The sequence below is a fragment of the Sporosarcina quadrami genome, from assembly GCF_014836615.1.
GTDB classification, from domain to species: Bacteria; Bacillota; Bacilli; order Bacillales_A; family Planococcaceae; genus Sporosarcina; species Sporosarcina quadrami.
Genome location: NZ_JACSQN010000002.1, coordinates 115,343 through 173,013, shown reverse-complemented (window position 1 = coordinate 173,013; position 57,671 = coordinate 115,343). Strand labels below are relative to the sequence as shown.

59 protein-coding genes and 1 other annotated feature (2 of these 60 running past the window's edge) are annotated in these 57,671 nt (G+C 41.3%); of the genes, 2 read left to right on the top strand and 57 right to left on the bottom strand.

Going from position 1 to position 57,671, the window contains the following annotated elements; genetic code table 11:
- The 11 genes from rnc to H9649_RS02760 all read right to left on the bottom strand — a co-directional run.
- Positions 1-107, bottom strand: the beginning of a protein-coding gene (rnc, locus tag H9649_RS02810; protein ID WP_191693148.1) for a ribonuclease III. Its footprint begins 661 nt before the window's first position; 107 of the gene's 768 nt are visible here — the first part of the coding sequence; its start codon is at positions 105-107; the stop codon falls past the left edge of the window.
- A 163-nt stretch (positions 108-270) separates the two neighbouring features.
- Positions 271-507, bottom strand: coding sequence for an acyl carrier protein (locus tag H9649_RS02805; protein ID WP_191693358.1), 237 nt, complete (start codon positions 505-507; stop codon positions 271-273).
- Positions 508-1,032: 525 nt separating this feature from the next.
- On the bottom strand, positions 1,033-1,779 hold the full coding sequence (gene fabG / locus H9649_RS02800; RefSeq protein WP_191693146.1) for a 3-oxoacyl-[acyl-carrier-protein] reductase: 747 nt from the start codon (positions 1,777-1,779) through the stop codon (positions 1,033-1,035).
- A 2-nt stretch (positions 1,780-1,781) separates the two neighbouring features.
- Complete coding sequence (gene fabD / locus H9649_RS02795) at positions 1,782-2,720, bottom strand: ACP S-malonyltransferase (protein ID WP_191693144.1); 939 nt, start codon at positions 2,718-2,720, stop codon at positions 1,782-1,784.
- Positions 2,717-3,709, bottom strand: coding sequence for a phosphate acyltransferase PlsX (gene plsX, locus H9649_RS02790; RefSeq protein ID WP_191693143.1), 993 nt, complete (start codon positions 3,707-3,709; stop codon positions 2,717-2,719). Before plsX ends, fabD begins: the two co-directional genes overlap by 4 nt.
- Positions 3,709-4,290, bottom strand: coding sequence for a transcription factor FapR (gene fapR / locus H9649_RS02785; protein WP_191693141.1), 582 nt, complete (start codon positions 4,288-4,290; stop codon positions 3,709-3,711). Before fapR ends, plsX begins: the two co-directional genes overlap by 1 nt.
- A gap of 167 nt (positions 4,291-4,457) precedes the next feature.
- Entirely contained in the window at positions 4,458-6,506 is a 2,049-nt protein-coding gene (gene recG / locus H9649_RS02780; RefSeq protein WP_191693139.1) for an ATP-dependent DNA helicase RecG, read from the bottom strand.
- A complete protein-coding gene (gene sdaAA, locus H9649_RS02775) occupies positions 6,487-7,395 on the bottom strand; it encodes an L-serine ammonia-lyase, iron-sulfur-dependent, subunit alpha (RefSeq protein WP_191693137.1) in 909 nt (302 codons plus the stop codon). Before sdaAA ends, recG begins: the two co-directional genes overlap by 20 nt.
- A gap of 39 nt (positions 7,396-7,434) precedes the next feature.
- On the bottom strand, positions 7,435-8,097 hold the full coding sequence (gene sdaAB / locus H9649_RS02770) for an L-serine ammonia-lyase, iron-sulfur-dependent subunit beta (RefSeq protein WP_191693135.1): 663 nt from the start codon (positions 8,095-8,097) through the stop codon (positions 7,435-7,437).
- A gap of 133 nt (positions 8,098-8,230) precedes the next feature.
- Positions 8,231-9,886 carry a DAK2 domain-containing protein gene (locus H9649_RS02765; protein ID WP_191693133.1) on the bottom strand — a complete coding sequence of 552 codons (1,656 nt, stop codon included), beginning with the start codon at positions 9,884-9,886 and terminating at the stop codon, positions 8,231-8,233.
- Between the two features lie 21 nt (positions 9,887-9,907).
- Complete coding sequence (locus H9649_RS02760; RefSeq protein ID WP_191693132.1) at positions 9,908-10,267, bottom strand: Asp23/Gls24 family envelope stress response protein; 360 nt, start codon at positions 10,265-10,267, stop codon at positions 9,908-9,910.
- 223 nt (positions 10,268-10,490) lie between these two features.
- On the opposite strand from H9649_RS02760, the gene rpmB reads away from it, so the two are divergent.
- Positions 10,491-10,679 carry a 50S ribosomal protein L28 gene (rpmB, locus tag H9649_RS02755; RefSeq protein ID WP_191693130.1) on the top strand — a complete coding sequence of 63 codons (189 nt, stop codon included), beginning with the start codon at positions 10,491-10,493 and terminating at the stop codon, positions 10,677-10,679.
- A 40-nt stretch (positions 10,680-10,719) separates the two neighbouring features.
- Here rpmB and spoVM read toward each other — a convergent pair whose 3' ends face one another.
- The 13 genes from spoVM to gmk form a co-directional block, all read right to left on the bottom strand.
- Positions 10,720-10,875 carry a stage V sporulation protein SpoVM gene (gene spoVM / locus H9649_RS02750; protein WP_191693128.1) on the bottom strand — a complete coding sequence of 52 codons (156 nt, stop codon included), beginning with the start codon at positions 10,873-10,875 and terminating at the stop codon, positions 10,720-10,722.
- Positions 10,876-10,888: 13 nt separating this feature from the next.
- The gene (locus H9649_RS02745) at positions 10,889-11,542 is read right to left on the bottom strand and encodes a thiamine diphosphokinase (protein WP_191693126.1); all 654 of its coding nucleotides are present in this window, start codon (positions 11,540-11,542) and stop codon (positions 10,889-10,891) included.
- Positions 11,542-12,207, bottom strand: a complete 666-nt coding sequence (gene rpe, locus H9649_RS02740) for a ribulose-phosphate 3-epimerase (protein ID WP_191693125.1) — start codon at positions 12,205-12,207, stop codon at positions 11,542-11,544. Before rpe ends, H9649_RS02745 begins: the two co-directional genes overlap by 1 nt.
- Before the next feature lie 4 nt (positions 12,208-12,211).
- Entirely contained in the window at positions 12,212-13,093 is an 882-nt protein-coding gene (rsgA, locus tag H9649_RS02735) for a ribosome small subunit-dependent GTPase A (protein WP_191693124.1), read from the bottom strand.
- A 14-nt stretch (positions 13,094-13,107) separates the two neighbouring features.
- Positions 13,108-15,069, bottom strand: a complete 1,962-nt coding sequence (pknB, locus tag H9649_RS02730) for a Stk1 family PASTA domain-containing Ser/Thr kinase (RefSeq protein ID WP_191693123.1) — start codon at positions 15,067-15,069, stop codon at positions 13,108-13,110.
- A complete protein-coding gene (locus H9649_RS02725) occupies positions 15,066-15,824 on the bottom strand; it encodes a Stp1/IreP family PP2C-type Ser/Thr phosphatase (protein ID WP_191693122.1) in 759 nt (252 codons plus the stop codon). The genes pknB and H9649_RS02725 overlap by 4 nt, the downstream gene beginning before the upstream one ends.
- 30 nt (positions 15,825-15,854) lie before the next feature.
- Positions 15,855-17,207: a 16S rRNA (cytosine(967)-C(5))-methyltransferase RsmB gene (gene rsmB, locus H9649_RS02720; protein WP_191693121.1), complete on the bottom strand. Its 1,353-nt coding sequence runs from the start codon at positions 17,205-17,207 to the stop codon at positions 15,855-15,857.
- Entirely contained in the window at positions 17,204-18,148 is a 945-nt protein-coding gene (fmt, locus tag H9649_RS02715) for a methionyl-tRNA formyltransferase (RefSeq protein ID WP_191693120.1), read from the bottom strand. The genes rsmB and fmt overlap by 4 nt, the downstream gene beginning before the upstream one ends.
- The gene (gene def / locus H9649_RS02710) at positions 18,145-18,642 is read right to left on the bottom strand and encodes a peptide deformylase (RefSeq protein ID WP_191693119.1); all 498 of its coding nucleotides are present in this window, start codon (positions 18,640-18,642) and stop codon (positions 18,145-18,147) included. The genes fmt and def overlap by 4 nt, the downstream gene beginning before the upstream one ends.
- A 40-nt stretch (positions 18,643-18,682) precedes the next feature.
- Entirely contained in the window at positions 18,683-21,094 is a 2,412-nt protein-coding gene (priA, locus tag H9649_RS02705; RefSeq protein WP_191693118.1) for a primosomal protein N', read from the bottom strand.
- Positions 21,084-22,301, bottom strand: coding sequence for a bifunctional phosphopantothenoylcysteine decarboxylase/phosphopantothenate--cysteine ligase CoaBC (gene coaBC, locus H9649_RS02700; protein WP_191693357.1), 1,218 nt, complete (start codon positions 22,299-22,301; stop codon positions 21,084-21,086). Before coaBC ends, priA begins: the two co-directional genes overlap by 11 nt.
- Positions 22,302-22,415: 114 nt before the next feature.
- The gene (gene rpoZ, locus H9649_RS02695; RefSeq protein ID WP_191693117.1) at positions 22,416-22,640 is read right to left on the bottom strand and encodes a DNA-directed RNA polymerase subunit omega; all 225 of its coding nucleotides are present in this window, start codon (positions 22,638-22,640) and stop codon (positions 22,416-22,418) included.
- Positions 22,641-22,643: 3 nt separating this feature from the next.
- The gene (gene gmk, locus H9649_RS02690) at positions 22,644-23,261 is read right to left on the bottom strand and encodes a guanylate kinase (protein WP_191693116.1); all 618 of its coding nucleotides are present in this window, start codon (positions 23,259-23,261) and stop codon (positions 22,644-22,646) included.
- Positions 23,262-23,394: 133 nt separating this feature from the next.
- On the opposite strand from gmk, the gene H9649_RS02685 reads away from it, so the two are divergent.
- The gene (locus tag H9649_RS02685) at positions 23,395-25,086 is read left to right on the top strand and encodes an Rqc2 family fibronectin-binding protein (RefSeq protein WP_191693115.1); all 1,692 of its coding nucleotides are present in this window, start codon (positions 23,395-23,397) and stop codon (positions 25,084-25,086) included.
- A gap of 232 nt (positions 25,087-25,318) precedes the next feature.
- Here H9649_RS02685 and H9649_RS02680 read toward each other — a convergent pair whose 3' ends face one another.
- The 33 genes from H9649_RS02680 to murD all read right to left on the bottom strand — a co-directional run.
- Positions 25,319-25,786 carry a hypothetical protein gene (locus H9649_RS02680; protein WP_191693114.1) on the bottom strand — a complete coding sequence of 156 codons (468 nt, stop codon included), beginning with the start codon at positions 25,784-25,786 and terminating at the stop codon, positions 25,319-25,321.
- A 24-nt stretch (positions 25,787-25,810) separates the two neighbouring features.
- Positions 25,811-26,335, bottom strand: coding sequence for a helicase (locus H9649_RS02675; protein ID WP_225229644.1), 525 nt, complete (start codon positions 26,333-26,335; stop codon positions 25,811-25,813).
- A 311-nt stretch (positions 26,336-26,646) separates the two neighbouring features.
- Positions 26,647-27,186: a GNAT family N-acetyltransferase gene (locus H9649_RS02670; protein ID WP_191693112.1), complete on the bottom strand. Its 540-nt coding sequence runs from the start codon at positions 27,184-27,186 to the stop codon at positions 26,647-26,649.
- A gap of 599 nt (positions 27,187-27,785) precedes the next feature.
- Entirely contained in the window at positions 27,786-28,415 is a 630-nt protein-coding gene (gene pyrE, locus H9649_RS02665) for an orotate phosphoribosyltransferase (protein ID WP_191693111.1), read from the bottom strand.
- 2 nt (positions 28,416-28,417) lie between these two features.
- On the bottom strand, positions 28,418-29,128 hold the full coding sequence (pyrF, locus tag H9649_RS02660; protein ID WP_191693110.1) for an orotidine-5'-phosphate decarboxylase: 711 nt from the start codon (positions 29,126-29,128) through the stop codon (positions 28,418-28,420).
- Complete coding sequence (locus tag H9649_RS02655) at positions 29,128-30,039, bottom strand: dihydroorotate dehydrogenase (protein WP_191693109.1); 912 nt, start codon at positions 30,037-30,039, stop codon at positions 29,128-29,130. The genes pyrF and H9649_RS02655 overlap by 1 nt, the downstream gene beginning before the upstream one ends.
- Entirely contained in the window at positions 30,036-30,812 is a 777-nt protein-coding gene (locus H9649_RS02650; protein WP_191693108.1) for a dihydroorotate dehydrogenase electron transfer subunit, read from the bottom strand. Before H9649_RS02650 ends, H9649_RS02655 begins: the two co-directional genes overlap by 4 nt.
- Entirely contained in the window at positions 30,809-34,006 is a 3,198-nt protein-coding gene (gene carB / locus H9649_RS02645) for a carbamoyl-phosphate synthase large subunit (RefSeq protein ID WP_191693107.1), read from the bottom strand. Before carB ends, H9649_RS02650 begins: the two co-directional genes overlap by 4 nt.
- Positions 33,999-35,099, bottom strand: a complete 1,101-nt coding sequence (locus tag H9649_RS02640; protein WP_191693106.1) for a carbamoyl phosphate synthase small subunit — start codon at positions 35,097-35,099, stop codon at positions 33,999-34,001. Before H9649_RS02640 ends, carB begins: the two co-directional genes overlap by 8 nt.
- Positions 35,099-36,376, bottom strand: a complete 1,278-nt coding sequence (locus H9649_RS02635) for a dihydroorotase (protein WP_191693105.1) — start codon at positions 36,374-36,376, stop codon at positions 35,099-35,101. Before H9649_RS02635 ends, H9649_RS02640 begins: the two co-directional genes overlap by 1 nt.
- Position 36,377: 1 nt before the next feature.
- Positions 36,378-37,256: an aspartate carbamoyltransferase catalytic subunit gene (locus tag H9649_RS02630; RefSeq protein ID WP_191693104.1), complete on the bottom strand. Its 879-nt coding sequence runs from the start codon at positions 37,254-37,256 to the stop codon at positions 36,378-36,380.
- A 152-nt stretch (positions 37,257-37,408) separates the two neighbouring features.
- Positions 37,409-38,701: a uracil-xanthine permease family protein gene (locus H9649_RS02625; protein ID WP_191693103.1), complete on the bottom strand. Its 1,293-nt coding sequence runs from the start codon at positions 38,699-38,701 to the stop codon at positions 37,409-37,411.
- A 27-nt stretch (positions 38,702-38,728) separates the two neighbouring features.
- Positions 38,729-39,271, bottom strand: a complete 543-nt coding sequence (pyrR, locus tag H9649_RS02620; RefSeq protein WP_191693102.1) for a bifunctional pyr operon transcriptional regulator/uracil phosphoribosyltransferase PyrR — start codon at positions 39,269-39,271, stop codon at positions 38,729-38,731.
- A gap of 206 nt (positions 39,272-39,477) precedes the next feature.
- Complete coding sequence (locus tag H9649_RS02615) at positions 39,478-40,392, bottom strand: RluA family pseudouridine synthase (protein ID WP_191693101.1); 915 nt, start codon at positions 40,390-40,392, stop codon at positions 39,478-39,480.
- Positions 40,392-40,868: a signal peptidase II gene (gene lspA, locus H9649_RS02610; protein WP_191693100.1), complete on the bottom strand. Its 477-nt coding sequence runs from the start codon at positions 40,866-40,868 to the stop codon at positions 40,392-40,394. Before lspA ends, H9649_RS02615 begins: the two co-directional genes overlap by 1 nt.
- A 140-nt stretch (positions 40,869-41,008) precedes the next feature.
- On the bottom strand, positions 41,009-43,771 hold the full coding sequence (gene ileS / locus H9649_RS02605; RefSeq protein WP_191693099.1) for an isoleucine--tRNA ligase: 2,763 nt from the start codon (positions 43,769-43,771) through the stop codon (positions 41,009-41,011).
- Between the two features lie 82 nt (positions 43,772-43,853).
- Positions 43,854-44,066, bottom strand: a binding site (T-box leader).
- 57 nt (positions 44,067-44,123) lie between these two features.
- A complete protein-coding gene (locus H9649_RS02600; RefSeq protein WP_191693098.1) occupies positions 44,124-44,630 on the bottom strand; it encodes a DivIVA domain-containing protein in 507 nt (168 codons plus the stop codon).
- A 90-nt stretch (positions 44,631-44,720) separates the two neighbouring features.
- Positions 44,721-45,497 carry a YlmH family RNA-binding protein gene (locus H9649_RS02595; RefSeq protein ID WP_191693097.1) on the bottom strand — a complete coding sequence of 259 codons (777 nt, stop codon included), beginning with the start codon at positions 45,495-45,497 and terminating at the stop codon, positions 44,721-44,723.
- Positions 45,498-45,535: 38 nt separating this feature from the next.
- The gene (locus H9649_RS02590) at positions 45,536-45,823 is read right to left on the bottom strand and encodes a YggT family protein (RefSeq protein ID WP_191693096.1); all 288 of its coding nucleotides are present in this window, start codon (positions 45,821-45,823) and stop codon (positions 45,536-45,538) included.
- A gap of 25 nt (positions 45,824-45,848) precedes the next feature.
- Positions 45,849-46,313, bottom strand: a complete 465-nt coding sequence (locus H9649_RS02585) for a cell division protein SepF (RefSeq protein ID WP_191693095.1) — start codon at positions 46,311-46,313, stop codon at positions 45,849-45,851.
- The gene (locus tag H9649_RS02580) at positions 46,310-47,005 is read right to left on the bottom strand and encodes a YggS family pyridoxal phosphate-dependent enzyme (RefSeq protein WP_191693094.1); all 696 of its coding nucleotides are present in this window, start codon (positions 47,003-47,005) and stop codon (positions 46,310-46,312) included. Before H9649_RS02580 ends, H9649_RS02585 begins: the two co-directional genes overlap by 4 nt.
- A gap of 71 nt (positions 47,006-47,076) precedes the next feature.
- Complete coding sequence (locus H9649_RS02575; protein WP_191693093.1) at positions 47,077-47,319, bottom strand: PRC-barrel domain-containing protein; 243 nt, start codon at positions 47,317-47,319, stop codon at positions 47,077-47,079.
- A gap of 82 nt (positions 47,320-47,401) precedes the next feature.
- On the bottom strand, positions 47,402-48,181 hold the full coding sequence (gene sigG / locus H9649_RS02570) for an RNA polymerase sporulation sigma factor SigG (RefSeq protein ID WP_191693356.1): 780 nt from the start codon (positions 48,179-48,181) through the stop codon (positions 47,402-47,404).
- 96 nt (positions 48,182-48,277) lie between these two features.
- Complete coding sequence (sigE, locus tag H9649_RS02565) at positions 48,278-48,991, bottom strand: RNA polymerase sporulation sigma factor SigE (RefSeq protein ID WP_191693092.1); 714 nt, start codon at positions 48,989-48,991, stop codon at positions 48,278-48,280.
- Positions 48,981-49,835, bottom strand: coding sequence for a sigma-E processing peptidase SpoIIGA (locus H9649_RS02560; protein WP_191693091.1), 855 nt, complete (start codon positions 49,833-49,835; stop codon positions 48,981-48,983). Before H9649_RS02560 ends, sigE begins: the two co-directional genes overlap by 11 nt.
- A 283-nt stretch (positions 49,836-50,118) precedes the next feature.
- Positions 50,119-51,285 carry a cell division protein FtsZ gene (ftsZ, locus tag H9649_RS02555; protein ID WP_191693090.1) on the bottom strand — a complete coding sequence of 389 codons (1,167 nt, stop codon included), beginning with the start codon at positions 51,283-51,285 and terminating at the stop codon, positions 50,119-50,121.
- A gap of 34 nt (positions 51,286-51,319) precedes the next feature.
- Complete coding sequence (gene ftsA / locus H9649_RS02550; protein WP_191693089.1) at positions 51,320-52,603, bottom strand: cell division protein FtsA; 1,284 nt, start codon at positions 52,601-52,603, stop codon at positions 51,320-51,322.
- A gap of 98 nt (positions 52,604-52,701) precedes the next feature.
- Entirely contained in the window at positions 52,702-53,070 is a 369-nt protein-coding gene (locus H9649_RS02545; RefSeq protein WP_191693088.1) for a small basic family protein, read from the bottom strand.
- A gap of 2 nt (positions 53,071-53,072) precedes the next feature.
- Entirely contained in the window at positions 53,073-53,792 is a 720-nt protein-coding gene (locus H9649_RS02540; protein WP_191693087.1) for a DUF881 domain-containing protein, read from the bottom strand.
- 31 nt (positions 53,793-53,823) lie between these two features.
- Entirely contained in the window at positions 53,824-54,549 is a 726-nt protein-coding gene (locus H9649_RS02535; protein WP_191693086.1) for a DUF881 domain-containing protein, read from the bottom strand.
- Complete coding sequence (locus H9649_RS02530) at positions 54,524-55,318, bottom strand: cell division protein FtsQ/DivIB (RefSeq protein ID WP_191693085.1); 795 nt, start codon at positions 55,316-55,318, stop codon at positions 54,524-54,526. Before H9649_RS02530 ends, H9649_RS02535 begins: the two co-directional genes overlap by 26 nt.
- Before the next feature lie 15 nt (positions 55,319-55,333).
- On the bottom strand, positions 55,334-56,425 hold the full coding sequence (gene ftsW, locus H9649_RS02525; protein WP_191693084.1) for a putative lipid II flippase FtsW: 1,092 nt from the start codon (positions 56,423-56,425) through the stop codon (positions 55,334-55,336).
- 34 nt (positions 56,426-56,459) lie between these two features.
- Positions 56,460-57,671, bottom strand: partial view of a UDP-N-acetylmuramoyl-L-alanine--D-glutamate ligase gene (gene murD, locus H9649_RS02520; protein WP_191693083.1) — the 3' portion only. Its footprint extends 138 nt past the window's final position; only the last 1,212 of its 1,350 coding nucleotides appear in the window; its start codon lies off the right edge, out of view — the gene reads right to left on this strand; its stop codon occupies positions 56,460-56,462.

Here is a 57,671-nt window from a genome sequence, read left to right as displayed (position 1 = left end):
TTGAAGTGTATGTTTAAATGTTTTTGAAGCTCTTCAAACTTCTTTCTTACTTCAGTCGAAAGGATAGATGTGGAGTTTTTGTTTTTATTCGTTCGTTTATTAGTCATCAAGATTCTACCTTTCCATTTATAGTGACTTTAATTTTACATGGTTATGCTTTGACATGCAAAGATGCTTTCAATCCTTTTCTTCAAACAAGAAAGGATGAAAGCATCTTAATGGAATTTAAGTCAATTAAGCAATTGCATAAAAGACACAATTATCCCGGAATCAATTTACTTTTTCTTCGATAAATTTTACAGCATCACCGACAGTTCCGATTTTTTCGGCGTCGTCATCGGAAATTTCCATATCGAATTCATCTTCTAACTCCATTACGAGCTCAACGACATCCAAAGAATCGGCGCCAAGGTCATCACGGAAAGAAGCTTCAGGTTTCACTTCACTCACATCGACCCCAAGACGGTCGACAACCACTTTCGTTACACGATCAAGTACAGTCAAAATAGTCACCTCCTTTCAATAAGAAAAGCGTAGAGTGGCGGTTTGCTGCGACAGGCGCTGGAGGAAATAAGATAAAGGCGCTCTTTGCCTTTACTCTTATTTCCGAAGCGACCCGAGCAGCTGCCACACGAAGCCTAGACAGCAGAAAAGCGTAGTGTGGCGCTTAGACCCGACAAGCGCTGGAGGGCTTGAACGAAAGGCGCTCTTTGCCTTTTGCTTCAAGACCGAAGCGACTCGAGGGTCTGCCACACGAAGCCTAGACAGCAGAAAAGCGTAGTGTGGCGCTTAGACCCGACAAGCGCTGGAGGGCTTGAACGAAAGGCGCTCTTTGCCTTTTGCTTCAAGACTGAAGCGACTCGAGGGTCTGCCACACGAAGCCTAGACAGCAGAAAAGCGTAGAGTGGCGGTTTGCTGCGACAGGCGCTGGAGGAAATAAGATAAAGGCGCTCTTTGCCTTTACTCTTATTTCCGAAGCGACCCGAGCAGCTGCCATACGAAGCCTAGACAGCAGAAAAGCGTAGTAAAACCTTACATCACCATACCACCGTCAACATTAATCGTCTGTCCCGTAATATAGCTAGCATCTTCCGATAGCAAGAACGCTACAGCAGCAGCGACGTCTTCGGATTTTCCCAGTTTCCCCAATGGAATAGCTGTCAGCATCTGATTCTTCACTTCTTCAGGTAAAGCATCTGTCATATCTGTTGTGATAAACCCAGGCGCCACTGCATTGACAGTAATATTACGCGTTGCCAATTCCTTCGCAGTCGTTTTTGTCAAACCAATCACACCAGCTTTTGCTGCTACATAGTTTGCTTGACCCGGATTGCCGATGACACCGACAACAGATGCTAAATTAACGATTTTCCCAGCGCGCTGTTTCATCATTTGGCGAGTTACTGCTTTAGTACATAAGAATACGCCTTTTAGATTGATGTCGATAACATCATCCCATTCGTCTTCCTTCATGCGCATCAACAAATTGTCACGTGTGATTCCTGCATTGTTCACAAGAAAGTCAATCGAAGTAAATGTTTCCATCGTTGCGTCAATCATCGCTTTAACTTGCTCCGAATCAGAAACATTCGCTTGGAATGCGAAAGCTTCTCCTCCATCTTCAATGATCATAGCCACTACTTCATCAGCTTTGTCCTTGCTGCCACTATAATTCACTACGACTTTTGCGCCTTCTCTTCCTAACTTCAATGCAATTTCACGACCGATGCCTCGCGATGCTCCTGTAACAATCGCCGTCTTTCCTTCGAATCTCCCCATACTTACCACCCTTTCGCTGCTTCGATGACCGCATTCAACGTTTCTTCGTCGTAGACAGGCATCACCGTCACTGACCGATCAATCTTTTTCACTAATCCGCTCAACACTTTACCCGGGCCACACTCAATGAAATGAGTTACGCCTGATTCAATCAACGTGCGAACAGAATCTTCCCACAAGACCGGTGAATATAACTGCTCAACAAGCAATTGTTTGATAGTTTCCTTATCAGTTACAGCCTGTGCATTGACATTTGCAATGACAGGAATTAATGCATTATTCATTTGCAAATCATCCAAAGCGGATTTTAAATTAGTTGCTGCCGGCTTCATAAGTGAAGAATGGAAAGGACCACTTACATTTAGTGGTATTGCCCGTTTGGCGCCAACTTCTTTCAGTTCTTCACAAGCCCGATCTACGCCTTCTTTCGTCCCTGAAATGACGATTTGTCCCGGACAGTTCAAGTTGGCCGGCTGAACTGGATAACCAGCTGCTGTAATGGAGTTAGTGACTGTTTCCAATGCCACAGAATCCAACCCGAGAATTGCTGCCATTGCCCCTTCACCTGCAGGCACAGCTTCGTTCATGAACTGGCCGCGTTTGTGAACTGCAGATACGCCATCTTCGAATGATAACACACCTGAAGCGACGAGTGCAGTGTATTCTCCAAGACTATGTCCCGCTGTGTATGCTGGCGTTATGCCTGCTTCAGAAAGTCTGGAAGCAATCATAGCTCCAACAGTCAATAATGCAGGTTGAGCATTATATGTTACCGTAAGTTCTTCCTGAGGCCCATCTGACATTAAACTGCTTATACCAAATCCAAGAACTTCATCAGCTTTCACAAAGTACTGTTTTCCGTTCTGATGGTTTGACAATTCTACACCCATACCGACTGATTGAGAACCTTGTCCCGGGAATATAAAAGCGATTTTAGTCATTCCGCATCCACCTTTCCAACTGTTCGTGCGATTGTTCCGCACACGTCAAACTCCACCATTGTCCTAGCTTGTCTAACGGCATTGTAAACCGCATTTGCATTTGACGAGCCGTGCGCTTTAATAACAGGTGAGTTCAGCCCGAATAAACCTGCTCCACCGTATTCGGTATAGTCCATCTTCTTCTTCAAGCCTCTTAAATCCTCTTTGACCATTGCGGCCGATAACTTGGTCTTTAAGGAAGAACTATATACTTCCTTAAGCATCGAAAAGAAACCTGATGCAGTTCCTTCAATCGTTTTTAGCACCATGTTACCCGTAAATCCGTCTGTAACTATGACATCCGCCACGCCAGATAAAAGATCTCGAGACTCGACATTCCCGACAAAGTTAATCGGGGCTTGTGAAAGAAGAGAATATGCAGACTTCGTTAAGTCGTTACCCTTACCTTCTTCAGTGCCAATATTCAACAATCCTACTCGAGGCTTGTCAATACCTCTTACTTGTTGTGCATAAATACTTCCCATAATCGCATACTGTTGCAAATGGACAGGCTTGGCGTCTGCATTTGCGCCAACATCAAGAAACACGAAGCCTTGACCATTAATCGTCGGTAAAGTTGGTGACAATGCAGGACGGTAAATGCCATCAATACGTCCTACGATAAATAATCCAGCAGCCATAAGCGCCCCCGTATTGCCTGCAGATACACAAGCATCCGCCTCACCGTCTTTGACAGCTTGAGCCATCCTTACCATAGAAGCATCCTTTTTTCTCCGAATGGCTCGTACAGGTTCATCTTCAGACTCTATCTTTTCGGAGCAGTGAACTACCTTCAAGCGTTCATGCTGTTGCATAAATGGAGACATCTTCACTTCATCTCCATAAATATGTATATGTATATCTTCGAATTCAAGAAGACTTTTTATCGCTCCATTCATTATTTCACCGGGCGCATGATCTCCACCCATACCATCCAATGCGATGATCATTAATTTTTCCTCCCGCTCTGTTCAGTCGTCTGATACATCTGAAATTGACCTGTGAAAACGACGTCGCTTCCAACGGTGGACGTGACTTCGACAAAAGTGCGCCTCTCATTGGAGCGTTCTTTGTCCACGGTTGCACGTGCAATGACACGGTGCCCGGCTTTGACTGGCCTTAGAAAGTTAACTGTTGACGTGACGGTCAGTGCCAAATCATCATCAAGGACTGCGACGGCAAGTGAATTCGCCTGCGCGAAAAGATGATGTCCCCTTGCAATTCCATTCCGCTGGAACACATGGTCTTCAGTAACATCAAATATGGAAATCGCTCTTTTGTCCAACACTATATCAACAATCTCTCCGATCACTTCATCAGATTGCAGTGATTTAACTTCGGCTTCCATCGTTCGGGCAGCGACAGTCTTCAACCGCTCACGTAATTCAGGAATTCCACATTCCAAACGATCGAGACGGATAGTTTGGACACTTACTTTAAACTGCTTTGCCAACTCTTCGTCAGTCATAAAAGGATTTTGTTCGAGGCTAGTTACAAGGCGACTTTGCCTCACTCCTTTGGGAATTCTCAATCAATTCACCCTTCCGGATTAGCACTTGGTACTAATACCAGTATATTATCATAGTTCTTGATTGATTTCTACAAAACAATGAAGCGCCAACAGAGAAATTCATTTTATTATGTACAAAAAAGAGGTGCAAGAAAAATTATTAACCCTCTCGCTAGCCTCTTTTTATTTTAATCTATCCGTTCTTGAGAAAGGACGCCAGATTTTACAAGGTCATCTCGTAATTCCGCAAATTCAGAGCTATTCCAAAAAGCGTCAGATGCCAACAGTACTTCCGCATCTTTCCTTGCGGTATCGAGTGCTCTGAAGTCGTGGACGAGATCAGCCATTTTGAATTCCGGCATGCCACTTTGTTTCCTGCCGAAAAAATCGCCTGCTCCACGAAGTTCAAGATCCTTTTCTGCCAATATGAAACCATCATTCGTTTCAGTCATAGACTGCATACGTTCTTTACCTTCTTCGTTTTTCGGGTCAGCTAATAGCACACAATACGATTGTTCTGCCCCTCTACCAACCCTACCACGCAATTGATGCAGTTGAGCAAGCCCGAATCTTGTAGCATCATAGATTAACATAAATGTAGCATTAGGAACGTTCACACCAACTTCTACAACAGTCGTCGATACAAGACAGTCAATCTTTCCTTCACTAAAATCACGCATAATTGCATCTTTCTCTGAAGCAAGAAGTCTTCCATGCATTAGGCCGACAGTAAACCGTCCTGCGAAATGAGCACTTAGTTGCGCATGGACATCTACCGCATTTTGGACATCCAATTTGTCTGATTCCTCGATAAGCGGGCAAATGACGTAAGATTGCCTTCCAGCCTGCAATTCTTTTTCCATCTTTTTTAAAACTGGTAATAAGGAATCCTCCTTCAACCAATACGTCTCAATTTTCTTCCTGCCTGCAGGCATTTCATCTAAAATCGAGACATCCATTTCCCCAAAGACCGTTATTGCCAATGTCCTTGGAATAGGTGTCGCAGTCATGAATAAAACATCAGGATTTAACCCTTTTTCACGCAGTACACGACGTTGTTCAACTCCGAAACGATGTTGTTCATCCGTAATGACGAGCCCTAGTTTCGCGAACTCCACATCCGGCTGGATTAAAGCATGCGTGCCGATAAGTAAATCGATTTCTCCATTTGCCAACTGCTCCAAAATGATTTTTCTCGTTTTACTTTTTGTGGAACCAGATAGAAAAGCGATTTTCACCCCCAATGGTTCTAGCCATCCGGAAAAAGAATCTGCGTGCTGTTCGGCCAATATTTCTGTAGGCGCCATTAATGCCCCTTGAAACGATGCAGTAATGACAGCAAACAAAGCAATTGCGGCGACAACTGTTTTACCTGAACCTACATCACCTTGAAGCAACCGATTCATCCTTACAGGGCTCTTTATCCCCAAGCAGAGCTCATTGACAACTTTTTTTTGTGCATCTGTGAGTTCAAACGGCAACGAAGCGATGAACTCTTTTAAACGATCAAGGTCATAGTCAATCTGAGTACCATGCTCGTCTTCTTTTCTTTTATTCTTCAAATAAACCATTTTTAACTGGAATTTCAAAAGTTCTTCATACACGAAACGCCTTCTAGCTTGTTTAACATCTGTAGGCGATTTCGGGAAATGAACCATTTCAAGCGCTTCTCCAATAGCAGGAAGTTTATATTCTTCCCTCAAGGAGTTTGGCAAAGCATCTTCCATCTCATTTACACATGCATCTAGCGCTTGTCTCATATACTTGCGAAACGTCTTTTGATGCATGACATTTTTCAAACTATATACTGGCTCAAAATCAGCTTGATCCGTTTTTGGACCCAAACTGAAATTACTTACATTAATTACTTGCCTACCTCTGTCCCATTTGCCTGTTACTGTGACAACAGCACCCATCTCAATTCTATCCTTCAAATAGTGCTGATTGAAAAAAACGGCTTTGATTAAATGATTACCAGCGAGTAAACGAACTTGCATACGGGAGCGGTTTTTCCCTAAAAAAAGAACAGAAGGCTCGCTTTCGACCCTTCCTTCAATGGTGACACGTTCATTATGTGGTGTTTCGGCTAGATTTTTAAGTCTGAAATCTTCATGACGATATGGAAATGTGTCAATCAATTGTTCAATTGTACCTATTCCTAACTTTTGAAGTTGTTCAGCCGATGCTTTGCCGACACCTTTCAAATTCAGAACCGAATCATGAATTGACGGTGTCACGACCCGCTTTATCCTTCCCGAAAATCTCAGCTTCCAACGCTTTTCCTGTTGGAGTAGCTGCTAATCCGCCTTTAGCAGTTTCTCTAAGTGCAGAAGGCATAGACTGGCCAATTTTATGCATCGCTTCAATTACTTCATCAGTAGGAATTTTACTTACAACACCTGCTAGGGCCATATCCGCACCGACAAGTGCTTTCGCAGCTCCCATAGCATTCCTTTTCACACAAGGCACTTCAACAAGCCCTGCAACAGGATCACAGACAAGTCCAAGCATGTTCTTCATAACAATTGAAAAGGCTTCAGCACTTTGCTGTGGTGTTCCACCCGCCATTTCGACAATTGCCGCTGCAGCCATTGAGCCTGCAGAACCAGTTTCCGCCTGACATCCGCCAGCCGCGCCGGAAATGGATGCATTATTGGCAACGATAAATCCAAAAGCACCCGATGTAAATAAATAATTAACCATCTGTTCTCGAGTTGGATTCAACTTTTCTTTTACAGCGAAAAGTGTGCCTGGTACAATCCCCGCTGCACCTGCAGTAGGTGTTGCGCAAATCATGCCCATAGCAGCATTCACCTCATTCGTCGCTACAGCTTTACTAACAGCGTCCAATAAGAGTTCACCAGACAAGGATTTACCTGTCTTAATATAATTTTGCAGGAGAACAGCGTCTCCACCTGTTAATCCTGATGTAGATTGTACGCCTTTTAATCCTTCTTCAATTGCAGCTTCCATAACCGATAGATTATTGTCCATCTGCGCTACAATCTCTTCACGTGTACGTCTTGTTATCTGCATTTCTTGTTCAATCATAATCTCGGAAATCGGCTTATTTTCCTTTTCTGCTAATGCCACCAGTTCTTTAACAGTACCAAATAGGACTTCCATGTATTTGTTCCTCCTTTGTATGCTTACGTATTTTTGGGATTAATTTGCCAATGTCGAAACTTGTGTTACATTTGGCAATGATTTCAATTGATCAAGTAAACTCTCGTCAAACATTTGATCAACTTCAATGACCATAAGTGCCATCTTCCCTTTTTCTTTACGACCGACTTCCATATGAGCAATGTTCATATCGTGAGCGGCAATTATATTAGACACACCTGCAATGACTCCCGCACGATCATCATGGACAATTAAAAGTGCAGGGAAATGTCCAGAGAGCCTAAGTGGGAATCCATTCAATTCCACGACTTCCATCGTTCCTCCGCCAATCGAAATGCCGACAAGTTCCATTTCACCCATACTGTCACCGATAATGACTCTCGCTGTGTTAGGATGCACCGCTTCTTCTTCTTCAGGAATGAATTCAAATGTCATTCCGAGTGCAGTTGCATCTGCAAAGGATGTTTTAATGCGTTCATCAAATGTATCGTAATTGAGAAGACCACCGATAATTGCCACATCTGTACCATGGCCTTTATACGTTTCGGCGAAAGAACCGTATAGATGGATTTTTGCGTATTCAGGTTGTCTACCAAACAAATCTCTTGCTACAAGGCCAATTCGAGCTGCACCTGCTGTATGTGATGATGATGGACCTACCATAACAGGACCGATAATTTCAAAAACTGATCTGTATTTCAATTTGAATACCCCCTTTAAATAAGAAGCGAAGCGCTTACAACTATTTTACATGAATTGCACGATAAAAACAAAACAGCGAAAACAAAGAAAACGGCACACTCAAAAATCGAGCATACCGTTCACTTCCGTCCTATTACTCAACCGAGAGAATATATGGATAAAGCGGTTGTTTTCCATTATACAATTCCACTTCGATATGATCGTAAGTTGATTCTAAGAACTCGGCAATTTCTGAAGCATCTTCTTCAGAAACTCCTTCACCATAAATAAGCGTGACAATTTCATCATCTTCATCAATTAAAGACTCAAGCAATGATTTCATCACTGTATCCAAAGATGGATTCGAGATTACAATTTTACTACCTGCTAGGCCCATAAAATCATCTTTTTTTATCGTAATACCATCAATGGATGTATCTCGGATGGAGTGCGTAACTTGTCCAGTTTTTACACCAGATGCAGCATTCGACATCGCCTTTTCGTTCTCTACTACTCCAGCTTCAGGATTAAAAGCAAGTATAGCTGCCAACCCTTCAGGTACGGATTTCGTTTCAACAACAGCCGCTTCAATTCCACTAACTTCTGCTGCCTGTTTTGCAGCCATTATGATGTTTTTATTATTAGGTAAAATAATTGCGCGTTCTGCGCCTACGTCTTTGAGAGCCTGCACAATATCTTCAGTGGAAGGGTTCATCGTTTGGCCGCCTTCTATGACTGTTGAAGCTCCAATGCTTTTCAATAGATCCGCTACACCAGCACCCATGGCAACTGTTACGATAGCATAAGGATGGGATGCTTCAACCTTATTTGTCGTATGATTTTCACCAACGATATCAATATGCTGTTGACGCATGTTTTCAATTTTTATATTGATAAGCGACCCATATTTTTGCGCATAGTTCAACGCATCTCCAGGCTCTTCAGTGTGTATATGTACTTTCGCTATTTCTTCATCAGAAATGACGAGTAACGAGTCACCGAATTTACTCAGATCTAACCGGAATTCTGTTTCTTCGAACGGATGAGTTTTAGCCTTTTCATCCTCAAATTTCACCATAAATTCGGTGCAATAGCCAAAGACAATGTCTTCAGTATTCATGAAACCTTGAACTCCACGATGATGTTCGGCATTTACCATTTCATCCATTGAATCAGTGGCAACTCTCTCTGGAAGTTCTTCACCTTTCAGACACGCAAGGAAACCTTCGTAAACATATACCAGTCCTTGTCCGCCACTATCAACGACTCCTACTTCCTTTAACACCGGAAGCAGATCAGGCGTGCGTTTGAGAGAAGCTTTCGATTCTTCTACAATCGCTTCCATCACTTCGATGATTTCATCTGTTGTCTTAGAAACTTCGACACCTTTGTTAGCCGCATCTTTTGCCACAGTCAAAATAGTACCTTCTACAGGCTTCATGACTGCTTTATACGCAGTTTGCACACCGTATTCAAGTGCCTCAGCAAATTTACTGCTCGTCAATGTCGCATCTTCTTCAACTGCTTTTCCGAAGCCGCGGAATAGTTGGGAAAGTATGACGCCTGAATTACCGCGAGCTCCCATTAATAAGCCTTTCGATAATGCCTGCGCAGTCTTTCCCAGATGTGCCGTCACATGAGATGCTGTCTCTTTAGCACCCGACGTCATGGATAGATTCATATTCGTTCCTGTATCACCATCGGGTACTGGAAACACGTTTAATGAATCGACATAATCCGCATTAAGATGAAGATGGTGTGCTCCCATCTTCACCATATCAGCAAATTTAACTCCATCAATAAAATTCATTGAAATGTTTTCCTCCTTCTATCAGTTCGTCACCCGAACTCCTTGAACAAATATATTCACAGAATCCACCGTTAACGATAATGTCTTTTTTAATGTGTACATGACTTTGGACTGCACTTGGTTGGCAACCTCAGAAATTTTAGTTCCATAACCGACAATGACGTACATATCGATATGTGTCTCTTCACCAATATTTCTTACGATAACACCTTTGGCATAATTATCTTTTCCAAGAATATCCGTAAGACCGTCCCGGATTTGATGACGCGAAGCCATGCCAACAATTCCGTAGCATTCGATAGTCGCCTCTCCAACCACTTGAGCTATTACATCGTTTGTAATATCAATAGTGCCATAATCATTTTTCAATTCAATGGACATGAAAGCTTCCCCTCCTGCATCCTTAATCGATATTTCCATTGTACTATACACTCTAACTTTAGAAAAGGAGAAGTATCTGTTTAGAAATTATGAACTGTAAAGGTCTACTCCTTGAAAGAGGTATTAAAAAAGGTTGCAAGCCTTTATTTCCTGTGATAAAGTATTATGGTATGCGAATTAGATAGTGAATCGCTTAATCATTATTAGCGAGGAGGACATAAACATGGCTAAAGAATGTGTAATTACTGGTCGTAAAGCAAGTGCGGGTAACAATCGTTCCCACGCAATGAATGCTAACAGACGTACTTGGGGAGCTAACCTTCAAAAAGTCCGTATTCTTGTGAACGGTAAACCTAAACGTGTTTGGGTATCTGCTAGAGCACTCAAATCAGGTAAAGTCCAAAGAGTGTAAGCTCTTTTTGACAAAAGAAATAAAACGCCAGGCCGAGTAATCAGCCTGACGTTTTTTCTTTTTTCTTTTTTCGGTTCCGTTGATTAGCTGTTGCAGTCACTTGACTCTTCGGTTTATCGTCTTTTTGGAAAACTACCATGCACTTTCGTACAAAGCTACTGAGAAACTTCGGCATCGTAAAAGTATAAACTCGCAATTCCCCGCTCCTTTCAGGAATCTGAACTCCTTACCATTAAGCATATGCCTTGCCGGAATGAGATAGTACAAACTTCTGCAACGAGTTCATTGCTCGTGAATTTCGTCATACCCATTCCAATTTCAGCATTCACTGTCTCGTATTTGAAGCCGGTCAATGTAAACTTAGAGACGGCGCCTCCAAAAGCGAAGAATGATACATAAGGCAGTTCATCCAATTTACTAATTCTATGAACGCCTGAGCGTAAAAATGCAAGTTCATTAGAAACGTTCCTGATTGTAAAGTTAATCCCTTGATTTTCAGTTTGAAGACTATAAAGAAGATGTAACACAGATTGGAAGTGATCCAATCTGCCGCCAGTGACACCGGTCAAAATAATATTTTCGGGTTTAAAGTCAATTGCTCGGGTAACCGCCAATTCCGTATCTGTCTCGTCTTTGTTCGAGTCAAATTCAATTACTTCCTGGACGGATCGTTTAACTTGTTGGAGTTCTTCATCAGAAATCGAATCGAAATCCCCAACAGCAATTGCCGGTGTGATGCCAACATCTAAGAGATGCAAAGTTCCGCGATCAACGCCTATAAAAATACTTTCTTCGGAACAATACAGATGTAAATCCAGCAATTCTTCTTTTGGACCGCCAGCACAAATGACAACCCTTTTCATCAGCTTAGCGCTCTTTCACCGGCAGCCTTAATGCGTTGTAAAGCTTCCGCGCGGTTTTCCTCATTATAAATTGCAGATCCAGCGACGAAAATTGTAGCACCTGCCTGTACACAGGGAACGATTGTCTCTTCATTTATACCGCCATCAATTTCAATTTCAATAGATAAACCTTGCTCTTTAATAATGTCTGATAGCTGTTTAACTTTTGGAATGACTGAATGGATGAATTTCTGCCCACCGAAACCAGGGTTTACAGTCATGAAAAGCACCATATCAATGTCTTCAAGTACGTGTTTAATCTGTTCAATCGGTGTATGGGGATTGAGGACAACCCCCGGCTTAACTCCAAATGAACGAATTAACTGGATTGTTCTATGCAAATGCTTGCAAGCTTCTACGTGAACAGTAATATAATCTGCCCCAGCTTTCGCAAATTGCTCAACGTATGCATCTGGATTCTCAATCATTAAATGCACATCGAGTGGTAATTTTGTAACTGGACGCAATGCTTCAACAACGATTGGACCCATCGTAATATTCGGAACGAAATGTCCGTCCATCACATCGATATGAATTAGTTCAGCTCCTGCTTTCTCTACTTCTACTACTTCTTCTGCTAATCTTGAGAAATTAGCGGCTAATATGGACGGTGCAATTTTAATCATTTTATCAATACCTCGGCTTTCGATCAGTAATTTCCTGCAAAAACTGGACGTAATTTTTGTATCGTGAAGCAAGTATTTCTCCACTGTCCACTTTCGCCTTCACGGCACACCCCGGTTCTTTTGTGTGTAAACATCCTCGGAACTTACAATCAGGTGCAATGCGGTTCATATCAATAAAGTAATCACGCAGTTCTTCCTTTTCGATATGAGTGAACTCAAGCGAACTAAAGCCTGGAGTATCAGCGACTAGCCCTCCTGCAACTTCCATCAATTCTACATGTCTCGTCGTATGCTTTCCTCTCCCGAGAGCATCAGAAATTTCTCCAGTCTTTAAAGCAAGATCAGGTATAAGCGTATTTAATAATGTTGACTTTCCTACACCTGATTGTCCTGCAAGCACTGTCGTTTTCCCTTTGAGGAAAGGCTCCAAAACCGAATACAACTGCGGATCTTCGATGTATGTCTCAATGACATCATAGCCTATCCCTCGATAATAATTCAATGCTGCTTCTGAATCTTCAATAGCATTGTCACTAGCGATATCTTTTTTCGTAACACAAATTACTGGTTCGATACGATATGATTCTATAACAGTTAGAAATCTGTCCAATAAATGGGGACTGAAATCTGGCTCCACTAAGGAGAAAACGAGAAAAGCCTGGTCAATATTCGAAATCGGAGGACGAACAAGCTCATTTTTACGTTCATCTATTTCAGTGATCGTCGCATCATTGTCACCTTCACGTACATAACTGACAAAATCTCCTACAAGAGGAGAAATTCCACGGTTCCTAAAAACACCGCGACCTCTGCACTGAATCAGTTCTCCCTCTTGTTCCACATAATAAAAACCGCTAATCGCTTTTCTAATTTGTCCTTTTGTCATCCAATCCCTCTTTCCTATTCAAAATCATCGTAATCGAATGTTTCCTCTTTAAAGATAATGGAATTTATGAAAATCTTATAGCCTCCCCTTTGCCCTTCAGCGAGTTCAATGGTGATCTGCTTTTGGACATCTTCCGTTATCGGAAATTCTTCGACAGGCTCTATCATGGAATATTCATTGTCTTGAATGAAAATCTGTACAGTTTGCGGCTCGGGTTCACTGTTTTCTTCATCTTCATTTTCTGTTATTGCATTTTCGAAAGGAATGGCGATACTGAAGACGCGTTTTCTGATCGGTTTTTCTTTAGGTCCTTTCGATAATCCTACCTCTACTTTTGCACCTTTTTCAATTTCTGATTCTGCGGTTGGTTTCTGCCAAATAACAAGGCCCTTTTCAATCGTGTCATGGTATTCGGGTACAACCTTAATATCAAAGCCGGATGTCTTTGCATACTCTTTCAACTGCTTATCATCATACCCAACCAAGTTGCCAAGCTTCACAACTTCCTTGCCAAGGCTGACTTTGAAGACAATTTCAGTATCCTCAGGGACAACTTCCTCCCCTTCTCCAGGTGTTTGACCGATAATCTGCCCTTTCGGCCGATCGTCATAAACCGGCTCGGATTTTACATCTTTGAAGTTAAATCTTTCTAAGAAACTAACTATTTTATCGTAATCTTGACCGATATAATTTGTCAAAACTACTGTTTCTTTTCCTTTACTAATATAAAGCTTCACGACTGATCCTATTTCTCGCGTTTTTTCTGCTTCTGGAATCGTTTGGAATACGCGACCAGCAAGGTATTCATCATTAAACTCCTCAACCTTTTCGTCTACAATAAAGCCCGCTTCTTCTAGAGCCGCAATGGCTTCCATTTCTTCCTTGTCAACAACATTTGGAATAGTTGCCTTCTTTGGTCCCATCATGCCCGGTAGGAACATAATAAGGAAGACGAGTACAGCCAAAGCCGCAATTATACTGACGACAATCGGCCACTTTTTCCGTTTCTTCTTCACCGTTGTTGTCGGCTGGACTGAAACTGGCTCTATGATTCGAGTATTTTCCGTTTCGTCCAGTACAGGGTTTTCTTTAATAACAGGAATCGCTTTTGTTTTATCATCATCGAACGGTACGACAAATTTCTCTTCATTACGTCTTTCACTGCTTAATACTGTAAGAAGATCCTCATACATTTCATCTGCAGATTGATAACGATATGACGCGTCCTTAGCAGTCGCTTTCAAAATAACATTTTCTACACTTTGTGGAATTTCAGGATGAATAAGTCGCACGGATGGTGTTTCTTCCTGTAAATGCTTTAAAGCAATCGCAACCGCTGTTTCAGCGGAAAACGGCAATTGGCCTGTTAGTAATTCGTAAAATACTATACCTAGTGAATATATATCCGATTTTTTTGTTGCCATTCCACCTCTAGCCTGTTCTGGCGATAAATAATGCACAGTGCCAATGACTGAATTCGTTTTAGTATGTGATGTTGCACTAAGTGCCATCGCAATACCAAAGTCAGTGATTTTTACTTCATTATCATCATCCATCAAAATATTTTGAGGTTTAATATCACGATGAATAATGCCGTTGTGATGTGCATTGGCGATTGCTGACACCAATTGCTTCATAATGGCTACTGCTTGAAAGGGAGATAGAGGACCATCTGTTTGGATATATCTTTTGAGGGTTTGCCCCTTGATATATTCCATAACAAGATAATGCATCTCACCATCTTCACCGACATCGAAAATATTAACAATATGAGGGTGGGTCAAACTTGTCGCTGATAGCGCTTCCCGCTGGAAACGTTTCTTTATTTCTTGTTCATTAACAAAGTCATAATTGAGTACTTTAATGGCTACGTCTCTGTCCAGTATAATGTCGTGCGCAAGATATACTTTTGACATACCACCTTCCCCAATACCTTTGAGTACTTCATAGCGACCGCCTATCCTTTTACCGATCATGGTTTGACCACCTCCGAAGCAGAGGGACCTGCCAATATGACAGATATGTTATCTTCTCCACCGAGTTCATTAGCCAAACCAATCAGTTCAACGACTTTTTCGTGTAAACTATCTCCGTTGGTGACAATGTCTTTAATTTTACCTGTCGAAACTTTATTACTGAGTCCATCAGTGCAAATGAGTACATAAGATTGTTCATCTAAAGTGATTTTATAAAAATCGGGATCTATCGATTTTTCAGAACCTAATGCTCTCATGATCCAATTTCTTTGCGGATGTACTTCAGCTTCTTCTTCAGTAATTTCTCCTGATTCTAGTAGAACGTTTACGAAAGAATGGTCTCTCGTAACTTGTTTTACCTCTGCTTCATTAATTGTATAGACGCGGCTGTCTCCTACATGTGTAATAATTCCTTTGTCAGCAAACAGAAGGACAGCATCTAAAGTCGTGCCCATTCCTTTTAACTCAGGTTCACTTAACGCTTTGTTATATATATGGCTATTGACGGAGTTGACCGTATCTTTCATCCACTCTATCCAGTCTTCTTCTTTAAATTCTTTGAAATTTTTTAATGTAGTATATTTCTCGCCTATTAACTGAACTGCAGTGGAACTGGCGTAGTCTCCTCCACGATGACCGCCCATGCCATCAGCAACTATCGCCAATGTCGGACCTTCTTGAAGTGTGAAAACAGCTGCGCTATCCTCATTAACTGGGCGCTTCCTGCCAATATCCGTTAAAACTTCAAATCGCATTGCTCGTACCCCCCTTTAGTCATACAGCTTTTATGATTTTCTTTGGAAAGCGGCTACAAAAAATCCATCGCTGCCGAAATGCTGAGGAAGTACTTGCAACATGTTGTTTTCAATCGGCAGTGGTACATGGCTTTGCACACTATTTAAATCGGCAAGTTGCAAATCTGGATGCGTGTTCAAAAATTGTTTGACGAGCCCTTCATTTTCTTCATATTCAACTGTACAGGTGCTGTATACGATAATGCCGTCCGGTTTAATGAGCTGATAGGCCGTTTCTAAAAGTTGCTGTTGAATGACCGTTAAATTCTTTAGGTCCTGTTCGGTTTTATTATATTTTATTTCCGGTTTGCGCCGTATGACTCCAAGCCCACTGCACGGGGCATCTACGAGAATCCGATCGAACGAAGCAGCCTCATATACTGTTGTCAATTCCCTGCTATCGCCGCTTTTTGTTTGGATCGATGAAATGCCTAAACGTTCTGCGTTAGCCTTTATCAATTTAAGTTTATGGTCATGTAAATCATGCGCGTAAATTTCACCTTCGTCATTCATCTTCTCGGCGATAAATGTTGTTTTACCTCCAGGAGCCGCACACATATCAAGAACTTTCATTCCTGGTTTTACATTTAGAGCAAGAACCGGCAACATAGAACTTTCATCTTGAATAGTGAGAAGCCCGTCTGCGTATGCTACTGTATTTGCTAAACTTCCACTAGCGGTCTGCACACTCTCCATAACAACTTGTCCTTTTGATGCTTCAATTCCTTCTTTTTGCAATGATAAAATTGCTTCTTCGACTGTCAGCTTTAGTGAATTCACTCTTGCCGTCATCGTTGCAGGGTTATTGTTCTCATGCGCCATCGCTAGTGCTTCTTCTTTGCCAAATTGTTCAATCCATCTATCGATCAGCCATTTAGGATGACTCGTTTCAATGGAAATCCTTTCGGCATCATCTTTTATCTCTTCAATTGACGGTACCCCTTCTCGTAATACTGATCGAAGTATTCCATTTACTGTAGGAGCAATCCGTTTATGTCCTCGACGCTTCGCAATTTCAACTGCTTCATGAACGACAGCATGCGGTGGTATCTTTGTCAGGAAAACGATCTGATAGATCGATAAACGTAACAGTTCTCGCACCCAACGATCCAACTTTCCTCTAACGAACGGTTCCAAATAATAATCTAAAGCTAAACGATGTTGCAATGTACCGTATGTCAGTTCTGTTAAAAGACCCCGGTCTTTAGGATCGATTGTGTATTTCTTAATCGTGCGGTTAAGTAAGAGATTGCTGTATGCTTGGTTTTCATTGATTTCAATTAAAATTGATAATGCGGCATCCCGCACATTGCCGTTCCAAATTTTCTTTTTGACGTTTGTCATTCGAATGAGTCTCCTTCAAGCCATTTCGCACCGATACCGTTCATGAACTCTTCTGCAGTTAGACGTTTCTTGCCAGCCGGTTGCAAATCAGTAATCGCGATGGACGTCTCGTCTCCTGTTTTAATGACGATCTTGTCCTTCAAAATTGCAATAATCGTACCCGGTTTTGCTATATCAGATTGTATAATGGATTTTTCAGCACCCCATATTTTCACATTGTCCCCTCGGAACACAGAATATGCTCCAGGCCATGGATATAATCCTCTTATTTGATTGTAAATAGAGGCACCGCTTTTGGTCCAATCGATTTTTTCCTGTTCGCGCGAAATGTTACTTGCAAACGAAACCTGTGCTTCCTCTTGTTTTATACGATTATTCGTCTTCTCTACTATGGAAGGCAATGTATCTTTAAGAAGTTGCTTACCAGCTTCCGAAAGTTTTTCAAAAAGAATTCCTGTATTGTCTGTTTCATCAATCGGAACTTTAACTTGAGAAATGATATCGCCTGCATCTAATTTCTCTACCATATACATAATTGTGACACCCGTTTCGGTTTCACCATCAATGATTGCTTGATGGATAGGAGCGCCTCCCCGGTATTTCGGCAATAGTGATGCATGGACATTAATGCACCCAAGTTCTGGCGCTTCAAGTAACTCTATAGGAAGAATTTGTCCATATGCCGCCGTTACAAGAAGATCAGGTTTCATGGCGATGAGTTCTTTCAATTCTTCAGACTTCCGTAGTTTTTCTGGTTGTAACACAGGAAGGTTTAACCTGACGGCTTCTTGTTTAACTGGAGGTGGCGTTAAAATACGTTTTCTGCCAACAGGGCGGTCAGGCTGAGTCACGACAGCCATAATTTCAAAGCCTTCGTCGTGCAGCATCGTTAAAATGGGTACTGAGAAGTCAGGAGTTCCCATAAATACAATTTTTGTCATTCCACACCTTCCTCCCCGTCAAATTCTTCAAATTCTTCAGGATCAACAATCCGCTTAATCTTAGAGTCAAAAAGAATTCCATCCAAATGGTCAATCTCGTGAAGAATTGCACGTGCTTCATAATCTTCCGCTTCAAGCTCGTACAAAGAACCATCCCGCTCCTGTGCTTCTACCTTTACATAGAAGGGCCGTTCCACTTCACCATATAATCCTGGGAAGCTCAAGCATCCTTCCACTTCAATTTCAGAACCACCGATTTCCGTGACGACAGGGTTAACCATTTCTATTACGTCAGCGCCTTCGCCAAGATCGACAATAGCGACGCGTAATAATTGGCCTACTTGCGGTGCTGCAAGCCCAATTCCATCCGCCTCCACCATTGTTTCGTGCATATCGTCCAGTAATTTCGCAAGTTTCGCATCAAACTTCTTCACTTCTTTGCATTTCGCTTTTAGTAATGGAGACGGACTTTTTACGATTTCTAATATTGCCAATTAAATTCCTCTTCTCTAACAGTTTAATCTTCACATCAATTTAAAAAATGGAGCTCGGATCGACATCGACACTCATCAGTAAGCCGTCTTTCATCCAACTAGTACGGTACATTTTAATTAGCTGTTGTAATGTCTCAATAAGTTTCGGCTCTTTTTTGTATTTTATCAAACATTGGTACCGATATCTATTGTTCACTCGGCTAATTGCAGCTGAAGCGGGACCAATTATAAACGTTTCAGGAGACAAGGAATTCTTAATGAATGTCGCACCCTTATCTGCATAATCGATAACTTTCATTAAGTCCTCGTGAGAAAATTGGATTAATGTAATATAAAAGAACGGAGGATACCCATATTGCTTCCTTGTTCCCATTTCCATATTGTAAAAAGGTTCATAATGCTGTGTTTTCGCTAACTCAATAGCATAGTGTTCCGGTGTATAAGTTTGGATGAATACTTCCCCTGCCAGTTCATGCCGTCCAGCTCGACCGCTCACTTGCGTCATCAGTTGGAAAGTCTTTTCGGCAGCACGGAAATCGGCAAGATGCAACGTTGTATCCGCTGCAAGTACTCCGACTAAAGTGATGTTCGGGAAATCCAGCCCTTTTGCAATCATCTGCGTACCGAGGAGAATATCCGCTCCACCTTCGCTGAACTTTCGAAGAATTCGCTCATGAGATCCTTTTTGCCTTGTCGTATCTACATCCATTCTTAAAACCCTTGCCGCAGGAAAAAGCTTAGCAATTTCCTCTTCTGCTTTTTGGGTACCTGTTCCAAAAAAACGGATATGCTCACTCTCACATTCCGGACATTTTAGTGGCACTACTTCTTCGTGTCCACAGTAATGACATTTCAAACTTTCATTTGATCTGTGATACGTCAAAGAGATGTCACAGTTCGGGCATTGTACGACAGTTCCACAGTCTCTGCATAATACGAATGAGGAAAACCCTCTTTTATTCAAAAAAAGGACGATTTGTTCTTTCTTTTCCAACCTTATTCTGACGGCTTCCGCTAGAGGAACTGAAAACATGGATCGATTTCCGTCTTTCAGTTCTTCTCGCATATCGACGACGGTTACGCTAGGTAGTTCTTGGTTTTTTGCTCTTTTAGACAATTCAAGTAGTGTATAAACGCCTTTAGAAGCACGCGCATATGATTCGAGTGAAGGCGTAGCACTTCCAAGAATGACAGGGCAGTTGAAATATTCCGATCTCCAAATTGCCACGTCTCTTGCATGATACCTTGGATTATCTTCTTGTTTATAAGTTGACTCATGCTCTTCATCTAAAATAATAATGCCGATATTCTCAAATGGAGCAAAAATAGCCGACCGAGCACCTACAACAACTTTTACTTCTTTGCGATGGATCTTTCTCCATTCATCATACTTTTCACCGGCTGATAAACCGCTGTGCATGACTGCGACAAGAGAGCCAAACCGTTGTTGGAATCGCGAAGTCATTTGTGGAGTCAATGAAATTTCAGGCACAAGAACGATTGCTTCCTTGCCTTTTTTCAACACATGACTAATTGCTTGTAAATACACTTCGGTTTTTCCACTTCCGGTAATTCCGTGCAACAGGAACGTTTCAGGTGTGTTGTTATCAGATGATTTATTGACGAGATCCAATGCACTCCTCTGTTCATCTGTTAGATTAAGTGGCACTTCAGTATCTCGGAGTTTTGGTGCATCCGGTTCACGATATGTCTCCACGCTACTTTCGATTGCGGCACCTTTTTTGATAAGCGCTTTAAGAACAGGGGCCTGAATGGATGATTCGCGTAATACCGTCGCAACAACTATCGTTTCATTTGCATGTCCTTTCAACCACTCAAGTAATTCTTTTTGCTTTTTGGCATTTGCATGAATGGTTTCATCGATTGCTTGAAGTTTCTCAGCATTTGCTATGTGAATCATCCGCACTGTTTTCACTTTCGTCCGCTGGCTAATCGCCGTATCAACTGTAATAATACCTTCTTTTGCATACTCTTTAATGATTTTTAGTAGTGCAGGATCCGTTACTTGTTTTAGCGGCATGCGAGTACGTCCTTTTAACAACGATACCAAAGCGGGATTTTCTATCTCACTCAGTTCTTCCACTTCGATGAATTTCTCATATTTTCCGCGCATAGCGGCTGGAAGCATGACTTGCAACGCGTCGATTTCATAAGCAAGCGTTTCTCTTGCCACAATTTTAGAGAGCTTTAGAAGTTCATTTGAAAGAACAGGCTCTAGATCAATTAATTCATCAATCGGTTTTAGCTTACTTTCATCTAAGTCGGTTTCCATTTTTAGTTGTACAACATAACCGAGAACTTTTCTTGGTCCGAACGGAACTTTCACACGAACTCCACATTCAATCACTTCTTGCATGTTGTATGGAACTGCATAGTCAAAGGGCCTGTCTATCGGATAAGCAGCTACATCGACAATGACTTCAGCGATCATCGACAGTTGCCCTTTCTTCTTGGATGATTTTTTCAAGAAGAACGTTTGCTAGTTCGCTTTTCAACATTGCTTCAAATGGATATGATTTACCTGCCCGCGTCAGTAGTGTAACGACATTCGTATCACTTCCAAATCCTCCTCCAGGATCAGTAACATCGTTGACGATAATATAATCGAGGTTTTTACTCTCCAATTTCGATTTACCGTAACCGATAGCATCATTCGTTTCTGCAGCAAAACCTACAAGAATTTGACTGTTTTTATGCGCGCCAAGTGTTTTCAAAATATCTGTCGTCCGTTCGAGTTCTATGGATGAATCGCCATCCTTTTTCTTCATTTTCTGCGTTTGTGCTTCTTTCGGCTTGTAATCAGCAACAGCCGCAGATTTTACGACTATTGAAGCGTCGTCATATTCTGCAAGAACTGCTTCAAGCATTTGAGCAGCACTTTCCACTTTCACTAGTCGGACTCCTTCAGGCTTAGGTAGTTCTACTGGCCCCGATATGAGCACCGTCGAAGCGCCTAACTTCGTAGCTGCTTCTGCCATTGCATAACCCATTTTCCCGCTTGAGAAGTTGGAAATATATCGGACAGGGTCAATTCTTTCGCGAGTAGGACCAGCCGTGACAACAACTTTTTTTCCTGCTAGCGGCAATTGAATTGGGTTAGAAAAACGTTCTTTTATTAAATCCACGATACGCTCAGGCTCTTCCAATCGCCCTTTGCCTACATAGCCACAAGCTAAAAATCCTTCAGCAGGTTCTATGAAACGATAACCATCTTCATGAAGTTGCGCTATATTCCTCATAACTGACTTGTTTTGATACATATGCACATTCATCGCAGGAGCAATCCAAACTTCAGCAGTTGTTGCAAGCAGTGTGGTAGTAACCATGTCATCCGCAATACCATTTGCTATTTTTCCTATCGCATTCGCAGTTGCTGGTGCAACAATGATGAGATCTGCCCAATCAGCAAGGTCGATATGTGCGATGACATGTGAATCTTTCTCATCGAATGTATCAAAATAGACATCATTGCGTGACATTACTTGAAAGGATAACGGTTTGACGAACTCCATTGCAGAAGACGTCATGATAACTTTCACTTCCGCTCCTGCTTGAGAGAGCTTACTTACTAATGCAACGGCTTTATAGACGGCAATGCCACCAGTGACACAGACAAGTATTTTTTTATTCAACAACAGGCTCATCCTTTCCCACAAAAATTGTTCTATGTAAAATAAGAAACTCCCAAAGAAAGTCTGTTTCTAAGGGAGTGACACACTGACTATTAAAATGCTTTACTATTTTCGATTCGCTTACACTTCGTCTTCATAAATAATAGAATCATCTTGTTGTTGTTTAGATAATACACCTGCTGCCACTTCTTCCAAAGCTTTGCCGACATTCTTATGAGACGTGTATTTTTGCAATAATGGATTGCGACTCTCCTGCATTTCACGAGCTCGTTTTGCAGCAAGTGTTACGAGTGTGTATTTGGAATCAATTTTACTTTTCAATGAATCGACTGATGGATATAACATAAATCATTCCCCTTCCAGCATTTGTAAGTACCGTTTTTCAACACGTTCACGACGGCAATGTTCGGCAGTAACAATCGCATTAATGCGATCGCAAGCTTTTGTCACTTCGTCGTTTTCAACAACATAATCATATAGATTCATCATTTCAAGCTCATCACGTGCTTTCAATACACGGCTCGCAATGACATCAGCTTCTTCCGTCCCTCTTCCAACGAGACGAACCTGTAGTTCCGAAAGACTCGGAGGTGCGAGGAAAATAAAGAGTCCATCAGGTACTTTCTCCCGGACTTGTGCGGCACCAACTACTTCTATTTCAAGGAAAACATCTCGACCAGCGTCTAATGTCGCATTGACATAATCAAGCGGAGTCCCGTAGTAATTACCGACATACTCAGCATACTCCAGAAGCTTTCCTTCTTCAATCCGTCGTTCAAATTCCTGTCGAGACTTGAAGTAATAATCGATACCGTCCTGTTCACCTTCACGAGGGCTTCTTGTAGTCATCGATATTGAATATTCGTAGTTTGTATCAGGTTGTTGAAATAATTCTTTTCTGACCGTTCCTTTCCCGACACCGGAAGGACCGGACAGGACAATAAGTAGTCCTCGTTGTTTGTACATGCAATCCCTCTTCTGTATGTAGTGTTAAGCTATTATTGTTTTATTCATCATAGCAAACATTCTTCTCATATTATAACATATCTACACCTGAGAGTGCTAAAATGGAACAAAACGTTTGAAAGAGGAATTCACAATGGCATTTGATGGTTTATTCACAGCAGCAATGACAGACGAGCTACAGATTATTAAAGATGGACGAATTTCAAAAATTCATCAACCGAACACCCAAGAAGTTATTCTAATGATAAGAGCAGGTAGAAGCAATCATAAATTACTTATTTCGACACATCCCTCCTATTCTCGTTTGCAACTGACCGAAGATACGCAGACGAACCCACCCGAACCGCCGATGTTTTGTATGGTGCTCCGAAAGCACCTTGAAGGCGGAATGATCGAGTCGATAGAACAGGATGGCAATGATCGTATTATCAAGTTGAACATTCGCGCAAAAAATGAAATTGGTGATGAGATTGAACGGACATTGATCATTGAAATCATGGGTAGACATAGTAATATGATTCTTATCGATCCCGGTCGTAATATAATCATTGACAGCATAAAGCATTTGCCACCATCGGTAAATAGTTATCGAACAGTCATGCCCGGACAACCTTATATACCTGCACCCCCACAAGATAAAATAAATCCATTTGAGATAGATGAAAAGACATTTACAGAGGTGTTTTCTGAAATTGAAGAACCAAAGGATATTGTGGGTGCGTTTTCGGGTTTCTCACAGATTCATGCGCAAGAAATTCTACATCGGTTACAGGGTAGTAGTCCCGATCAATTCTTTATGATATTTAAAACTTTCCTATCTTCTTTTAAAGGTGAATTGAAAATTCCTACCATTGCAGAAAATGGCAACAAAACAATATTTTCTGCAACGGCTTTAACATTCGCCGATAAAACGATAGCCACTTTCGATACATTAGGTGAAATGCTCGACAAAGTGTATTTTGCAAGAGCTGAACGTGAGCGTGTAAAATCACAAGCAGCGGACTTGGAAAGATGGCTGGACAATGAAATTGCAAAACTAAAACTGAAGATGAATAAACTTTCCAAAGAACAGCAAGCTGCAGAAAAGCTCGATACATTCCAATTATACGGAGAACTATTAACTGCAAACAGCTACGCCATTCAAAAAGGCGATTTGGAAGCGACTGTCGACAATTATTACGAGGAAGGCACGACAGTGACAATTCCTCTCGATCCGCGGAAGACACCGATTGAAAATGCGCAGCGGTTTTATTCCCGTTATACAAAAGCTAAAAATGCATTGATTATGATCGCCGAGCAATTGCAAAAAGCACAAGAGGATATCGATTATTTCGAAATGATTAAGCAACAAGTAATGCAAGCTTCACCAGATGATATTGATGAAATACGTGAAGAGCTGGCTGATCTTGGTTTAATGAAGGCAAGACGTGGTAAAAAGAAGCCGAAGCCTAAAAAGCCATCACCGGAAAATTATGTATCTTCGACTGGCATCCCTATTTCTGTTGGGAAAAATAACAAGCAAAATGATTATGTGACGTTTAAAATAGCCGCAAGAGATCATGTTTGGTTTCATACGAAAGATATTCCGGGATCCCATGTTGTCATTCATGACGCGGATCCAGACGAGCAGACAATCCAGGAAGCAGCCACTCTTTCCGCTTACTTCAGTAAGGCAAGAGGCTCATCTTCAGTGCCTGTTGACTTTACAGAAGTAAAACATGTGAAAAAACCGAACGGATCAAAACCCGGATTCGTCATCTATTTCGAGCAGAAAACGATATTTGTCACTCCAGAAGAAGATGTCGTGCGGAAACTGAAGAAATGAGTTAATGTCTCCGCATCATATAAATGATTCACAAATGGTAACAAGTTCGGGTTAAACATCAAAAAGGAAGAATAGAATCCAATTCAATCCTTTCAGTCCGATGGTGCAAAAACAAAAATACCCGCAAAAAAGAATCCGAATTCGAATTTGAAACGGATTCTTTTTTTTGCATATATATAGAAACTCATCTGTTATAAGTATGTATGTCTTCCACAGACCAAATAACATAGATTTAATAAATACTGTATATCTTTAATATAAACACTAACTCTCTAGCTCTCCTATTCACATCAATAATATTAACTTCCATACTGATCATACTCTTCAGAAAACCACTTTTAACAGACTCTTTTAAATGTATAATTTCCGATTTGTTCCCCAATGTTGTTGGAGTTGAATTGGATAAGTCAAATTCTTGTTCATCAACTTTCCATTTCCCAAAACGAATAGAGTAATCTCTATTTGTTTTATTTTGCGCATCAAATGTTACATACATATCATTTGAAGCTTCATCATAATAGAGGCTAGTCATTTTAAAATAAAATTCCGGATCATCAAACAGGACTTTATGAATCCCAAGATTATCATCGGGTTCTGCCGTCCATTCTTTCCATTCCTCACTTGTCCATTCACTCATTTTACTAGTATCAAATTGTTTATATCCTTTAGTAAAATCAATGTAAATCATTTCTTTAGCCATATTACACCTCATTTTTAATAAAGTTCAACAATCTTTCCTTTGACAAAAGATAAAGCGATCCTCAGTCTTCCAAACGTGCAAATCATCAGCAATATATCCACGTAACCACAACACACCACTAATTTTCCTTAGATAAAAACCTCTCGGAAAATCATCATCTTCACTAATTTTTTCTGTTGCTATTGTGATGGACCCAGAAGGAGCTTGTCCTCGTGAAAGATTCCTTGTACTACCTTCAGGTTGATCTAAATAATTTAGCCTTATATGAGGTCCTACCTCAAGTGGACACAAATCCAAACCAAGTTCTTCAGCTCGTTTAATTATTTGAGGCATAGTGGCTCCTCCAGGAAAGCCAAGGTTCCTTATAGTTAGTTCAACGGTCTTCAGATTGTATTTTGTTTTTGATGTAGTAAATTTATCGTTAGATAATAGTATCTCAGCATACTCATTCAACGAGATAGATTGTTGTCGTAATTTTCGAATGAGCTCTAATTTGGTAAGTCCACCAATCTCTGTTTTTCTAGTAATATCTTGAAACTCAGGATACATTTTCACTAGGAGCCACTCCTTGCTAATTAGATATTATTAATAATTTTCATTCATATCCTTTTATGATGTCGCTACCTACTTGTCCTAATTTATGCAAATGCGCACAATAATTCTTCGAGAATAGCTCCCGATTCTGGAATAGTGTTAGAATCGTTAATTTGCGTTCCAGACGGACGCTTTCCGGAGGGCGTGGCTTGAGCCGCTTCCTTCGCTTCTCTCCGTCCAGGGTCTCAAGGCACACGCTAATCCTCCCGGAGTCGCCGTCTTCCACTCCAATTAACTAAGTGTGTGCTATATCATTAAAGCACCCGTTACTTGAAGAAATCCTGTTTAAGGATACTCATTCTTACACGGTCAACAAATTCACCATTTCTTAATCGGTCTTGTCTTAAAATGCCTTCTTCTACATAACCCATACGAGTATAAGATTTGATTGCTTTTTCATTATCCACTTCGACTCTTAACCAAATCTTGTTTAGTTCTAATTCGTTAAATCCCCATAAAAGCATTTCTTTCATTGCAGCAAGTCCATATCCTTTGCCCCAATATGTTTTATCACCAATTGCAATTCCTAATTCAGCGTGTCTATTCATCCTATCGATGTTCTTTAAATCAACCCAACCAATATGTTTTCTCTCTTCTGTTACAATGGCTTTTTGTTCATATCCATTTCTCTTGTTAATGCACATTTCAATCCAAATTTGGGTTTCTTCCCTACTAAACGGAGGAAACTTTTCTGGCATATTCAGGTGCTTTGTCACTTCTTTATCTAAACACCATTGATACCGATCTTCTACATCATCAAGAGTTAATTCCCTTATTTCAACTTTCGGTAGCTCCGTTGTTCTCATCTCTTTAGCCCCCTATGTAACATTTTATTAGACGGAAACCCAATTGATTAAGTTTTGACTTATTCCATTAGCTGGCCCGTTTCTGGAACACTTGCTTTGTAATAACTACTCTTCGTTGCTTGGAGTGCAGGCGCCGACTCCTGCGGGAAAAGCGCGAGCTGAAGACCCCACAGGAGCGTGCCCTTCGCGACGAGGAGGCTGAAGCCGTGCCCGCGGAAAGCGTGCGCCGGAACGCAAAGCAACATTTGATGCTGGCCCATTTCTAGAATACTTGCTTTAGAATAACTACTTTCCGTTGCTTGGAGCGGAAGACGGCCGACTTCGGAGGGATTAACTTTTCGAGCATCACTGCCTTAATTTCTGTAAAGAACACATAAAATAAGGAAAATCAAAATTAACTCCAATCATTGAACATGAATCCCTCTTTTAGATTCTAAAATGATTATAACAAAGATATGTAAAAGCTCCTCTTGAAAACGGAAAAAGCATCGCTATTTGCGATGCTGATTGATTTTCTAATTCGATTTTATTTCGTTTGTTATTTTAAACTTGTACCACTCATTTGAAAGGGTTAATCACAATCCCATTTCATCATTTCATTATTTCAATAAACCAGCCTTCAACTTACCATGCCATTTAAGAAGCTCACTGATCGATGCATCCGTAATTGCTCCGCTTTCTTTAGCGGCTTCAGTTAATGCATTGAAGTCTGTCAAACTCTTGTAGCTCAGTCCTGCTTCTTCAAAAGCCTTGTCCGCACTTTCGAGTTCATATGTAAATATGGAAACAACGCCAGTCACTTCAACATTTTCCGAAAGGAGTGCTTCAACTGCATTCAAACTGCTTCCACCAGTTGAAATCAAATCTTCAATGATGATCGCTTTATCCGAAGAAGTTACTTTCCCCTCGATTTGGCGGCTACGGCCGTGCCCTTTTGCTTTAGAACGAATATACACCATCGGTAATCCGAGGATATCTGCAATCCACGCAGCATGTGGGATGCCTGCAGTGGCTGTACCTGCAATTAGAGTTGTTTCAGGATAATGCTCTTTAATGAGACTCGCAAGTCCTTCAGCAATTTTTTTGCGGCCGACGGGATCAGACATCGTCAACCGGTTATCACAATAGATTGGGGACTGGATGCCCGATGCCCATGTGAACGGATCTTCAGGGCTAAGTTCTACAGCTCCGACATTCAATAAGATTTTCGCGATTTCTTTTTTCTCCATACTTATTCCATCCCTTTCCAACGAGCGTTAATATGTTCATACGCGGCTAGTGGATCTTTCGCACCTGTGATTGCTCTACCAACTACAATATGGGTAGATCCTTCTTTTCTCGCTTCTTCAGGAGTTGCAATTCTTTTCTGGTCATGCGCACCAATTTCAGGCAAACGGATTCCTGGTGTCACTTTCAGGAACTCACTTCCACAAACTTCTTGTATGATAGACGCCTCATGCACGGAGCATACTACTCCATCCAATCCTGCTTCTTTCGTAAGTTTCGCATAATGGAGGACAGAATCTCGCAAAGACGCTTGAATGAGCTGCTCGTCACGGACTTGTCGTTCATCCGTAGATGTCAGTTGAGTTACACCAATGATTGACGGGCGTTTCATTCCTGAAGGTGTACCTTTGTCCAACCCTTCAAGAGCCGATTCCATCATCGTCTTTCCTCCAGCAGCGTGGACATTGACTAGATCGACACCTAGACTAGCTAGTGATTGCATAGCTGACTTTACAGTATTCGGAATATCATGCAGTTTCAAATCGAGGAAAATATCAAATCCAAGTTCTTTTAGCTTAGCGATGATTGCAGGGCCTTCTTTGTAATAAAGTTGCATTCCAACTTTTACGTTTACATCACCATTAAATGCACGAAGGAACTCTATCGTCTTTTCTGCGGATTCAAAATCCAACGCAATAATTGGAGAGGTTTTCATTATGGGTGGCTCCTTCCGATAAGTTCTGAAATATGATCGATTTGTAGAGCATCGAGTTTTGCCGGCAATTCTTTAATAATGTTTGGACAGACGAATGGATCGACGAAGTTTGCCGTACCTACTGCTACAGCACTTGCACCAGCTGAAAGGAAGTCAATGACATCTTCTGCATTCGCAACCCCTCCCATACCTATAATGGGAATGTTAACTACCTGGCTCACTTCATATACCATTCGTATGGCAACCGGCTTGACCGCTGGTCCTGATAAACCACCTGTAACGTTAGCAATGATCGGTCTGCCTGTTTTTTGATCGAGCCGCATACCGACTAATGTGTTAATCATCGTTATACCGTCTGCTCCTGCCGTTTCTACTGCATTAGCAATTTCTTTTATATTCGTAACATTTGGAGATAGTTTCACGTACACCGGTACTTGTGATACTTTTTTTACCGCTGCCGTCAGATCATGTGCTTGTTGTGGGTCTGTACCGAAAGTGATTCCGCCACATTTGACGTTAGGACAGGAGATGTTCAATTCCAAAGCTTTCACATTCGGCGCAGATGAAATCTTTTGTGCTACTTCCACGTAATCTGCTGTTTCTGTGCCCGCTACGTTTGCAATAATCGGAACATCAAATTGCTCAAGCCAAGGCAATTCATTGTCCATCACGCCTTGCAAGCCTGGATTTTGAAGACCGATCGCATTCAGCATTCCAGCTGCTGTCTCAGCTACCCGTGGAGTCGGATTGCCAAAGCGTGTTTCTAATGTCGTCGCTTTGATCATAATTGCGCCCAGTTGGGACAAGTCATATAGATTGCCGTATTCTTTACCGAAACCAAAACAGCCTGATGCCGGCATAATCGGGTTTTTCAACTGCAAGCCAGGTAGTTCTATTGATAATCTATTCATATCGACACCACCCCTGCAGGAAATACCGGACCATCCGAACATACTTTAATGTATGGCTTATCCGTTTTATCCGTTGTTTGGCACACACATGCAAAACAAGCACCTATACCGCAACCCATTCGCTGTTCAAATGAAAGAAAGCCTTTTTTACCTTCGTAAGCAGATTGCACAGCATTCAACATCGGCATAGGACCACAGCTATAGTAGGTTGAAAATTCTTCATCAAAATTTTTCATTACATCTGTCACAAATCCTGCCGTTCCTTGCGTTCCATCTACTGTAGCGATATACGTTTCACCAAGCTGACTAAATGCATCTTCATAAAATGAAGCGTCAGCAGTTTGGAAGCCTAGCACATGCACACACTTGACGCCTTTAGCAGTTAGTTGTTTCGACAATTCGTAAAGGGGTGGAACGCCAATCCCACCACCAATCAAAATTGCCGTGTCTCCTGTTGCTGTTTCATCTACAGGGAAGCCGTTGCCGAGCGGTCCAAGCACATCCACTTCATCCCCTGCACGTTTAAGCGACAACAATGAAGTACCACGCCCTTCCGCCCGATAGATGATCGTCATTTCGTTGCAGTCACTGTTGATGGATGCGATGGAAATTGGTCTTCGAAGTAACGGTTCGAATGAATCCGATACACGGATATGGACAAACTGGCCTGGGGAATCGATTTCCCCGACCAGCTTTCCTGTAAGTTTCATTTCAAAGATATCCTTGGCAATTTGCCTCTGTCCGACAACGGTCATCCTGTCTTGGATAATCATAATGTCACCGTCTGTTTTGCCATTTCATCTGTTTGGAAAGTCATCGATTCAATGACGCGCAGCATTGCTTCCGCTGTATCGATTGACGTTAGGCACGGGATGCCGTTTTCTACAGATTCACGTCTAATTCTGAAGCCATCGCGTTCAGGTTGTTTCCCTTTCGTCAATGTGTTGATGACGAGTTGGGCATCACCTTTTTGAATGACATCGATTAAAGTTGGACCGTCAGATCCTATTTTACCAACTGTCTCCACTTTGATATTCGATTCTTCCAAAGTTTTAGCTGTTCCTTCAGTTGCCATGATATGATAACCGATATTAATGAAACGTTTTGCAAGATCAACGATTTCCTCTTTATCTTTATCAGAAACGGTCATTAGTACAGAACCGTATTCCTTTATTTCCATTCCCGCAGCGACAAGTCCTTTGTAAAGGGCTTTTTCAAGTGTCACGTCTTTCCCCATAACTTCCCCGGTCGATTTCATTTCAGGTCCTAGTGTGATATCGACACGACGTAATTTTGCGAATGAGAATACCGGTACTTTTACATAGACGCCTGCTGGAATATTTGCCAAGCCGTCTTTATAGCCCTGCTCGACGATGGATTGGCCCAAAATAGCTTTTGTCGCGATGTTCGCCATCGGTATATTGGTGATTTTGCTCAAGAATGGTACTGTTCGGCTAGATCTTGGATTGACTTCGATTACATACACTTGCCCTTCAGAAATGACGAACTGAATGTTCAATAACCCTTTTATATTTAAGCCGAGTGCAAGACGTTTTGTGTAATCCACAATTGTCTCAACCATTGATGCAGACAGATTTTGTGGTGGATACACTGCGATTGAGTCACCAGAATGAACACCTGCACGTTCGATATGTTCCATAATACCCGGTATGACTACATGTTCTCCATCACAAATGCCATCCACTTCAATTTCTGTACCTGTCAAATAGCGGTCGATCAGTACAGGATGTTCAGGGCTTGCTTGTACAGCATGCTCCATGTAATGTAACAGTTCCGATTCAAGATACACAATTTCCATAGCACGTCCGCCAAGAACGTAGGAAGGTCTTACAAGTACGGGATAGCCGATTTCATTAGCAATTGCCACTGCTTCAGGAACAGACACTGCTGTTTTACCTAATGGTTGCGGAATACCGATTTCATGTAATGCACGTTCGAACTTGTCACGGTTTTCTGCACGGTCAATATCTTCTAGAGTCGTTCCTAGAATTTTAACCCCACGAGCTTCAAGTCCTGCAGCCAAGTTGATAGCAGTTTGTCCACCGAATTGAACAATGACGCCTTCAGGCTGTTCTAAATCGATGATATGCATAACATCCTCAAGCGTCAACGGTTCAAAATACAACTTATCGGATATAGAGAAGTCTGTTGAAACCGTTTCAGGATTGTTATTGATGATGATTGCTTCATAACCAGCTTGTTGAATCGCCCATACGGAGTGAACTGTCGCATAGTCGAATTCTACACCTTGCCCTATACGAATCGGACCAGAACCGAGAACAACTACACTCTTCTTTTCCGATTTAATCGATTCGTTTTCCTGTTCGTACGTTCCGTAGAAGTACGGTGTATCGGATTCGTATTCACCTGCGCATGTGTCAACTTTTTTGTAAACTGGTATGATTCCATGTTCTTTCCGTAAATCATATATTGTACGTTCATTTTCATCCCAAAGCTGAGCGATTGTTACATCTGAGAAGCCCATGCGCTTTGCTTTATATAAGACGTCGATATTTTGTGGATTTGCCTTCAGCTGTTCTTCAAATTGAACGATTTTTTCAAACTTCCGCAAGAAGAAGACGTCGATCATGCTCCATTCATGTAATGTTTCAATCGATACTCCTCTGCGAAGTGCTTCGCCGATGAAGAATAGACGCTCGTCCCCTGCTCTTCTAATACGTTTTTCAATCCACTCATCCGTCATGTCTTCCGCGTGTTTTAGTGACAATCCGAATTGCCCTGTTTCCAGTGAACGGACAGCTTTTAATATCGATTCTTCAAACGTACGCCCCATTGCCATTACTTCGCCTGTTGCTTTCATCTGTGTACCAAGGTTTCGTTTCGCAGATTCGAACTTATCAAAAGGCCAGCGCGGGATCTTCGTTACAACATAGTCAATTGTCGGTTCAAAACATGCATAAGTCGTTCCTGTTACAGGATTCATCATTTCGTCGAGCGTCAAGCCTACAGCGATTTTTGCAGCAAGTTTCGCAATTGGATAGCCCGTCGCCTTAGAAGCTAGCGCTGATGAACGGCTAACCCGTGGATTCACTTCGATAATATAATAATTGAAGCTATGTGGGTCAAGGGCTAACTGGACATTACAGCCTCCTTCGATTTTCAAAGCACGGATGATTTTCAATGAAACATTCCGTAACATCTGATTTTCGCGGTCTGTCATCGTTTGACAAGGTGCCGTCACGATGGAGTCACCAGTGTGGATACCGACTGCGTCGACGTTTTCCATATTACATACAACAATCGCATTGTCTGCAGAATCCCGCATCACTTCATATTCAATTTCTTTGAAGCCGGCGATGGATTTTTCAAGGAGACATTGCGTAACAGGGCTGTATTTTAATCCGCTCGCTACGATTTCTTCAAGTTCTTTGTCGTTGTTACAAATCCCTCCACCTGTGCCACCAAGTGTGAATGCCGGGCGGACGATAACTGGATAACCGATTCTTTGTACAAAATCATAAGCTTCTTCAAGGTTATGGATAATATCACTCTCAGGTACAGGTTCTCCGAGTTCATTCATGAGTGTTCTGAAAAGATCACGATCTTCTGCTTTATGAATTGCGTCGAGCTTAGTCCCAAGAATTTCGATTTTCAATTCGTCTAGAATTCCTGATTCCTGTAATTCAATTGCCATATTCAATCCAGTTTGTCCGCCTAGTGTCGGAAGTAATGCGTCAGGGCGTTCTTTACGGATGATACGGCTGACGAATTCCAATGTAATCGGCTCAATATATACTTTGTCTGCAACTTCTGTATCCGTCATAATTGTAGCAGGGTTGGAGTTAATAAGGATTACGCGGTACCCTTCTTCTTTCAGTGAAAGGCAGGCTTGTGTGCCAGCATAATCGAATTCAGCAGCTTGTCCGATTACGATCGGTCCAGAACCTATTACGAGAATCGTTTCTATATCTTGTCTTTTAGGCATTGTAATTCCCCTCTCCCTTGCTTACATTCATTAGGTCTTCAAATCTATCAAATAGATGTTTTGCATCTTCCGGTCCTGGTGATGCTTCTGGGTGGAATTGGACGGAGAAAGCTGCATCGTTTTTGCTACGCAATCCTTCAACTGAGTTGTCGTTTAGAGCTCTATGTGTAATTTCAAGTTTGGACGTATCAATTGATTCTTCGTCCACACTGTAACCATGACTTTGTGAAGTCAGTTCAGTTCTGCCTGTCAACAAATCTTTCACAGGGTAGTTGCCACCGCTATGTCCAATTTTCATCTTCACCGTTTTTGCACCATATGACAATGCAAGAAGCTGATGACCTAGTCCAATTCCGAAGATCGGCGCTTTCCCAATTAGTTGTTTAATCGTTTCAACAGCCCCTTCAACGTCTGTAGGATTTCCTGGTCCGTTAGATAACAGAATACCATCTGGCCCTAATGCAAGAATTTCTTCTGTTGATGTATCGTGTGGTACGACAATGACATCATAATCCCGTCTATTCATTTCTCGTAGCAATCCGTGTTTCAATCCGTAGTCAATGACAACAACCCGCTTGCCACGTCCAGGACTTGGATATGGTTTTTTAGTAGAAATCATTGCAACAAGGTTTTTTGGAGTTTCGTATGATGAAACATCCGCTATCGCATATGCTTCATTAATTTCTTCTCCAGCTGCAGTTAGCTTCCCTTTCAATGAACCCTTTTGACGGAGGATTCTCGTAAGCATTCTTGTATCGATTCCTTCTATACCTGGAATTCCCTTTAATTCAAGAAGTGCGCCTAGCGTCATCGAACTTCTGAAATTTGAAGGTTCTTCACTAAGTTCACGAACGACCAACCCGTTAATCGCAGGTTCGATGGATTCATAATCATCCCGATTAATGCCATAATTTCCAATGAGCGGATAGGTCATGACGACAATTTGTCCAAAACCTGACGGGTTAGAAATTGTTTCTTGATAGCCTGTCATGCCCGTTGTAAACACAACATCTCCAATCGATGCGCTGTCTGCTCCAAATGCTGTTCCTTCGAAAATCGTGCCGTCTTCAAGTACTAAATATCTTTTTTTCATCATTGACCATCCTTCCAGACGATATTTCCGCCATAAATTGTAGTTACTGGCCACCCTTTGCAAGCCCAGCCGTCAAACGGTGTATTCTTTCCATTTGATAAGAAAGTCTTACGGTCAATTGTCTGCTCTTTATTCAAATCGAGAAGCACTAGATCCGCAATTGCTCCTACTTCAATTTTACCGAATGGCATATTGAATACGTCAGCAGGTTTTTTTGTCATCCAGTCAATCAATTGCTTTAAAGACCATTTTCCTTCTGCGACAAAATGTGTATACAAAAGTGGGAATGCCGTTTCAAACCCTGTAATACCGAATGGCGCTCTAGCAAATCCAACACTTTTTTCTTCTGCAGTATGGGGTGCGTGATCAGTTGCTATGAAGTCCAATGTGCCATCCATTAGTCCTTCGCGCAAAGCTTCTAGGTCCTCCGTTCCGCGTAGCGGAGGGTTCATCTTCCAATCTGCATTATCACCAGGAATATCATCTTCACTTAGTAAAAGATGGTGCGGACTTACTTCCGCAGTAACATGGATACCTGCTTTTTTGGCATCACGGATTACTCTCACTGATTCTTTCGTGCTGACGTGACATACATGGTAATGCGCGCCTGCAGCTTCTGCCAACAGAATATCCCGTGCAATATGCACCGATTCAGCAATAGAAGGAATGCCCGGCAAGCCGAGTTCCTTATTGCGTTTACCTTCGTGCATCGCTCCGCCATAGATCAATGTATTGTCTTCGCAATGTGCAACGATTGCCATGTCGATTTTGGCTGCATCCTGCATCGCTTCGAACATCATGCCCGCTTCTTGGACACCGACACCGTCGTCTGTAAAAGCGAAAGCGCCGTTTTCTTTCAGTTCCGTAAGATTCGTGCGCTCTTTACCTGCTTCGCGAATTGTTATCGATGCATATGGGAGTACTCTAATCAATGCTTTCTCTTCAATTAAATTATTGACGAGTGACAAATTTTCTTTCGTATCAGGAACTGGGCGCGTATTCGGCATTGCACATATAGTCGTATAGCCGCCTTTTGCCGCTGCCAAAGTACCCGATTCGATCGTTTCTTTATGCTCTCCACCTGGTTCGCGTAAATGAACATGGACGTCGATGAATCCAGGAGCCAATACAAGCCCATCTGCTTCGATTACTTCTGAGTCGTTAATTGCCAAGCCTGATCCGATTTCAGTGATACGATCCTCTTGTAATCTAACGTCCGAAACAATGAGTTCCCCTTTATCGTTCAGTAATTGAGCACCTTTAATGAGTTTTGACATGTCAATTCCTCCCTTTCAATACCATTTCTAAAATTGCTGCGCGAATATACACGCCATTTTCCATTTGTTTGAAGATTCTCGATCTGTCACATTCTATTAAACTGTCTGCAATTTCAACATCTCGGTTGACAGGCGCGGGGTGCATAATAATTGCGCCAGGCTTCATCTTCTGTTCACGCTCAAGCGTCAGACCGAAGTTGCGATGGTATTCTTCTTTTGTAAAACTTGTATCTTCTTCATGTCTCTCGTGTTGAACACGGAGCAACATGATGACATCGCTTTGTTCAAGGACATCATCCCAATTGTCTGTACTGTCAAATTCTCCAGCCCATTTTTTCGGGCATAGGAATGTGACGTTTGCGCCTAATCTTGTCAATGCGTCTGCATTGGATTTGGCAACTCTACTGTGAGATACGTCACCTGCTATTGTGACATTTAGTCCGTCAAAACGACCAAACTCTTCTTTGATGGTGAACAGATCCAACAATGATTGAGTCGGATGTTGACCAGAGCCATCTCCTGCATTCACAATCGCAATATTTGTCTTGTTCAACAATGCTTCATAGTATTTGTCTTCCTCATGTCTGATCACTACTGCATCTATTCCTATTTCTTCAAGCGTCCGAACGGTGTCGTAAAGTGTTTCACCTTTCAATGCGCTGGAAAAGCCTGCTTCAAACGGGATGACTGTAAGTCCTAACCGACGTTCAGCGACTTCAAAACTTGTTTTTGTTCGTGTACTCGGTTCAAAAAAAAGATTACTGACCATATAGTTTCCAGGAAGTTCACGTATCCCGAGCTTTTTGAAGACTTCAGCTCGTTCCAATAACGTCATAATATCTTCCACTGATAGTTCATTCATCGACAATAAATTAGTCATTGATGTATTCACTCCTAAGTTCATAAGAAAAGAGCCTTCCCATAAAGCGGAAAGGCTCGATATGTATGACTGGACATTTGTCATTTGCTAATGCGCAACTGTCCGCCAACCGAACCTTTCCCTGTCTCTCTGTACAATGTTAAAAGGTTTTTCTATTCTGTTGTTTCATCCGCCAATGTCGCTTTGTCTCTTCCTGGTAGGATTAAGTTCAAAAGTACGCCGATAATTGCAGCAAGTGCCATTCCACCAACTTGGAACGTTTCACTGACATTAATGGACGCTCCACCGATACCGATGACAAGAATAACTGAACAGATGACTAGATTTCGTTGTTCTCCGAAATCAACTTTATGATCGACGAGCATCCGCAAACCTGACGAAGCGATGATTCCGAACAGTAGTATGGAAATACCGCCAAGAACCGCCTTCGGAATTGTTGAAATAACAGCCATCAGTGTTCCGTTGAATGAGAACAGTATTGCAAACACCGCTGCTCCGAGAATGACATATACACTGTATACCCTTGTTATGGCCATTACACCGATGTTTTCACCGTAAGTCGTCTTTGGAGGTCCGCCAAGTAGTCCACTGATCAGCGTTCCTAGTCCATCTCCGAGCAACGACCGGTTTAGTCCCGGATCTTTTATGAAGTCTCTCTCCACTACTTTGCCAAGTACGAGTTGGTGACCGATATGCTCGGATATCGTAACAATCGATATCGGCACCATGATCAACAACAGCGTTGGCGTAATAACGAATTCATAATCTATGCCAGGCAACAGGAATTGTGGAACTTCAATGAATTTTGCTGCAAATATTTTTTCATATTCCACGATGCCAATTGCTAGCGAGTATATGTATCCTACAATAATACCGATTAAAACCGGCATCAAACTTATGACACCTCTGAAAAACATGAGACAGATGATTGCAGTCGCTAATGTTACAAGTGCAGCAGAGAAGTGCAGCAGATTATATTCATCTACTCCATTGACTTCAATCGTACTTGCCATATTAACCGCAACAGGTGCAACGGCAAGACCGATAACCATGATGACTGGGCCAACTACAACGGGAGGAAGAATTTTCATTATCCAACCGGACCCAGTTCTCCAAATGATCAAGGATACTAAAGAATAAACAAGAGCAACAAACATACTTCCGATCATTGCACTTCCAATACCGCCACTTTCCTTCGCTGCTAGGATGGGGGCAATAAAGGCAAATGAGGAGCCTAAGTAGGCAGGTACTTTGAATCTTGTTACAAGGATAAAGATTATCGTTGCAATACCGCTTGTCAACAAAGCGATGGCAGGACTTAGTCCGACTAATTGAGGAACGAGGATAGTTGCCCCGAACATTGCAAACATATGTTGCAGACTCAGTGCCAGCCACTTGCCTGCAGGTGGTTTCTCATGTACATCTAAAACTGTCGTATTACTCATATGTCTGCGCCTCCGTGCAAGTCCAAATTATTTTGTATGAATCGTTACGCTATCTTCTCCGTCTTGCTCTTTCACACTTACTACAACTCGCTCTTCACTAGACGTCGGGATATTCTTTCCAATGTAATCTGGACGGATCGGCAACTCGCGATGTCCCCGATCTACTAACACCGCCAATTGAATTGCAGCCGGTCTTCCCAAATCAATGACCGCATCCATTGCTGCTCTTACTGTTCTCCCTGTATATAACACGTCATCGACAAGTATTACTTTCATTTCAGTCACATCGTGCTCGATATCCACTTGATGAACGAGTGGTTCCTGATTTGAATGCTTCAATTGCAAATCATCCCTATATAAGGTAATGTCCAGTTCACCAGTAAGTATAGGCTTGCCTTCAATCTTTTCAATCCGATCTGAAATACGTTTTGCCAGTATAGCGCCTCTTGTTTTTATACCGACAAGTATACATTCATCAATACCTTTATTCTTTTCAATAATTTCATATGCTATTCTCGTAACCGCGCGAGCAATCGCTTGTTCATCAAGAATAATCGCTTTTTCCGTCATTTCCTTACCTCCTAACCTTATAATAAAAATCAAAAAACCTCCTGCCAAAATGGCGGGAGGATAGTTGTGCAGAAAAAATAGTAAGCAGAAAGAGCGATTTTCTCTTCTACAATACATCCGTGCAACCTTCCCAGCCTCTCTGGACTGTCTTTAAAGGTATCGCTATTCAATTTCTTTGTATAGTATAGAACTGTACAATCTGTTTGTCAATCTTTATTAGTACGCAATTGTTCAATCAACTCAACAAATTCATCCGGTAGCGGTTGTGTAAATTCATAATACTCGCCGTCTCGCGGGTGTTTGAATCCAATTGTACCTGCATGCAATGCTTGTCCATTAAAATCAATAGTTTTTTTCGGACCATATTTCGGATCTCCTGCAAGAGGATAACCAATATATTTCATATGCACGCGAATCTGATGTGTTCTCCCTGTTTCCAGCCGACATTCAACTAATGTGAAATTGCCGAAGCGCTCCAACACTTTAAAATGCGTAATCGCATGCTTGCCGTTATTAACTATTGCCATGTTTTGACGTTCTTTCACATCTCTGCCGATTGGCGCATCAATCGTTCCTTGATCGTGAGGGATATGGCCATGGACAAGTGCTGTATATACACGTGTAACTGATTTTTCGACAAGTTGATTCACAAGTGAAACATGTGCCTGATCGTTTTTTGCCACCATAAGAAGACCGGATGTATCTTTATCAATACGGTGAACGATTCCCGGACGCATAACACCGTTTATGCCGGATAAATCTTTCACTTGATGCATCAAACCATTCACAAGTGTGCCCTTAGCGTGGCCGGCTGCAGGATGGACGACCATCCCTTTTGGTTTATTGACGACTAAAACATCGGCATCTTCGTAAACAATTTCTAAATTAAGATCTTCTGCAACGATATCCAGTTCTTCCAATTCAGGTTCTATGACGACAATTATTTCCCCTGTCTTCACTTTATGATTCGGTTTTACTTGGGTTTCATTTACAAGAACCGCTCCATCTTTCAGCCATTGTTGAATTTGAGTACGTGACCAATCAGGATTGACCATCGATAAGACTTTATCAATCCGTCCATTACTATGTTCTTCTGTTATTTCAATGATAACTGGTTCCATTAAGACACCTTTTTCTTGTTCTTTTTTTCATCCAGTATGACATGGATGATGATTAACACAACTCCTACTGTCAAAGCGGCGTCTGCCACGTTGAAAATCGGAAAATCGTAATTGATGACCGGTATGATTACGTCGATAAAATCGACAACTTCCTTCCTCCACAATCGATCGATGAAATTACCTATTGCACCGCCTAGTAAAAACATCAAACTGACACCTAACAATCGGGAGCCTTTCGCTTCTTTATGGAAGAAGTATATAATTCCGACTACGACAAAAATTGTCACAACATAAAATAACCACATCTGGCCTTCAAGCATTCCCCATGCAGCACCTTTGTTACGGTGTGAGAGAAGACCTAAAAAAGGTTCGGCAATTGAAATCTTTTCACCGATTTGCATATTTTGAACAACTAACCATTTTGTTAATTGATCTAGCAAGATTATGAGTAGCGCTAATCCGTAATACAGTAACAACTAAAAAACCTCCGTCCGACAGTATCTGTACCATTTTACCACAAAATGAGCAAAATCATGAACTCAGACGCAGAAAAGAGAAAAGCCGTCTGCAAATATGACACTTCGCCATAATTACAAACAGCTTTTCACATCCTGCCTTATGAATAATAGTTTTTGACGACTGTCGCGCAACGTGTACATAGAGCTGGATGTTCAGCGTCTTCTCCGACAGTTTCGGAAATTGTCCAGCAACGTTCACATTTCTCGCCATCAGCTTTTTCCACAAGTACAGAGGCAGCATCAAGTTCAAGTGTTCCAGCAGGCATTTTGCTCATCTCGCCTTCTTCGAACTTGGAAACGATAAAGAATTGTGCGAAGTCAATGTCATCCGAAGAAAGAATACCCGCATACTTTTCAGGTAAAGAAACAGTCACTTTCGCTTCCAGTGATTTACCGATGACTTTTGAATTCCGAGCTTCTTCTAATGCTTTCAATACATCATCACGTACGTCCATCAACTTGCCGAATCGCTCACGCAGTGCAGTAGCCTGCTCCCCAAGATCGACAGCTGTCGGCATATCAGTCAACTGTACACTTGCCTCTTCTACATCAGTCAAGTACGCCCAAAGTTCATCTGTTGTATGAGGAATGATCGGCGTCAATAACTTCAGCAACGATAGCAATGTATCGTACATGACTGTCTGCATAGCACGACGATGCGGATGATCTGCACCTTCAATATAGACAACATCTTTAGCGATATCAAGATAGAATGAGCTCAAATCACCTGTACAGAAATTGTTCACAGCGTGATATACATTCGCAAACTCATAATTTTCATATGAAGCAAGGACTTCTTTAATTAGATCTTGAAGTTTTACATATACATATTGATCGATCGGACGCATATCTTCAAACGCCACTCGGTCCGCTGCTACATTAAAGTCTGTCACATTACCATGTAAGAACCGTAACGTATTACGGATTTTCCGGTATACTTCAGATACTTGTTTGAAGTTGGAATCAGATACACGTACATCAGCCGTATAATCGACGGAAGATACCCATAGACGAAGAATATCCGCTCCAAGCTGATTCATCACTTTTGCAGGTACGATTGTGTTTCCGAGCGATTTACTCATCTTGCGTCCTTCGCCATCCAATGTGAAACCGTGACTTAGAATGCCCTTATAAGGAGCAATCCCGTTAATGGCTACACTCGTCGTTAGTGAAGAGTTGAACCAGCCACGGTATTGGTCTGAACCTTCTAGATACAAGTCCGCTGGATAGATCAGATCCTCTCTCTCATCCAATACACCTTGGTGCGTCGAACCGGAGTCAAACCATACATCCATGATGTCTGTTTCTTTTGTAAACACGCCATTCGGACTTCCAACATGTGTAAATCCTTCTGGCAGAAGATCATTTGCATCTCGTTCAAACCAAATATTAGAACCATTTTCACGGAACAAACTAGAAACATGAGCAATCGTTTCATCCGTAATGATCGCTTCTCCGTTCTCCGCGTAAAATACGGGAATTGGAACTCCCCATACACGTTGGCGAGAAATACACCAGTCACCACGATCACGCACCATATTGTAAAGACGTGTCTCACCCCAAGCAGGAGTGAACTTTGTATTGCGAATTGCATCTAGTAACTCTTCGCGGAACGACTGGATGGAAGCAAACCACTGCGCAGTTGCACGGAAGATTACCGGCTTCTTTGTACGCCAGTCATGCGGATAGGAGTGTGTGATGAATGAAAGCTTTAGTAATGCGCCGACTTCTTCAAGCTTCTTCGTCACTTCTTTATTCGCATCTTCATAGAACAACCCTTCAAAACCAGGGGCTTCATCCGTCATGACACCACGGTCGTTAATCGGTGAAAGTGCATCGATTCCATACTGTTTACTGACGTAGAAGTCATCTTCACCATGGCCAGGAGCTGTATGAACACAACCTGTTCCCGCTTCTGCTGTAACATGGTCACCTAACATAACGAGAGAATCACGATCGTAAATCGGATGCTTGGCAACTACACTATCCAAATCAGATCCTTTCACTTCTCCTGAAATCTCATATGATTCCCATCCGATTTCTTTCGCTACAAATTCAACTAAATCTTTTGATAGAAGATATTTTCGTCCTTCTACATCCACAATGGCATAAACAAAATCTGGATGAACAGAAATCCCCAAGTTGGCAGGAATTGTCCAAGGCGTCGTCGTCCAGATGACAATCTGTACATCTTCATCGATGACACCTAATCCGTCTTTAATCGGGAATGCTACATAGATCGATGGTGATTTCTTATCTTTATATTCAATTTCTGCTTCAGCAAGTGCTGATTCACTTGAAGGTGACCAGTAAACCGGTTTCAAACCTTTATAGATATAACCTTTTTTCGCCATTTCACCAAACACTTGGATCTGTCTAGATTCGAATTCCGGTTTTAATGTAATGTACGGATTTTTCCAATCACCTCGAACACCGATTCGTTTGAACTCTGTTCGTTGATTATCAATTTGACCATACGCATATTCTTCACACATCTTACGAAATTCAGCAACGCTTAGTTCTTTCCGCTTAACGCCTTTGTTCACTAGCGCCTGTTCAATCGGTAGCCCATGCGTATCCCAGCCTGGTACATAAGGAGCATGGAAGCCTGACATTGATTTGTGTCGAACGATCATATCCTTCAATACTTTGTTCATTGCGTGCCCCATGTGAAGATCACCGTTCGCATATGGTGGCCCGTCATGAAGAACGAAGAAAGGAAGTCCTTTTGTTCGCTCTTGTACTTTTGCGTAAATATCCATCTCTTCCCACTTGGCTTGCATTTCAGGTTCTTTGTTCGGTAAATTCCCTCTCATCGGAAATTCAGTTTTAGGCATTAATAATGTGTCTTTGTATTCCATTTAATTTCCTCCTCAATAGTATGTTTTCCTTACGATCTGAGCTTAAGGATTGAATCCAAAAAATAAAAAAACCCCGTCCCAATAAAGGGACGAGGATTATTTCTCGCGATACCACCCTAGTTGCAGTAAAAAATCATACTGCCTCTTAGAACACCTTAACGGGGTGTGCCCGGGATTGTTTTTATCAATCCGGCTCTGGAGTGATTTTCATTTCCTATCCATCGACCAGGCTTTCACTATCCCTGGCTCGCTTTTACGTGCATATGGAAACTACTCTCTCTGTCAACGCCTGTGAATACATATATGTCCATTATTATATGTGTCTGTAAAACGAATTGTCAAGCACCTTCCGTTATTCGCGGTCCGCTGCAATCTCCAACAATTCGGATTCTGGTTCATAGTCCATCAATTTGTCCCAATCATCCATTTTAATCATATCAAGCTGCGCTTCAATAAGCATACGGAAGCGATTTCTGAAGACTTTAGATTGTTTTTTCAGATCCTCGATGTCGATTGCGATTTTTCTTGCACGTGATAAAGCTTCATTAACAATGCGGTCTGCGTTTTTCTCCGCTTCCTTCACAATAAGCTTCGATTCTTGAATTGAATTTCTGCGCACGTCTTCCGCAGCTTCTTGTGCAATAAGAATGGATTTTTGCAATGTACCTTCAATCGTATTATAGTGTGAAACTTGTTCTTTGGAGTCTTTCAAACTACTCTTTAGAGCCTTGTTTTCTTCAAGGACATTCTCATAATCTTTCATAATCTGTTCAAGGAATTCATTCACTTCATCTTCATCATATCCGCGAAAACCGCGGCTAAATTCTTTATTATGTATATCAAGCGGTGACAATGCCATTGGACGTTTCTCCCCTTTCAAGTCATCTCATTTCATTATACATGTCTATTTTAAAATAAGTAAGCAATTTTTCAATAGATTTCTGAAAAGTCATTCTAACACACCTATTAATACTCTAATCTTATCTTTTCTCGTGCGACCTTCAATTGATAAAATTTTGAATCGGCCTGCCCCTCTTACTGATAGACTGTCCAATTCGTTCAGTTCAAATGCAGGTTGATTACGAACTGTGTGATTCACTTTCACTTTATCATTCTGGACAAGAGTGACTGCTTTTTGTCTTGGACTGTTCATGATTGCTGCTACAACAGCGTCCAGTCGTAAAGAACTTATTGTATAAAGTTCTTCTGTCCACGACTCCATCGAGTCAATCAATGCCACCGAAGAATCAAGCTGTTCAATCCGGACTTTTGATTTACCGATGGAGTTGAAATTCGCTGCCAAATAATCCTTCAGTTCATCCACTACAGCAAATTGAGCAATATCATCTTGTAATCGGATATCGCCGAATTTGGAACGGTCGATTCCAAGTGACATCAGAGAGCCCAAAATATCCCGATGTTCCAACGTGACGAACTTAGCAGGATAGTTAATCGAAAACAGGGCAACCTGGTAATCGTCTGTTTCAGGTTCGTAGTAATCCGGATAGATGAGCAGCCGTTCGCGTTCCGGTTTTAAAAATCCGCCATAAGCATCATAAGAAAGACCGGCATTATTTACAATCGTTTCAACTATGAATTGTTCACGAGGATCGAGAAATCCGGTGAGTTTGGGTGCGTACGTATCTTCAACTTCACGCACCCAGCCAAACGCTGTTTCGATGAACGGCTGCTCTTCTTTTCTAAAATGTTGTACAATCGAATCCATCTGAGACGACCCCTTACCGTTTTCTTATAAAAAAAACCTCACCTAATAAGTGAGGCGATCATTGAATAGACTTGATACAAACCAGGAACGATCAAATATCTCAAAACAAATATGGCAACGATTGGTGAAATATCGATCATGCCTAGTGGCGGGATAAATTTACGGAAAAAACCTAAATATGGTTCTGCAATTTTACCGATCCATCGACCGATTGTAGTTTCTCTGGATGCAGGTACCCATGACATCAAAATATAAATGATGAGAAGTATTGAGAAAATATTAATTGCATATTCTGCAGCTATATAAATCAAATTTAAAATAAACATCTTTGTCTGTACACCTCATCTAATTCTATCGTTCAAAGTAATCAGAAATAGCCCCTGCCACTTCAACGTTCTCAGGTACACATAAAAATATATCTGTCCCAATTCGCTGTATATCTCCACCTAGTGCGTAAACAGTTCCGCTCAGAAAATCGACAATACGTATTCCCTGATCTCGCTCAATACGCTGTAAGTTTACAACAACGGCGCGTTTGTTTTTCAAGTGTTCTGAAATATCCTGTGCTTCTGCATAGACACGCGGTTCAAATAATACGACTTTAGAAGATTTCTGCAAACTTTGGAGACTGACAACTGTGCCAGGTTGTTGAGTTTCGACTTCTTGTTGCTTCCTTGCAGGAGTCCTTCTTGGTTGTTGCTGCTGCACAGAATGCTGCTTCGGTTCCCTCACCGCCTGTTGTTGTTCCTGTTGCTGTTGTTGTTCCTCTTCATCGTCAAGATAGAACCACTTTTCAATCCGTCTTTTCATACTCATTCTTCTCCCTCGCTCTCCGTTCCGACTAATGCGGTACCGATTCTAACGTGAGTTGCACCTTCTTCAATCGCAATGACATAGTCATTTGACATTCCCATGGATAACAGTGTGCATGGAGCGTGTTTCAATTTCTTGGAAGACAATTCATCACGCAGCTTCCGAAGTGATCGGAATACCGAACGGATAACTTCTTGGTCTTCCGTAAATGGAGCCATCGTCATCAGACCTACAACTTGAATTTTATCATATTGCTTCAGTTGTTGCACGAACTCCTCAACTTCTTCAACGGTAAGGCCTGATTTCGATTGTTCTTCAGACACATTCACTTGAACGAAACAGTTGACTGTTTTACTTGCTCGTTTCTGTATTTCTTTAGCAAGACTTAACCTGTCCAACGAATGTAAATAATCAATCTCGTTAATAATATCTTTCACTTTTCTACTTTGCACATTTCCGATAAAGTGCCAGTTCAAGTCCGGTTGTTGGATATCAGCTTGTTTTTCTAATAAGCCTTCTGGTCTGTTTTCACCGAGATCAATAATGCCTGAATCGATGACCTCAATAGCCCGCTTGGACGAAACCTGTTTTGTGACAGCAATAGTTGTGATGTCTTCGTGATTTCGTCCAGTACGTAGACAGGCTTGTTGAATTTCTTTTCGAATTTGCTCAGTCTTTTCGTAAAGCTTTGTCATTTCTATCACTACTTTTCTTCTTACTTTGCTTTATTGTATCAAGTGAATGCATACATATCAATGATTACTCTTTAAATAACAGGCTTTTTGCCTACTAAAATAATGTCTTTGCCAATAGTTACGACATCATCGTATTTAATTTGCTTGAATTCCTTTACTTTCGGCTCCATGAAAAGTGTTCTTTCTGCTCCGCCGACTTGCAAAACATCGAGCTTTCCGTTTTTCATATCAATCGTTGCATCCTGTACAAACCCAAGGAATGAACCCTTTTTCACTTCAATAACTTCTTTTTTTTGCAATTCCGAAAACCTCATCCTAATTCCTCCTTTTTACACGATATGCTGGTAGGGCAGAAAAAAACGCAATGCTTGGAGCACATTGCGTTTCTTCCAACAGTCATTCATTTTCCATACCTTCTTTGATTAATTGAATAGCATTTTTCTCAAGTCTAGAGATTTGGGCTTGAGAGATACCTAATTCTTTAGCAATTTCCGTCTGTGTCTGTCCATGATAGAAACGTTTAGAGAGAATTGTTTTTTGCCTCTCCGTCATTTCAGATACCGTCTCTTTCACAGACACATAAGTGAGCCAACGATCTTCGGAGACTTTTTTGTCATGTAGCTGGTCCATTATATAAACCGGATCCCCGCCATCACCATTCATCGGTTCGTGCAATGACATCGGATCTTGTATAGCATCTAGTGCAAACAAAATATCGTCTTCAGGTATATCTATAATACCCGCCAAATCAGATATTTTCGGCTCTCTCTGATGCTCGTTGATGAATTGTTCTTTTGCTCGAATAGCTTTATACGCAATATCTCTAAGAGATCTGGACACCCTAATGGAATGGTGATCTCTTAAATGCCTTTTTATTTCTCCGATAATCATTGGAACTGCATATGTTGAAAATCGAACATTATGTTTCAAATCAAAATTATCTATGGACTTCAAAAGTCCGATACAGCCTACTTGAAAAAGGTCATCTGCCTGCTCCCCCCTGTAAGCAAATCTCTGAACTAAACTAAGAACTAATCGCAAGTTCCCAAAAACCAGTTCTTCTCGAGCTGATTCATCGCCGCTTTGTAATCTGATGAATGTTGCTTTCATCACTTCATTTGTCAGTAATGGCAAATTGGACGTATCGATACCACAAATTTCGACTCTTGTACGCATCATTCGCTTTTCCTCCACATTCTGTAGATGACTGTAGGAAATAGTTTGTCCCCAGTTATGCGGAATATGCGAAATATGATTCGCCAATTTCAACCATCAAGCAATTGGTTGATTCAATTTATCACGTAAATCAGAGATGATCTTTTTCTCAAGCCGAGATATATATGATTGTGAAATACCAAGTAACTCAGCAACCTCTTTCTGGGTCATTTCTAAATGGCCAGTCAAACCGAAACGGCATTCCATTATATATCTTTCTCTTTCATCCAATATACTGATGGCTTCGATCATATGTTGTCTTTCCAACTTTTTCTCGACATCATCTGTAATAATATGCTCATCTGTGCCCAATATATCAGATAGTAATAATTCGTTTCCGTCTGCATCCGAATTCAATGGTTCGTCAAATGAGATTTCTGACTTTGTACGATTAGTTTTCCGTAGATGCATAAGTATTTCATTTTCAATACAGCGCGATGCATATGTCGCAAGTTTAATATTGCGATCGGCCTTAAAGGTTTCAATCGCTTTTATAAGTCCGATTGTACCAATACTAATTAAATCTTCAATATGTGTATTCGTATTATCAAAACGTCGAGCAATATACACGACAAGTCTAAGATTTTTTTCAATTAATGTATCCCGTGCATCCATATCACCTTCCATGAATGCTCTTATTGCCACTGCTTCCTCTTCACGTGTTAATGGTTTCGGAAGGGATTCATGACCTCCAATATAGTAAGTGCCACTTTTTTTGCTTTTAAATAAACTTTTAATAATTGATAACCATTTTTTCATTTCAGACCACATAACCAGTTCCCCTTTCGCTTGTAATGGATTCTAATGCGGACACATGCAATATTGCGCCTGCTCCTTCCGGATAACGGTTATCATCTTTCGTTAATACAATATAACCTGATGGCAATTCACTTCCTTCCCCGATCATCCATTTATCATATTTAAAACCTACAGCCCATGAAATGCCTTGTATTGTCTGTAGACGAATTAACCTGATATTCTTTTGATATTTTTGTGGAAATAATGATAACTGAGGCATACCTCTAGGATTCCATGATTTTAATGGATTTAACAACTCATCTGGAATTATTTGTTGGATAAATCTTAATGAAATAAAATGAACAGGTTCTCCTGATAATGGTTCCGTACAGTGGTTTCCTGTGTCGATAAATACAGTTACGTCTATGTGGGAATTCCAAATGGACAGAGTGGAGTCAGTAGTATAGGAAGATAAATGCTTTGCTACTCTGACATCAAGCCATTTAATCTTCAGTATATATAGCGCAATGTATGCTAGTATCGCACAAACAAAAACTGTGTAAAGTGCATTTGAAAATAACAGTCGTTCTGTGAAAACTGTAAGTACGCCACCCGCAAAGAGGGAAGCAACTAAAACAAGAACCGATGGCCCACTCCATGATTTAAAAGAAATACCGAATGCACAAATGACCATACAGATGAATGATAGAATGAGGATTAGTAAGGAGTCGGGAACGAAAGTGACAGGCAATGCACCGACGAACGAAGCAGAGGTCAATCGTTTCCAATTGGCTTGTGCCTTGCCCATCTGATTAGCAAATGTTAATACCGCAAAGTTGAAGACCATATTAATACCGATAATAAATTCCCCATACATCACTACGCCTCCTTGAAAATAAGGATAACATTTGAATTCTGCAATGTTTGTCGGAACAGAGATGAATCGTTAGTAAATATTCGACAATCATTGCATCTCTACTACCCACTGTTTTCCGTTCCAAGCGGACGCTTTCCGCGGGCACGGCTTTAGCCGCTTCCGTCCTCAGCATAGGTCCATATGGAACGGAATACAAAGGGGTACATGGACGTCACTTGACAAAGAACATAAAAAAGCTCCTCTGGAATCCAATTGGACCTCAGAGGAGCTTTTAAGCGTTATTTTATCTACGACGATTGCGAAGGAATGTAGGAATATCCAATGCATCGTCTTGTTGATTGCTTTGTTGTTGGCGCGCAGGTTGCTCAGGCTGTTGGAACTGCTGAGTTTCCTCTCTACGCGTATGTGTCGGCTGTGCTGCTGGTTGTTGTTGTTGTTGTTGTGTACGTCCAGCGCCGAAACCTGCACCCCGCGAAGGTTTCGGTGGACTCAATTGTTCTTCATTGAACCCGGTCGCGATGACAGTAACAACAATCTCATCTTTTAACGAATCATTAATAACAGATCCGAAAATCATGTTGACATCTTCATCAGATGCTGAAGCCACAATATCCGCTGCTTCCTGTACTTCAAATAGGCTAAGATTAGAACCGCCTGTAATATTCATAAGAACACCTTTAGCGCCGTCTATGGACGTTTCAAGCAACGGGCTGGAAATCGCTTTCTTAGCAGCTTCAGCAGCCCGGTTTTCACCTGTGGACATACCGATACCCATAAGAGCCGATCCTTTGTTGGACATAATCGTCTTAACATCAGCGAAGTCGAGATTAATTAGACCAGGAACGGCGATCAAGTCAGAAATACCTTGGACACCTTGTCTAAGAACATTATCGGCTTCTCTGAACGCTTCAAGCATTGGTGTATTCTTGTCGACAATTTCAAGCAACTTGTCATTTGGAATGACAATCAATGTATCAACAGATTCTTTCATGGCAGTAATTCCACCAATAGCTTGTGTTGATCGTTTACGTCCTTCAAAGGTGAATGGTCTTGTAACGACACCTACAGTTAGTGCTCCAAGATCCTTCGCAATTTGAGCGATGACCGGCGCTGCGCCTGTGCCAGTACCTCCACCCATTCCAGCTGTAACGAACACCATATCCGCACCACGAAGCGCTTCCTCAATCTGTTCACGGCTTTCTTCAGCCGCTTTTTTACCAACATCCGGATTAGCGCCTGCACCAAGTCCACGTGTCAATTTAGCACCAATCTGTAATTTCACTTCAGCTTCTGATAAATTAAGTGCTTGCGCATCTGTATTTACTGCGATAAAGTCAACACCTTGTACTCCATGTTCAATCATGCGGTTGACAGCATTATTTCCCCCGCCACCTACTCCAATTACTTTAATTACAGCTAGAGCATCAATATTCGTATCAAAATCAAGCATTGTCTCTCCTCCTAATCCTTACTGAACGTCATAGTCACTCAAAAAATCCATCTAAAAACTTTTTTGTTTTACTCATTAGGCCCGGTTTATTCTCTTTATCTTGTTTCACGGCCTTTTTCTTCGGTACCGGACTGTAGTCCGTCTCCTGTGAAGTCGCAGCAGATTGTGATTCAGCCGAAATGCCAAAATACGTATCTTCCATATTAGCATAACGGATAAGACCTACAGCAGTCGAATACATTGGTTCGCGAACGCCGATATATTCGGGAGTATGGATCCTTACTCTCGTTTTCAACACATGCCTTGCAAGCTGCAGTATCCCTTCAAGTTTCGTAGTGCCGCCTGTAAGAACGACCCCACCCGGTAAGTCATGGATGCCCATACGATAGAATTCTTCTAAAACCAATTCGAATAACTCTTCCAATCGGACACCGATAATTTCCGATATGTATCTTTGACTATATTGATCCTTTGAATCAGCACCAATAACCGGAACCTCAAATAGTTCATCATCTGAAGCATCATCATAAAAAGCATGTCCATATTGGTGTTTGATTTTCCTCGCTTGTTCTGTTGGTGTCTTTAAGATGATTGACAAGTCCTTTGTCAAATGATCCCCACCAACCGGTATGACAGCAGTGGACACGAAACGATTATCTCCAAAAATGGCAATTGTCGTAGATCCTCCACCTATATCAATAAATGCTGTTCCGTGATTCATTTCGTCATCCGTCAATGCAAACATGCCTGAAGCTAATGGTTGTAAGTAAATTTCCTGAATGACCAAGCCTGCCCTCTCAACGCATCTCAGAATGTTGTGGACCATTGTTTTAGATGTCGTAATAAGTGTGCCGTCCATTTCTAACCGAACACCTATCATGCCTCTAGGATCTTTAATTTCGTCATAATCATCGACGATGAATTGTTTAGGAATGATATTGACAATCTCTTTTTCCGGAGGCACTGACATAACTTGAGCAGATTTCATAACCCGGTCAAGATCGTCATCAGTTATTTCCCGGTTTTCCGAATTAACTGCGACAACACCTTTGACATCTTGCAAGAAGACACCATTAGCTGGAATGCCAAGAATGACATCTCTAATTTGCATACCAGTCATTCGTTCAGCCTGCTCAACTGCTTTTCTGATCGATTGCACAGTTGCATCTATATCGATAATTGTGCCCTTGCGGATACCAGCTGATTGTACGTTACCAACTCCGATGACATGAAGCGATCCTCCATCTACTTCACCTATTAAAACTTTGACGGATGAAGAACCTATATCTAGTGAAACATATATTGTCGATTGACTCACTTCCCGGCACCTCCTATTACAGTCCTTATCTTACATTCTATTGTATTACAGTCATATTGTCTAAATATTTTCGCCATAAGTTCAACATTTCCTTTCAGTCATGAACTTTCTCCTTGTGAATTCTTCCCGCGATCAGACCATTTCGCCAATAAAATCCTTCTAATTACAGCAATGTTCTGGAATAATCGAACGCCAAATGCAAAAACCGCGGCCAAGTAAAGGTCGACGCCTAAATGGACACCTAAAAAGGCCAAACAAGCCGCTAGCACTATGTTAAAGAAGAAACCTGATATGAATACCTTATCATCATATATGTGTTGAAGATGTGCACGAATGCCTCCGAAAAGAGTATCTAGCGCTGCTAGAACGGCAATTGATAAATAATTGCTATAAACTTGTGGAATTTGAATATCTGATAACAATCCTAACGAAACTCCAAAAATTAAACCTAACAACGGCAACCACATAGTTAATCTCCTTTCGGCAATTCATTCAAATATAGATTTTCAAACTTTTCAGACCATCCACTTATAACAATATCTTTTTCAGGAGGTTTAATATCCAGAATTAGGTTGTCCAAATAAAAGTCATCGTGAATCGATGAAGCCAACAAATAATTATAAAGTTTCTCACTGTCGGACATAGTTTGCGAAATGATTTTTATTTTGAATGGCGGTGTTGAGACATTTAGTCCATTCACAGATGTTGAACCATTAATTACCCTGATAGAACTCATTACATTATATCGCTTGCCGTCTATTTCCATATTAATCCCTTTAAAGCGGTTTACATCATTGACAAAGCGCGTCAGCAAATCAGATGAAATACTCGTGATTGGTATTCCATAGGCAATACTTTCTGCTGAAGGTCGAACTTCGATGACGATGCCTGGCCCTTCGATGTCGGTAGTTCCCGCTTTTTGATGCAACCTGTCCACAGTATCCTTTATTGCTTGTCCAGTACTTGAGTCACTTAGAGACCTATAAGAGGATATCGTATTGTCCAATTCCCTAATTTCAGACAGCAATTCTGAATGCAATTTTTTCTCTTCAGCTAATTCTTGCCGAATTGCCCATATATCCCTCGTATCACGTTGCTTAGGATTTTCCATTGAATTGTATTGAACCGCAATCATGAAACCGATTAGTAGGAGGACTAAAGTGAATTTAATATTTATCGTCTTTTTCATCGAATATCCCCCTTCCGGAAAGACGACTCAATTATGATTCATTTCGTAAGGCTGGTAACTTTATTTCTTTCATTTGTTCGATACTAACTACAATATTGTCATGTAGCAGACTATCGACAACACCGCCTTTAAGATTTAAAGAGGTGGCTAGAACTGATGAATCTCCGACTGCTTCAATAACAAATGGTGCAGGTAGCGTCCTACCATCTATTTTAATGACAGGGCCTGTACATTTTATGTACGAGTTGGATGAGATTCGTTGGCCATTAATTGAAATTCCTTGTGCTCCTGAAATTTTTAGTTCATTTACTACACCAAGCACATGACTCTCATGAACAATATACTCATTTGGATTTTGATCGACAGGGTCATAATCACCGTCGGATAAAGTCACCTTGACACCAGGTCCAACTGAAGGAATGACGCCAAGTAATAATCGCAAGTCTTTTGCTTCATTGACAAGATCGGCATGATTAGCCTCATTATCGGAGAATGATTTTTCGAACTCACGAATCTCAACTTGCTTTTGAAGAATTTCATCCGTCAATTCCTTATTCCGTTCTTTTTGCTCAATCAAATCACCTCTGTACTGATCTTCTTGTTGGGTAGTAGGACTTCGCAGTTCATCAATTTTGTCTTTTCCTAATGTACGATAAGAAAAAGCAAAAATGAAACCGAGGACGAGGAAAACAATTGCATACAGCACGTATCTCCCTCGGGACTTATTTTCATTACTCGACTTCTTCGCCAACTTCATCACCTTCCCCTTCTTCAGCCTCCTCGTCACCATATACTTCACTGAAAGGAGAAAAGAACGTTCCGACTTCCATATCTATTATACCTTTTTCAAGTCCTTCTAATTGTGATGTAATTTCTGGATAGAATTCCATATTACTTGCAAATGTCTGTATGATTGCATGCACTTCATATCCGTCGTCCATATAGACAGTAATCGTGTCTTGGTCAACCTCAGAACCTGTATAAATGATTTCAGATATTATAGGTAATACTTCATCATCCATCTTCAGCAGTTGCGATGTTATTTTTTTTCTAATACTAGCATCATCCACATGGCTAAGAATGGGTATGTTGGCATTAATTTGCTTGCTCGAAAAGATATCACCATTTTCAAGCAAGAGCGAGTATTCACCCTTGTTTTCGATATACGCCACGGTTTTCCATTCAGTTACAGAAATCTCAATATCCCTTAGCAATGACCTTGAAACAGACACTTCCTTTACTCCATCGACAGAAGTGATTTTATCCTTAACCATGCTAGTGGTAAAACTCCAATACCCAATACCCGATGAAATTCCGCTTTTTTCAATATAGTAATCGGCATCATGCAAATGAGCACCTTTCACGTCAATCTCACCGATTTTACTGAATGACGACTGGAAATACAGTAAGAGGAGGAGAGCGATGATGAAGATCGCAATGATGAGAAGAAATTTTTTATTCGTCTTTTTCCTTCTTCTTTCTCTCATAGAAGGAATGCGCTCTTCAATATCGATTACTTTATCCATAAGCTCGCCTCCTTTTTACGTATGATTTCGTTTAAATGCAAAATGCAAAATGACACCTGCCGCCATCCAGGTTGTTAATAAAGACGAACCTCCATAACTAATAAAAGGCAATGTCACCCCAGTTACAGGTAATAATCCCGAAACGACACCAACATTGAGGAACGTTTGAAAAATAATCATTGACGCCATACCCGCAGTCATTAAGAAAGACATGTAATCTTTAGTTCGAATTGCAATACCAAAAGCAGCTATAAGCAATATGACAAATAGCAACAGGATGGCGGTCGCACCAATAAATCCCGTTTCTTCTGCAATAATCGAAAAGATAAAGTCATTTTGCGGTTCAGGCAAGTACAAATACTTTTGGCGGCTATTTCCATATCCATGGCCAAAAAGTCCACCGGGTGCAATTGCAAATAGAGATTGGATGCCTTGGAATCCCGTACCTAGTGGGTCATTCCAGGGATCAATATAAGATTTTATTCGATCTAGCCTATACGGTGCTGCAGCAATGAGCGCTATGAAACCACCAATGCCGGCAAATCCAAGAATCGTAAAAAAAGATATCGGATATCCCGCTAGAAACAAAATGACGAATGCCGAAACAATCATTATGACGGCTGAACCAAGATCTGGTTGCAACATGATTAGACAGGCAGGCAATAGAATAAGGATAAAATGACTCAATTGGAACGGACTTTTACCTGCACGCATTTTCATTGAGCAAGCAAGTTTTCCAATTAATGCCACTTTCACGAATTCTGCAGGTTGAAGGCTGAAAGGTCCAAGGGCAATCCAACTTTGTGAACCATTCCTTACGACACCAATTCCAGGAATCATGACAGCTATTAACAACAGTATCGTTATGTAATAGAAAACCGTCCAAAATAACTGGTTAGATGTCCATGGTCCTTTCATGAGCACTAAAGCAGCGCAAATTGAAACGGCCATATAAATTCCTTGTTTAACAATAAAAGGTGAAGATTCAGCGTAATGTACTAGCCCCCAATAAGAGCCTGCTGAATGAACAAATGCCAAACCGATCACAGACAGTAATGCAGCGGAAATAAGAAATGCAGCTTTCAATTTCTGATCCAGAGAACGCATCCTTCCGTCTAATTGTTCATCAATAAGTGTTATGTCATAGGTTCATAATCGCTTCAATAAAAGCATCTCCACGATTTTCAAAACTTTTGTATTGGTCCCAACTCGCACAAGCCGGCGAAAGAAGAATCTGATCACCTTCTTCGGAAGACTCATAGGCAGCTTTCACAGCGTCATCCATTGTCAGTGCTTTTTGTGTAATTTGCACACCACATGATCTTGCAAATTCAATAAATCTATCCGCCGTCTCTCCTAGTCCAAATACAGCTTTCACTTGAGTCATGTATGGACGCAATTCCTCAAAGGAATGTCCCCTGTCTAACCCGCCAGCTATTAAAATGACCGGGCTTTCAAAAGAAGACAGTGCACTTTTGGTCGCTAGAGTGTTCGTAGCTTTTGAATCGTTAAAGAACGTCCGATCATTAAATTCCTTGACGAATTGCATTCGATGACGTACACCAGTGAATGAACTTAGAACATTTTCAATTGTATCCTTATCACAGTTCATCAAAATTGCAGAAGCCGTTGCAGCCAAAATGTTTTCAAGATTATGTTGACCTAGCAATTTGATAATCGATCTCTTAACGAATGGTTCTCCTAACCAGTAGATCATCTCATCATCTGCTGAAATTCCATCAATCGTTTTACCTTGAAGAGAAAACGGAATTTTTTTCCCGCGACCCTGCTCAATATACTTCTGCATATCGGTCTGATCAGCATTATAGATGAAAAAATCATCGGGCTCTTGATTTTTAATGATATTAGCTTTTGCTTTTGCATACTCTTCCGCAGTTCCATGGTAGTCGATATGAGAATCATATAAATTGGTCCACACTGCTATTTTAGGACGGAACTTCTCAACACCAGCCAATTGGAAAGAAGAGACTTCCATTACTATAACTTCATCAGATGTTGCGTTTTCTGCTACGGAGCAAGCGACAGTTCCGATATTTCCAGCAATTATCGGCTTCTTCCCTCCGATATTAAGCATGTGATAAAGGAGGGTAGTTGTCGTCGTTTTCCCATTAGATCCGGTAATAGCAATAATCGGTGCCTCGCTTACTAGATACGCCAATTCAATTTCAGTCCATATCGGAATTTGTTGTTGTAAAGCTTGTTGTAGCACTTGGTTTTGATAAGGAATTCCAGGATTCTTAACAATCAAATCAAATTCTTTATCCAATAAATTTTGTGGATGTCCACCACAAATCACTTCCACACCTTTTGAACGCAGAACAAGAACATCATC

Bases quoted from the DNA above. Each gene is read 5' to 3' on its own strand.
- fabG (WP_191693146.1), bottom strand. From the start codon at position 1,779: ATGGGGAGATTCGAAGGAAAGACGGCGATTGTTACAGGAGCATCGCGA.
- fabD (WP_191693144.1), bottom strand. From the start codon at position 2,720: ATGACTAAAATCGCTTTTATATTCCCGGGACAAGGTTCTCAATCAGTC.
- plsX (WP_191693143.1), bottom strand. From the start codon at position 3,709: ATGATCATCGCATTGGATGGTATGGGTGGAGATCATGCGCCCGGTGAA.
- sdaAA (WP_191693137.1), bottom strand. From the start codon at position 7,395: ATGGAAGTCCTATTTGGTACTGTTAAAGAACTGGTGGCATTAGCAGAA.
- H9649_RS02765 (WP_191693133.1), bottom strand. From the start codon at position 9,886: ATGAATTTTATTGATGGAGTTAAATTTGCTGATATGGTGAAGATGGGA.
- H9649_RS02760 (WP_191693132.1), bottom strand. From the start codon at position 10,267: ATGTCCATTGAATTGAAAAATGATTATGGCACTATTGATATTACAAAC.
- rpmB (WP_191693130.1), top strand. From the start codon at position 10,491: ATGGCTAAAGAATGTGTAATTACTGGTCGTAAAGCAAGTGCGGGTAAC.
- H9649_RS02745 (WP_191693126.1), bottom strand. From the start codon at position 11,542: ATGAAAAGGGTTGTCATTTGTGCTGGCGGTCCAAAAGAAGAATTGCTG.
- rpe (WP_191693125.1), bottom strand. From the start codon at position 12,207: ATGATTAAAATTGCACCGTCCATATTAGCCGCTAATTTCTCAAGATTA.
- rsgA (WP_191693124.1), bottom strand. From the start codon at position 13,093: ATGACAAAAGGACAAATTAGAAAAGCGATTAGCGGTTTTTATTATGTG.
- pknB (WP_191693123.1), bottom strand. From the start codon at position 15,069: ATGATCGGTAAAAGGATAGGCGGTCGCTATGAAGTACTCAAAGGTATT.
- H9649_RS02725 (WP_191693122.1), bottom strand. From the start codon at position 15,824: ATGCGATTTGAAGTTTTAACGGATATTGGCAGGAAGCGCCCAGTTAAT.
- rsmB (WP_191693121.1), bottom strand. From the start codon at position 17,207: ATGACAAACGTCAAAAAGAAAATTTGGAACGGCAATGTGCGGGATGCC.
- fmt (WP_191693120.1), bottom strand. From the start codon at position 18,148: ATGACAAAAATTGTATTTATGGGAACTCCTGACTTCTCAGTACCCATT.
- priA (WP_191693118.1), bottom strand. From the start codon at position 21,094: ATGATCGCTGAAGTCATTGTCGATGTAGCTGCTTATCCGATAGACAGG.
- rpoZ (WP_191693117.1), bottom strand. From the start codon at position 22,640: ATGTTATATCCATCAGTCGATTCATTGAAAAGTAAAATTGATTCCAAA.
- gmk (WP_191693116.1), bottom strand. From the start codon at position 23,261: ATGTACAAACAACGAGGACTACTTATTGTCCTGTCCGGTCCTTCCGGT.
- H9649_RS02685 (WP_191693115.1), top strand. From the start codon at position 23,395: ATGGCATTTGATGGTTTATTCACAGCAGCAATGACAGACGAGCTACAG.
- H9649_RS02680 (WP_191693114.1), bottom strand. From the start codon at position 25,786: ATGGCTAAAGAAATGATTTACATTGATTTTACTAAAGGATATAAACAA.
- H9649_RS02675 (WP_225229644.1), bottom strand. From the start codon at position 26,335: ATGTATCCTGAGTTTCAAGATATTACTAGAAAAACAGAGATTGGTGGA.
- H9649_RS02670 (WP_191693112.1), bottom strand. From the start codon at position 27,186: ATGAGAACAACGGAGCTACCGAAAGTTGAAATAAGGGAATTAACTCTT.
- pyrE (WP_191693111.1), bottom strand. From the start codon at position 28,415: ATGGAGAAAAAAGAAATCGCGAAAATCTTATTGAATGTCGGAGCTGTA.
- pyrF (WP_191693110.1), bottom strand. From the start codon at position 29,128: ATGAAAACCTCTCCAATTATTGCGTTGGATTTTGAATCCGCAGAAAAG.
- H9649_RS02655 (WP_191693109.1), bottom strand. From the start codon at position 30,039: ATGAATAGATTATCAATAGAACTACCTGGCTTGCAGTTGAAAAACCCG.
- H9649_RS02650 (WP_191693108.1), bottom strand. From the start codon at position 30,812: ATGATTATCCAAGACAGGATGACCGTTGTCGGACAGAGGCAAATTGCC.
- carB (WP_191693107.1), bottom strand. From the start codon at position 34,006: ATGCCTAAAAGACAAGATATAGAAACGATTCTCGTAATAGGTTCTGGA.
- H9649_RS02640 (WP_191693106.1), bottom strand. From the start codon at position 35,099: ATGAAAAAAAGATATTTAGTACTTGAAGACGGCACGATTTTCGAAGGA.
- H9649_RS02635 (WP_191693105.1), bottom strand. From the start codon at position 36,376: ATGTCAAAACTCATTAAAGGTGCTCAATTACTGAACGATAAAGGGGAA.
- H9649_RS02630 (WP_191693104.1), bottom strand. From the start codon at position 37,256: ATGACTAATTTATTGTCGATGAATGAACTATCAGTGGAAGATATTATG.
- H9649_RS02625 (WP_191693103.1), bottom strand. From the start codon at position 38,701: ATGAGTAATACGACAGTTTTAGATGTACATGAGAAACCACCTGCAGGC.
- pyrR (WP_191693102.1), bottom strand. From the start codon at position 39,271: ATGACGGAAAAAGCGATTATTCTTGATGAACAAGCGATTGCTCGCGCG.
- H9649_RS02615 (WP_191693101.1), bottom strand. From the start codon at position 40,392: ATGGAACCAGTTATCATTGAAATAACAGAAGAACATAGTAATGGACGG.
- ileS (WP_191693099.1), bottom strand. From the start codon at position 43,771: ATGGAATACAAAGACACATTATTAATGCCTAAAACTGAATTTCCGATG.
- H9649_RS02600 (WP_191693098.1), bottom strand. From the start codon at position 44,630: ATGGCATTGTCACCGCTTGATATACATAATAAAGAATTTAGCCGCGGT.
- H9649_RS02595 (WP_191693097.1), bottom strand. From the start codon at position 45,497: ATGGATTCGATTGTACAACATTTTAGAAAAGAAGAGCAGCCGTTCATC.
- H9649_RS02590 (WP_191693096.1), bottom strand. From the start codon at position 45,823: ATGTTTATTTTAAATTTGATTTATATAGCTGCAGAATATGCAATTAAT.
- H9649_RS02585 (WP_191693095.1), bottom strand. From the start codon at position 46,313: ATGAGTATGAAAAGACGGATTGAAAAGTGGTTCTATCTTGACGATGAA.
- H9649_RS02580 (WP_191693094.1), bottom strand. From the start codon at position 47,005: ATGACAAAGCTTTACGAAAAGACTGAGCAAATTCGAAAAGAAATTCAA.
- H9649_RS02575 (WP_191693093.1), bottom strand. From the start codon at position 47,319: ATGAGGTTTTCGGAATTGCAAAAAAAAGAAGTTATTGAAGTGAAAAAG.
- sigG (WP_191693356.1), bottom strand. From the start codon at position 48,181: ATGCGTACAAGAGTCGAAATTTGTGGTATCGATACGTCCAATTTGCCA.
- sigE (WP_191693092.1), bottom strand. From the start codon at position 48,991: ATGTGGTCTGAAATGAAAAAATGGTTATCAATTATTAAAAGTTTATTT.
- H9649_RS02560 (WP_191693091.1), bottom strand. From the start codon at position 49,835: ATGTATGGGGAATTTATTATCGGTATTAATATGGTCTTCAACTTTGCG.
- ftsZ (WP_191693090.1), bottom strand. From the start codon at position 51,285: ATGCTTGATTTTGATACGAATATTGATGCTCTAGCTGTAATTAAAGTA.
- H9649_RS02545 (WP_191693088.1), bottom strand. From the start codon at position 53,070: ATGTGGTTGCCGTTGTTAGGTTTAATTTTTGGAGTTTCGTTAGGATTG.
- H9649_RS02540 (WP_191693087.1), bottom strand. From the start codon at position 53,792: ATGAAAAAGACGATAAATATTAAATTCACTTTAGTCCTCCTACTAATC.
- H9649_RS02535 (WP_191693086.1), bottom strand. From the start codon at position 54,549: ATGAAGTTGGCGAAGAAGTCGAGTAATGAAAATAAGTCCCGAGGGAGA.
- H9649_RS02530 (WP_191693085.1), bottom strand. From the start codon at position 55,318: ATGGATAAAGTAATCGATATTGAAGAGCGCATTCCTTCTATGAGAGAA.
- ftsW (WP_191693084.1), bottom strand. From the start codon at position 56,425: ATGCGTTCTCTGGATCAGAAATTGAAAGCTGCATTTCTTATTTCCGCT.